At 67.7% G+C, this 57,143-nt stretch carries 49 protein-coding genes and 10 pseudogenes; 35 read left to right on the forward strand and 24 right to left on the reverse strand.

All coding sequences use genetic code 11. The annotated features are described in order from the left end of the window. The 5 genes and pseudogenes from ACWGJ5_RS41300 to ACWGJ5_RS41320 all read left to right on the forward strand — a co-directional run. Nucleotides 1-494 (forward strand): annotated as a pseudogene (locus ACWGJ5_RS41300) (IS3 family transposase); the annotation flags it as partial. 105 nt (nt 495-599) lie between these two features. Continuing rightward, nucleotides 600-890 (forward strand): DUF6317 family protein, encoded by a 291-nt coding sequence (locus tag ACWGJ5_RS41305; RefSeq protein WP_453314762.1) that lies wholly within the window; start codon nt 600-602, stop codon nt 888-890. A 20-nt stretch (nt 891-910) separates the two neighbouring features. Then, the gene (locus ACWGJ5_RS41310) at nt 911-2,206 is read left to right on the forward strand and encodes a WXG100 family type VII secretion target (protein ID WP_453314763.1); all 1,296 of its coding nucleotides are present in this window, start codon (nt 911-913) and stop codon (nt 2,204-2,206) included. A gap of 16 nt (nt 2,207-2,222) precedes the next feature. Further along, nucleotides 2,223-2,813, forward strand: a complete 591-nt coding sequence (locus tag ACWGJ5_RS41315; protein ID WP_097282755.1) for a hypothetical protein — start codon at nt 2,223-2,225, stop codon at nt 2,811-2,813. Between the two features lie 411 nt (nt 2,814-3,224). Continuing rightward, nucleotides 3,225-3,602, forward strand: a complete 378-nt coding sequence (locus tag ACWGJ5_RS41320; RefSeq protein ID WP_453314806.1) for a ribosomal protein L7/L12 — start codon at nt 3,225-3,227, stop codon at nt 3,600-3,602. A gap of 156 nt (nt 3,603-3,758) precedes the next feature. Here ACWGJ5_RS41320 and ACWGJ5_RS41325 read toward each other — a convergent pair whose 3' ends face one another. The 3 genes from ACWGJ5_RS41325 to ACWGJ5_RS41335 form a co-directional block, all read right to left on the reverse strand. Then, on the reverse strand, nt 3,759-4,316 hold the full coding sequence (locus tag ACWGJ5_RS41325) for a hypothetical protein (protein WP_453314764.1): 558 nt from the start codon (nt 4,314-4,316) through the stop codon (nt 3,759-3,761). Nucleotides 4,317-4,639: 323 nt separating this feature from the next. Then, complete coding sequence (locus ACWGJ5_RS41330) at nt 4,640-6,478, reverse strand: trypsin-like serine peptidase (RefSeq protein WP_453314765.1); 1,839 nt, start codon at nt 6,476-6,478, stop codon at nt 4,640-4,642. A 457-nt stretch (nt 6,479-6,935) separates the two neighbouring features. Beyond that, a complete protein-coding gene (locus tag ACWGJ5_RS41335; protein ID WP_453314766.1) occupies nt 6,936-7,391 on the reverse strand; it encodes a DUF4232 domain-containing protein in 456 nt (151 codons plus the stop codon). A 777-nt stretch (nt 7,392-8,168) separates the two neighbouring features. Between ACWGJ5_RS41335 and ACWGJ5_RS41340 the strand changes: the two genes are divergently transcribed. After that, nucleotides 8,169-8,717: a hypothetical protein gene (locus tag ACWGJ5_RS41340; RefSeq protein WP_453314767.1), complete on the forward strand. Its 549-nt coding sequence runs from the start codon at nt 8,169-8,171 to the stop codon at nt 8,715-8,717. 15 nt (nt 8,718-8,732) lie between these two features. Beyond that, complete coding sequence (locus ACWGJ5_RS41345) at nt 8,733-9,215, forward strand: hypothetical protein (RefSeq protein ID WP_453314768.1); 483 nt, start codon at nt 8,733-8,735, stop codon at nt 9,213-9,215. 96 nt (nt 9,216-9,311) lie between these two features. Here the strand turns inward: ACWGJ5_RS41345 and ACWGJ5_RS41350 are convergent, their stop codons facing one another. Next, on the reverse strand, nt 9,312-9,632 hold the full coding sequence (locus ACWGJ5_RS41350; protein ID WP_453314769.1) for a hypothetical protein: 321 nt from the start codon (nt 9,630-9,632) through the stop codon (nt 9,312-9,314). A gap of 122 nt (nt 9,633-9,754) precedes the next feature. Here ACWGJ5_RS41350 and ACWGJ5_RS41355 point away from each other — a divergent pair. Continuing rightward, nucleotides 9,755-9,899: pseudogene (locus ACWGJ5_RS41355) on the forward strand (IS701 family transposase); the annotation flags it as partial. Nucleotides 9,900-9,945: 46 nt separating this feature from the next. Here the strand turns inward: ACWGJ5_RS41355 and ACWGJ5_RS41360 are convergent. Beyond that, nucleotides 9,946-10,557, reverse strand: coding sequence for a hypothetical protein (locus ACWGJ5_RS41360; RefSeq protein WP_453314770.1), 612 nt, complete (start codon nt 10,555-10,557; stop codon nt 9,946-9,948). Nucleotides 10,558-10,744: 187 nt separating this feature from the next. After that, nucleotides 10,745-11,578, reverse strand: coding sequence for a LamG domain-containing protein (locus ACWGJ5_RS41365; protein WP_453314771.1), 834 nt, complete (start codon nt 11,576-11,578; stop codon nt 10,745-10,747). 195 nt (nt 11,579-11,773) lie between these two features. Here ACWGJ5_RS41365 and ACWGJ5_RS41370 point away from each other — a divergent pair, with 195 nt between their 5' ends. The 4 genes and pseudogenes from ACWGJ5_RS41370 (at nt 11,774) to ACWGJ5_RS41385 (ending at nt 14,847) form a co-directional block, all read left to right on the forward strand. Next, complete coding sequence (locus ACWGJ5_RS41370) at nt 11,774-12,226, forward strand: hypothetical protein (RefSeq protein ID WP_453314772.1); 453 nt, start codon at nt 11,774-11,776, stop codon at nt 12,224-12,226. A 137-nt stretch (nt 12,227-12,363) separates the two neighbouring features. After that, nucleotides 12,364-13,184, forward strand: a pseudogene (locus ACWGJ5_RS41375) (IS5 family transposase). 10 nt (nt 13,185-13,194) lie between these two features. Beyond that, the gene (locus tag ACWGJ5_RS41380) at nt 13,195-13,734 is read left to right on the forward strand and encodes a hypothetical protein (protein ID WP_453314773.1); all 540 of its coding nucleotides are present in this window, start codon (nt 13,195-13,197) and stop codon (nt 13,732-13,734) included. Between the two features lie 294 nt (nt 13,735-14,028). After that, on the forward strand, nt 14,029-14,847 hold the full coding sequence (locus ACWGJ5_RS41385) for an IS5 family transposase (protein ID WP_453314774.1): 819 nt from the start codon (nt 14,029-14,031) through the stop codon (nt 14,845-14,847). Between the two features lie 540 nt (nt 14,848-15,387). On the opposite strand, the pseudogene ACWGJ5_RS41390 reads toward ACWGJ5_RS41385, so the two are convergent. The 4 genes and pseudogenes from ACWGJ5_RS41390 to ACWGJ5_RS41405 all read right to left on the reverse strand — a co-directional run. Further along, a pseudogene (locus ACWGJ5_RS41390) lies at nt 15,388-15,738 on the reverse strand (SsgA family sporulation/cell division regulator); the annotation flags it as partial. Between the two features lie 485 nt (nt 15,739-16,223). After that, nucleotides 16,224-17,111, reverse strand: a complete 888-nt coding sequence (locus ACWGJ5_RS41395) for an RNA polymerase sigma factor (RefSeq protein ID WP_453314775.1) — start codon at nt 17,109-17,111, stop codon at nt 16,224-16,226. 793 nt (nt 17,112-17,904) lie between these two features. Continuing rightward, nucleotides 17,905-18,252 (reverse strand): helicase associated domain-containing protein, encoded by a 348-nt coding sequence (locus ACWGJ5_RS41400; RefSeq protein WP_453314807.1) that lies wholly within the window; start codon nt 18,250-18,252, stop codon nt 17,905-17,907. Between the two features lie 411 nt (nt 18,253-18,663). Further along, a complete protein-coding gene (locus ACWGJ5_RS41405; protein WP_453314776.1) occupies nt 18,664-21,597 on the reverse strand; it encodes a BTAD domain-containing putative transcriptional regulator in 2,934 nt (977 codons plus the stop codon). Nucleotides 21,598-21,736: 139 nt separating this feature from the next. Between ACWGJ5_RS41405 and ACWGJ5_RS41410 the strand changes: the two genes are divergently transcribed. The 4 genes from ACWGJ5_RS41410 to tpx all read left to right on the forward strand — a co-directional run bounded on the left by ACWGJ5_RS41410 (nt 21,737) and on the right by tpx (nt 24,345). Then, nucleotides 21,737-21,916, forward strand: coding sequence for a hypothetical protein (locus tag ACWGJ5_RS41410; protein ID WP_453314777.1), 180 nt, complete (start codon nt 21,737-21,739; stop codon nt 21,914-21,916). A 115-nt stretch (nt 21,917-22,031) separates the two neighbouring features. Continuing rightward, nucleotides 22,032-22,595 (forward strand): hypothetical protein, encoded by a 564-nt coding sequence (locus ACWGJ5_RS41415; RefSeq protein WP_453314778.1) that lies wholly within the window; start codon nt 22,032-22,034, stop codon nt 22,593-22,595. A 212-nt stretch (nt 22,596-22,807) separates the two neighbouring features. Then, nucleotides 22,808-23,242 (forward strand): hypothetical protein, encoded by a 435-nt coding sequence (locus tag ACWGJ5_RS41420; protein ID WP_453314779.1) that lies wholly within the window; start codon nt 22,808-22,810, stop codon nt 23,240-23,242. A 602-nt stretch (nt 23,243-23,844) separates the two neighbouring features. Further along, a complete protein-coding gene (gene tpx, locus ACWGJ5_RS41425) occupies nt 23,845-24,345 on the forward strand; it encodes a thiol peroxidase (protein WP_453314780.1) in 501 nt (166 codons plus the stop codon). Between the two features lie 60 nt (nt 24,346-24,405). Here tpx and ACWGJ5_RS41430 read toward each other — a convergent pair whose 3' ends face one another. Next, nucleotides 24,406-24,801 (reverse strand): hypothetical protein, encoded by a 396-nt coding sequence (locus ACWGJ5_RS41430; protein ID WP_453314781.1) that lies wholly within the window; start codon nt 24,799-24,801, stop codon nt 24,406-24,408. Between the two features lie 72 nt (nt 24,802-24,873). Here ACWGJ5_RS41430 and ACWGJ5_RS41435 point away from each other — a divergent pair, with 72 nt between their 5' ends. Both ACWGJ5_RS41435 and ACWGJ5_RS41440 read left to right on the forward strand, forming a co-directional pair. After that, nucleotides 24,874-25,227: a hypothetical protein gene (locus ACWGJ5_RS41435; protein ID WP_453314782.1), complete on the forward strand. Its 354-nt coding sequence runs from the start codon at nt 24,874-24,876 to the stop codon at nt 25,225-25,227. 193 nt (nt 25,228-25,420) lie between these two features. Continuing rightward, on the forward strand, nt 25,421-26,188 hold the full coding sequence (locus ACWGJ5_RS41440; RefSeq protein ID WP_453314783.1) for a MerR family transcriptional regulator: 768 nt from the start codon (nt 25,421-25,423) through the stop codon (nt 26,186-26,188). On the opposite strand, the pseudogene ACWGJ5_RS41445 reads toward ACWGJ5_RS41440, so the two are convergent. Next, nucleotides 26,103-26,780 (reverse strand): annotated as a pseudogene (locus ACWGJ5_RS41445) (tyrosine-type recombinase/integrase); the annotation flags it as partial. The gene ACWGJ5_RS41440 and the pseudogene ACWGJ5_RS41445 sit on opposite strands and share 86 nt — an antisense overlap. A gap of 178 nt (nt 26,781-26,958) precedes the next feature. On the opposite strand from ACWGJ5_RS41445, the gene ACWGJ5_RS41450 reads away from it, so the two are divergent. Both ACWGJ5_RS41450 and ACWGJ5_RS41455 read left to right on the forward strand, forming a co-directional pair. Beyond that, nucleotides 26,959-27,342, forward strand: coding sequence for a hypothetical protein (locus ACWGJ5_RS41450; protein WP_453314784.1), 384 nt, complete (start codon nt 26,959-26,961; stop codon nt 27,340-27,342). 97 nt (nt 27,343-27,439) lie between these two features. Further along, complete coding sequence (locus ACWGJ5_RS41455; protein WP_453314785.1) at nt 27,440-27,976, forward strand: DUF6624 domain-containing protein; 537 nt, start codon at nt 27,440-27,442, stop codon at nt 27,974-27,976. Between the two features lie 221 nt (nt 27,977-28,197). On the opposite strand, the gene ACWGJ5_RS41460 is transcribed toward ACWGJ5_RS41455, so the two are convergent. Next, on the reverse strand, nt 28,198-28,332 hold the full coding sequence (locus tag ACWGJ5_RS41460) for a hypothetical protein (RefSeq protein ID WP_453314786.1): 135 nt from the start codon (nt 28,330-28,332) through the stop codon (nt 28,198-28,200). Nucleotides 28,333-28,350: 18 nt separating this feature from the next. Between ACWGJ5_RS41460 and ACWGJ5_RS41465 the strand changes: the two are divergent. After that, nucleotides 28,351-29,571 (forward strand): annotated as a pseudogene (locus ACWGJ5_RS41465) (IS30 family transposase). A 108-nt stretch (nt 29,572-29,679) separates the two neighbouring features. On the opposite strand, the gene ACWGJ5_RS41470 reads toward ACWGJ5_RS41465, so the two are convergent. After that, entirely contained in the window at nt 29,680-30,948 is a 1,269-nt protein-coding gene (locus ACWGJ5_RS41470; protein ID WP_453314787.1) for a hypothetical protein, read from the reverse strand. A gap of 671 nt (nt 30,949-31,619) precedes the next feature. Between ACWGJ5_RS41470 and ACWGJ5_RS41475 the strand changes: the two genes are divergently transcribed. The 3 genes from ACWGJ5_RS41475 to ACWGJ5_RS41485 all read left to right on the forward strand — a co-directional run bounded on the left by ACWGJ5_RS41475 (nt 31,620) and on the right by ACWGJ5_RS41485 (nt 38,677). Further along, nucleotides 31,620-32,441: a hypothetical protein gene (locus ACWGJ5_RS41475; protein ID WP_453314788.1), complete on the forward strand. Its 822-nt coding sequence runs from the start codon at nt 31,620-31,622 to the stop codon at nt 32,439-32,441. Between the two features lie 657 nt (nt 32,442-33,098). After that, nucleotides 33,099-35,804, forward strand: coding sequence for a helix-turn-helix transcriptional regulator (locus tag ACWGJ5_RS41480; RefSeq protein WP_453314789.1), 2,706 nt, complete (start codon nt 33,099-33,101; stop codon nt 35,802-35,804). Between the two features lie 416 nt (nt 35,805-36,220). Further along, nucleotides 36,221-38,677: a SpoIIE family protein phosphatase gene (locus ACWGJ5_RS41485; RefSeq protein WP_453314790.1), complete on the forward strand. Its 2,457-nt coding sequence runs from the start codon at nt 36,221-36,223 to the stop codon at nt 38,675-38,677. 179 nt (nt 38,678-38,856) lie between these two features. Here ACWGJ5_RS41485 and ACWGJ5_RS41490 read toward each other — a convergent pair whose 3' ends face one another. From ACWGJ5_RS41490 to ACWGJ5_RS41505, 4 genes and pseudogenes are all read right to left on the reverse strand, one after another. Then, nucleotides 38,857-40,233 (reverse strand): IS1380 family transposase, encoded by a 1,377-nt coding sequence (locus ACWGJ5_RS41490; protein ID WP_453314791.1) that lies wholly within the window; start codon nt 40,231-40,233, stop codon nt 38,857-38,859. 287 nt (nt 40,234-40,520) lie between these two features. After that, nucleotides 40,521-41,690, reverse strand: a pseudogene (locus tag ACWGJ5_RS41495) (IS1380 family transposase); the annotation flags it as partial. Between the two features lie 177 nt (nt 41,691-41,867). Beyond that, nucleotides 41,868-42,803: a helix-turn-helix domain-containing protein gene (locus ACWGJ5_RS41500; RefSeq protein ID WP_453314808.1), complete on the reverse strand. Its 936-nt coding sequence runs from the start codon at nt 42,801-42,803 to the stop codon at nt 41,868-41,870. Next, nucleotides 42,793-43,761, reverse strand: a complete 969-nt coding sequence (locus ACWGJ5_RS41505; protein ID WP_453314809.1) for a peptidoglycan-binding protein — start codon at nt 43,759-43,761, stop codon at nt 42,793-42,795. The genes ACWGJ5_RS41500 and ACWGJ5_RS41505 overlap by 11 nt, the downstream gene beginning before the upstream one ends. A 968-nt stretch (nt 43,762-44,729) precedes the next feature. On the opposite strand from ACWGJ5_RS41505, the gene ACWGJ5_RS41510 reads away from it, so the two are divergent. The 3 genes from ACWGJ5_RS41510 (at nt 44,730) to ACWGJ5_RS41520 (ending at nt 46,298) form a co-directional block, all read left to right on the forward strand. Beyond that, the gene (locus ACWGJ5_RS41510) at nt 44,730-45,323 is read left to right on the forward strand and encodes a hypothetical protein (protein WP_453314792.1); all 594 of its coding nucleotides are present in this window, start codon (nt 44,730-44,732) and stop codon (nt 45,321-45,323) included. Between the two features lie 357 nt (nt 45,324-45,680). Beyond that, nucleotides 45,681-45,974 carry a hypothetical protein gene (locus tag ACWGJ5_RS41515; RefSeq protein ID WP_453314793.1) on the forward strand — a complete coding sequence of 98 codons (294 nt, stop codon included), beginning with the start codon at nt 45,681-45,683 and terminating at the stop codon, nt 45,972-45,974. Between the two features lie 87 nt (nt 45,975-46,061). After that, entirely contained in the window at nt 46,062-46,298 is a 237-nt protein-coding gene (locus ACWGJ5_RS41520; RefSeq protein ID WP_453314794.1) for a hypothetical protein, read from the forward strand. A gap of 72 nt (nt 46,299-46,370) precedes the next feature. On the opposite strand, the gene ACWGJ5_RS41525 is transcribed toward ACWGJ5_RS41520, so the two are convergent. Next, entirely contained in the window at nt 46,371-47,036 is a 666-nt protein-coding gene (locus tag ACWGJ5_RS41525) for a TetR family transcriptional regulator (protein ID WP_453314795.1), read from the reverse strand. Between the two features lie 109 nt (nt 47,037-47,145). Here ACWGJ5_RS41525 and ACWGJ5_RS41530 point away from each other — a divergent pair, with 109 nt between their 5' ends. The 7 genes and pseudogenes from ACWGJ5_RS41530 (at nt 47,146) to ACWGJ5_RS41560 (ending at nt 52,044) form a co-directional block, all read left to right on the forward strand. After that, nucleotides 47,146-48,093 (forward strand): SDR family NAD(P)-dependent oxidoreductase, encoded by a 948-nt coding sequence (locus ACWGJ5_RS41530; protein ID WP_453314796.1) that lies wholly within the window; start codon nt 47,146-47,148, stop codon nt 48,091-48,093. Between the two features lie 107 nt (nt 48,094-48,200). Further along, nucleotides 48,201-48,695, forward strand: a pseudogene (locus ACWGJ5_RS41535) (transposase); the annotation flags it as partial. A gap of 17 nt (nt 48,696-48,712) precedes the next feature. After that, on the forward strand, nt 48,713-49,123 hold the full coding sequence (locus ACWGJ5_RS41540) for a transposase (RefSeq protein ID WP_453314797.1): 411 nt from the start codon (nt 48,713-48,715) through the stop codon (nt 49,121-49,123). After that, entirely contained in the window at nt 49,120-49,416 is a 297-nt protein-coding gene (locus tag ACWGJ5_RS41545; protein WP_453314798.1) for an IS3 family transposase, read from the forward strand. Before ACWGJ5_RS41540 ends, ACWGJ5_RS41545 begins: the two co-directional genes overlap by 4 nt. A gap of 148 nt (nt 49,417-49,564) precedes the next feature. Beyond that, nucleotides 49,565-50,926, forward strand: a complete 1,362-nt coding sequence (gene istA / locus ACWGJ5_RS41550; RefSeq protein WP_453314799.1) for an IS21 family transposase — start codon at nt 49,565-49,567, stop codon at nt 50,924-50,926. Between the two features lie 10 nt (nt 50,927-50,936). After that, nucleotides 50,937-51,725, forward strand: coding sequence for an IS21-like element helper ATPase IstB (gene istB / locus ACWGJ5_RS41555; protein ID WP_453314800.1), 789 nt, complete (start codon nt 50,937-50,939; stop codon nt 51,723-51,725). Beyond that, on the forward strand, nt 51,715-52,044 hold the full coding sequence (locus ACWGJ5_RS41560; RefSeq protein WP_453314801.1) for a hypothetical protein: 330 nt from the start codon (nt 51,715-51,717) through the stop codon (nt 52,042-52,044). The genes istB and ACWGJ5_RS41560 overlap by 11 nt, the downstream gene beginning before the upstream one ends. 40 nt (nt 52,045-52,084) lie before the next feature. Here the strand turns inward: ACWGJ5_RS41560 and ACWGJ5_RS41565 are convergent, their stop codons facing one another. Together ACWGJ5_RS41565 and ACWGJ5_RS41570 are read right to left on the reverse strand one after the other, a co-directional pair. Continuing rightward, complete coding sequence (locus ACWGJ5_RS41565) at nt 52,085-52,426, reverse strand: hypothetical protein (RefSeq protein WP_453314802.1); 342 nt, start codon at nt 52,424-52,426, stop codon at nt 52,085-52,087. 96 nt (nt 52,427-52,522) lie between these two features. Next, a pseudogene (locus ACWGJ5_RS41570) lies at nt 52,523-53,558 on the reverse strand (IS701 family transposase); the annotation flags it as partial. A 104-nt stretch (nt 53,559-53,662) separates the two neighbouring features. Between ACWGJ5_RS41570 and ACWGJ5_RS41575 the strand changes: the two are divergent. Beyond that, nucleotides 53,663-54,756 (forward strand): IS630 family transposase gene (locus ACWGJ5_RS41575; RefSeq protein ID WP_453314803.1). Its coding sequence is split into 2 segments (ribosomal slippage): nt 53,663-54,124 and nt 54,127-54,756, totalling 1,092 coding nucleotides; the frame shifts between segments, so codons are not numbered across the junction. On the opposite strand, the pseudogene ACWGJ5_RS41580 reads toward ACWGJ5_RS41575, so the two are convergent. The 3 genes and pseudogenes from ACWGJ5_RS41580 to ACWGJ5_RS41590 form a co-directional block, all read right to left on the reverse strand. Further along, nucleotides 54,754-55,412 (reverse strand): annotated as a pseudogene (locus ACWGJ5_RS41580) (IS5 family transposase); the annotation flags it as partial. The gene ACWGJ5_RS41575 and the pseudogene ACWGJ5_RS41580 overlap by 3 nt on opposite strands. A 123-nt stretch (nt 55,413-55,535) precedes the next feature. Beyond that, complete coding sequence (locus tag ACWGJ5_RS41585; protein WP_453314804.1) at nt 55,536-56,297, reverse strand: Crp/Fnr family transcriptional regulator; 762 nt, start codon at nt 56,295-56,297, stop codon at nt 55,536-55,538. Between the two features lie 293 nt (nt 56,298-56,590). Continuing rightward, nucleotides 56,591-56,998, reverse strand: a complete 408-nt coding sequence (locus tag ACWGJ5_RS41590) for an RNA polymerase sigma factor (RefSeq protein WP_453314805.1) — start codon at nt 56,996-56,998, stop codon at nt 56,591-56,593. Nucleotides 56,999-57,143: the final 145 nt, after the last annotated feature.

Consider the following 57,143-nt stretch of genomic DNA (forward strand, 5'->3'; position numbering starts at 1 on the left):
GTGCGGCGACATCACATACGTGCAAGTCGGCGGCACGTGGCTCTACCTCGCCTGCGTCCTGGACATCTGCTCGCGCCGGGCGCTCGGCTGGTCCATGGCCACGCACATGCGGACCGAGTTGGTCGTCGACGCCCTGAAGATGGCGGTGGCGACCCGCGGTGGCCGCGTCGACGGAGTGATTTTCCATGCGGACAGGGGCTCGCAATACACCTCAGCGGCGTTCGCCCAGGTCAGCGATCCGTTTCGGCATCCGCAGGAGTATGGGCCGTGTCGGGTCGAGCTACGACAACGCGCTGGCCGAGAGCTTCTGGCAGGGGCTGAAGAGAGAAGCCGTACGCGGGGTGTTCACGACGGTGCGGCAGGCCCGGCTGGAGATCTTCCAGTGCCTGACGTACTACAACGCCCGCAGGCGCCACAGCAGCCTCGGCTACCTCTCACCCGTCGAGTTCGAACAGCAGCATCGGGCAGAGCATAGACTCACCCTCGCGGCATGAACCCCCGTGTCCACACTCCGGGGGACGCCTCATCGACCCGCAACTCCCGTCCGGTGTACGGGTCTGGAGCGCCGAGGACATCAAAACCTACACGGAGGCAGTCCAGTGACCGACCTGAAAATCGTGACGTCGGACGTGACAAAAATGTCCTCCACGTTTCACACGGAGGCCAAGTCCTACGCGAAACTCCACACCTCCGTGAGCCCCGCCGTTGCAAAGTCGGGCGATGACGGTCTTGACCACACGATCCGCTCGATGATGGACGCGATCTCCGGTCTGCATGCCAGACTCGCCGGCCGGATCGAGGAGCACGGGGATCTCCTTGACGCCGCGGTCAAGCACTTGATGCACCGCGACATCGACGTGCACGGGCTTTTCGAAGACCTGATGGGATAGCGAGACGGGGGACACAAGCTGTGACGGATTCCTGGGTGGGCGGCGACATCGACGGTCTGGCCGCCATGGGCACCGCCCTCACCGGTGCCAAGGAGCACCTGGACGACATCGTCAAACCGCTCAGCAACGGAGTTGACAAGCTCGTCAAGGACGCGGGCTGGAAGGGCGAGGCCGCCGAGAAGTTCGAGGCCGCCTGGACCAAGGACGCGATCACCGCCGGCGGATTCGCCGAACTGGTGTGCGCGGTGGGCAAGGAGCTCACCGACCTGGCCACCAACCTGTCCTCGGCCAACACGGCACTGCAGAACGCCGCCCATGTCGCCCAGAAGAAGGGCGTGTCCATGGGGCCGAAGGGGGAGCCCATCCCCCTCGCGACGAACAACCCGCCCTCCGAGAAGGAGGAGCAGGCAACAAAGGACAACAACGACTACACCACCCTCTACACGGAGCTGATGCACCAGGCCCAGCGTGCCCGGCTCCTCGCCGCCAAGCGCATCGGCCAGCTCTACGCCGAGATCGACCCCAGCGAGCCGATGCAGAAAGGCGACAAGATCGTGGTCGCCGACTACCTGCGCGGCCTGTGGACCGCTGAGGCGGAGGGCGACCGGGCGCTCGGCCTGGACATGGCCGACGACATCAAGCACGCCCAGGAGGAGCACGACAAGGCTCTGTCCGCGCTGAAAGACGAGGAGGCCAAGTTCCGGACGGCGGACGCGAACCTCCCCAAGGCGTTCAAGCTGCGCGGGGAGTGGCAGGCCGCCGCCGGCCAACTCGACAGCCTGGAAGGGCGGCTGGCCGGGCTGGAGAACGGCAGCTCCCATATGCCGTACGACCGGTACCTCAACTACAAGATGGCGGACGTCCTGCGCGGCAGTGAACTCGCCGAGGGCGCTCCCCGGTTCCTCAAGGAGATACCGGTCATCGACGTCGCGGCGACGGTGGCCGTCGGTGGTCTGGAGGCCAAGCAGGACCACGACGAGGGCTGGTCCTGGGGCCACTCGGTGCTCGTCGACGTGGGCGGCGGGCTGGTGGGCCTGGGTGCCGGTGTCGCTCTCGCGGCCTCGATCCCGGTGGACGGGGTGGTCGCCACGGCCGCGGTCGGCGGCGCGGTCGTCGTCGGCGTGGGAACCTTCGCCGACAAGCTGTTCCACGAGCACTGGAGCGAGGACTGGGACGACCACGGCGCGGTCGTGGGCACGCTGTACGGCATCGGCCACTCCGGGGCCCAGGCGTGGCACGCGGGCGAGGGTATGGTGACCGGCACCGGCCACTGGATCGGCGACAAGTCCAAGGCGCTGTGGCACAAGATCTTCTGATGTTGGTGGGGACGACATGAAAAGTACCGCGGACGGCGTCCCCGGGGAGCAGGTGGAGCCGGCGGCGATTCCGCGCCTGGGCACCACCTGGTTCGACCGGGGAGCCGGGTACTGGCTGCGCCGGATCGCACATGGCTGCTTCCAGCTCGCCCTGCTGCTGTTCGCCGGGCTCGTCGTGACCGCCTTCTACGCGGGGTTCTGGGAAGCGGTGGGGGTGCCCCGCTCCGCACGTACCGCGGTGTACGCGGTGACGGCGGTCGCCTGCCTGCTCAGCCTCGTCGCGGGTTTCGTGCGCACCCGGCGCGCACCGGTGGAGATCCCCACCCCCGAACAGGCATGGCGGGAGCACCGTTCCCGGCAGCGCAGGAACGCCGCCTCGGCCGCCGGCGGCCGCTGGACGCTGCTGCTCCTCGCGCCCGTCCTGCCCGCCACCGTCGCCTGGGCGATCGGCACCTGGGCCGCCCCGACGCTCGCGCGCCGCACCGCTGCCGAGATCGGCGCCCGCGAGGACTACGAGCGCCGGGTGCGCGAGCAGGAGGAGCGGGCCGAGGCCGCCCGACCGCTCCCGCCCCGCAACCGGGCCGAGCGCCGCCACGGACGCCGCTGAGCGCGAGCCGGGCCGGTTGCCCACCCGTCTGCCGATGGAGCGCACCCGGTGCGCCAGGACGACCAGCGTGCGCACCGCCCGCAGGAGCCCGCACCGCACCGCGGCCCGGCCACTGAGCGCACCGATGCCGCGCACTCGATGCCTGGTGCGCACCGACGATGCGCGACATCCACTCCACTCGGTGGAGTCCATCGGCCTGAAGTGGACGGCATCGTGCGGGAGTGTGCGACATCGCCGGGCTGATGAGGATCCTTGAAAACGGCTCTGGCCGTTCGTGAAGGCCCCGATGCATGGCAGCTCAGGGGGCACCGAAAATTGAAGGGCCGAGGCTCTGTCCGTCGACATACTGGAGCCGCGTACTCCGTCGCCGAAGGAGATGTGTCCGTGGAGGAGCCAGGGTTCGCCGTGCTTGTGACCGAGCCCGGGAAGGTCGGACAGGAGGCTCTGCAGGCAGTCAGAGCGGTGACCGGACTGAGCCTCTGGCGTGGCAAGCTTCTACTCGACCGCGCCCCTGTGACGGTTCTGGAGGAGGCCCCGCTCGACAGGGCGACCGTGGCGGCCCGGCGACTGCAGGACGCCGGCGTCCCTGCAGCAATCCGCTGTACCTGGTGCGACAGGACAGTGCCCCGCGACGGGAGGCTGCTCGATCCAGGCCCCTGCGCATCCCGCTTCTGGCCGACCGCCCATTGCCAGGCGAACTGGCTCGCCAGCTGTGATTGCGCGTTCTGCAGCACCTACGGGCCGACCGGCCTGCCCCTGTCACTGCAGGCTCAGCCCGGGACTGAATGATCCTGCGTGCGGGTCTTCTACCTGGGGTTTCACGGAATTCCGGTCAGAGCCGTGTTCAAAGAGCGCCATCAGGGCACGATGCCCTGCATCCACCCGGTGCGCACCCGCCGCATTTCCCCCTGACCACGGCCCGTGTCAAGGAGAAACGCGCCGCCCTCACCGGCCCGCTCCACCCCACCGAGCGCACCCGTTGGGCACCGGATGGACTCGGCGCACACCGGATGGATGCGCACCACCGCACCGGTGCGCTTCCACTCCCACGGAGGTGCGGCTACTGGTGCGCACCGGGTGCGGAGGCCACCGCGTGCGCCAGCACCAGGCGCTCATCGCGCATCGCCTGCAGGGCGTCGGCGGTGTCCGGGTGGGCGGGGTCTGGGATGACGTTTCCCGCGAACCGGATGATGCTGCGAGCGATGCCTGGCGCCGCCGTGGTGGGGAGTCCCGCGCCCAGTCCCGCAGCGCGGACAGCAGCACGCACCCGACCTCGTCCAGCACGAAGGAGTCCGCGCACGGATCGGTGTCCCCGCCCACGGCCGTGACAGGCCAGACGATGTCCTCGGCCAGCCGCAGCAGAATGAACGCCAGCTCCGGGTCCGCTTCCGCCTGCCCGGCGACAGCGGCGCCGCCACCCATCTGCAGCGCCAGGAGGTAGTCGAAGCCCCGCTCCACCTGTTCGGGCGTCAGCGGTGTACGGGACGGGATCAGGTACGGCATCAAGTTCTCCTCACGAAGGACGCCGCGCGACTCGCGGCGTCGTTCCCGCATGGTCGGCGGACTGGCCTGTGGACAGAGGCCGGAGAACTCTCCCTCCCTAAACGGATGGTGCGAATCGGGCTGCAAGGGCCAAACCCAGTCACCATGTCCACTCTGGTCGGCCCGACCACGAGCCCGACCACGACCCCCTTGTCCAGGTCGGCCAGCCACTCTGACCACTGCCAATCTTTCATCAGGGGCGCTTCGCCCGGCTCCGTCACCACGGCGTGGACAGGTACGGCCCGGAACGGCGTGGCGGAGGCCCCGGCTGGGGACAGGTCCCGTCAGGCTTTGGGAACCAGGTTGTGCTCGGTGCCCAGGGTGCTCATGCCGGTGTCGGCGTACAGCGTGGTCTCGCCGTCGGACCAGCGGACGATGAGGTCGTCGGTGCGGTGGTTGGGGGTGAAGTCGCCGGTCGTCATGACTGTGTTTTGGGTCCACAGGCGGTTGCGGTTTTGGATGCGTGCCTCGGTGCCGAGGGCGGAGGTCGTGGTGCCGACGTAGTTGTCGAGCTCGCCGTCCGACCACTGCACCATCAGGTCCCATTTCTGGTTGCCGGAGTACTCGCCGGCGGTCAGCAGTGTGGCGTCGGTCCAGATGGACTTGGGTTTCTGCAGCTGGTGCTCCTGTCCGAAGCCTCCGGCCCCCACATTGGTGTAGAGGGTGAGTTCACCGTCGGACCAGCGCACCATCAGGTCCGTGACGTAGCGCGAGGAGCCGAAGCGACCTGCGGCGATCTGGGTGGCGTTCTCCCAGATGGTGTGGGGCTTGACCATCTGCGTGCCGGGTACGTTGAGGCCGTTGGTGCCGACGTCGCCGTAGAGGGTGACCTCGCCGTCGGACCAGCGGACCATCAGGTCGAACTGGTTCGATCCGGTGAAGTCGCCCGCGGTGATGGTCTCCGCGTTAGTCCAGATGGAGTGGCGGGCGACCAACTGGCGTTCGGTGATGAAGTGGCCTTGGCCGTCGTTGGTGTAGAGGGTGACCTCGCCGTCGGTCCAGACCACGATCAGGTCGCTGTGTCCGGCGCCGTTGAAGTCGCCGGCGGCCATCAGCTTGGCATGCTCCCACGTCGTCCCGCTGCCCATGGAGTAGGGCAGGGGCGGCTGATGGTAGGGGCCGTGGTCGGTGTGCAGGCCCTGCTGGGCGTCGTCGTAGTCCTGGAAGAACCGGTCGCCGTGCAGCGGGCTGTAGGTGATCCGGTTGTACAGCGGATTGTCGGTCTTCACATCGGGACCACCCTGCAGGAAGCCGCCCACGTTGCCGATGATCTCGCCGGTGTCGCCAGAGGCGTCGAACTTTGAGAACCACGGTCCGCCGGAGACCCCTCCCCACATGCCGGCGCAGTCGATCTGCATCTGGTTGTAGGCCGGCAGCGGCGTCGTCCAGACATTCGGGCAGTGGAACGCGCGGTCCTGCGAGTCGTATTTGACCATGGGATAGCCGATCACGGTCACCTGGTTGACGAATCCCGGTGTCCGGGCGAGGGAATTGGCGCCCACGACGTCTTGGACGTTGCGCCCGCCGTTCTCCTTCAGGCTCGCGAAGGCGAAGTCCAGGTCGGAGTTGGCGCTCCGGTCCGAGGCGTACTGCGAGTCGCGGAACCACTCACCGACCGGCCAGATGCCGTACGGCTGGTCGCCCGCCGACTTGGTGTGGTCGTACTTGGGCACGAACGCCGCGTTGCTGCCGAGGCAGTGCCCGGCGGTGAGGATGAGGTTGCGCCCGGGGCTGCGTACCACGCTGGCCGTGCAGTGATGGGCCTTCATGTCACCTGTGGTGGTGAAGAGCATGCCGACGGACTTGATGCCGCCGAAGTGCTCACCGTCGATGGCGGTCAGGGACCGCTTCATATGCGGTGCCTTCCAGCCCTGCGGCTGCGCGATGCGGCCCGAGGGGTCGGTGGCCGAGGCCATGCGCTGGGGCGTCCAGAACCGGATGGCGTCCTGAACAGTCCAGCTGCCGCTGTTGGCCGGCGAAGGCGTGACGGACACCGAAGGGCTCGCGACGGCGGTCGTGTGGTCGGTGCGGTTCGGCTTGGCCGTCACCGGTCTGGTGGGAGCCGGGGCAGGTGTGGCGGCTCTGGCCACGGCGGCGTTGCCCAGCAGAAGTGCGGCGCACAACGCGAACACACTCCCCAGGCCTATTCGTGTGTTATGCAACTTAATTTGCTCCAGGTGAGGCAGGCCGGAGAGCTCGACGCGTCCGGGCCACGCACAGAAAGGACGGCCGGCGCGGAGTGCGCGGCCAGGTCTTGCCGGCGGGAAGTTCAGTTCCTCGCCACGGAGCGGAGTGTCGGCGTTTCAGCCGTGGCTGCTGATCGTGGTCTCCGCTCGGGTGCACCGGGCGTCATGGCAGATGGCAGGCTTGGCAGACGGCCCGACTCGGGCCGTTCGACGCGCGGGCCCTCACGTGTGGACAGGCAGGGACGCCCCCATGATCCAGTCCAGCGCACTGCGCACCCCCCGATGCATTCCCCCTGCCGCCCCGTGAGACGGCACCCGGTAGACCATGGTCAGCGGTCACCGGTGCCATCATGATCGCACAACAATCGAACGTACGTACAGATTTTGTTGCCGTCTACTGCGGACGGGGTGTGCCCACGTGAATGGTGTCGCAGAACACCGGGGTCACATGCCGGCCGTGCGGGTCGGTGATCTGCAGCGAAGCGCCATAGTCGGTGGACGCGGGGTGCGGTGGCAGCACCTCGATGCGCGGGGCGTCGTCCACCGGGATGGCGCAGGAACCGTCTGCGGAAGGGGATGCCGGGTAGAAGAGCGGGAAATCCACCGTTTTGCCATGGTTCAACACCAGCCGGACCGGCGCCTTGGCTTTCGGTTCCGACCAGACGGCAGGGCCTTTGCCGGCGTACGCCTGCACCTTCGGATAGCCATCGAAGGCGCAGGGCGCGGCGCTGGTGTTGGTCGCGCTCAGCAGAGCCGTCGGCGCCTTGCTCGGCTTATCGGTGAAGAGTGTCAGCTTCCAACGCAGTTGCGCGGTCCCGCATGCCGCTCCCGCCGAGGCCGTGGGGGACACACTCGTCCGTCCCCGGCCGGGGGTCGCCGCCGTCGCTCGGGACGACGGCCCGGCGCCCGGCTTCCCGGCGTCCGGATGCGCTGGACCGCACGCCACAGCAGCCGCCATCACCGCCAGGCTGATAGCGGAGACTGCCGCTGTCTGCCGTGCCACAAGAACTCCCCCTGGGAAGCGACCCTGCGGAGGCCGGGTGCCGCCACTCCTGCCTCCCGGCCAGGGAGATGCATTCGCCCCTGCGGGGGTTCCCCCGAAGCGGCACCCTGCGACGCGGACGCGTGGACACCCGCGTCGTCGCTGGGGAGGTCGAATTCCCACAACTCGCCCGCGAGCGACCTTCCTTCCCCCGGCCCCTCACCCGCCGCCCGACACACGACGGCATCGGGCCCTTCGTCGTCCGTCATGATGTGGCCCACACCGCGGCCCGTTCCCGTCATGGCCCTCGACCGGCTCGAGGTCCTCGTCGCAACCGGCTTGAACACCTGCAGCAGGCCCCGCACCCTCGACGGGCACCGGCCCGACCCTCGACGACCCACCCTCACCCTGACACGCCGAAGGCAGTAAAGATCTCTACCTCAAGTCTTGCTCAGGGTTTCCACAGTTCCTTGACGATCAGTCAGGCATCCGTCGATTGTTGTGTTCATGCCGCTCCCGGACGGGGGCGGAGGGAAATACTATGAATGCCGCACTGACTCGCACATGCACAGCCGCCGCGCTGGCCGCTTTTCTCGTCGTCGGAACCGGGGGAGTGGGCACTGCTTTCGCGGAGGGCACCCCTCGGTGTCGGACACCTCGTCGGAGGTCAATGCCGACCTGGACGGGAACCCGATTCCCCAGGCGCCGGCCGACACCGACGTCTCGGTGGACCAAGGCGGGGACTTGGGCAATGCTAACCATCCGATGAACCCGGACGGCTGCCCGCCCGACCCGGGCTTCCGCTTTTACAACGTCAAGAGCACGTTCGTCGGTGACCGTAAGAAGACCGTCTACGGAGACCCCGGCACCACGCTCTCGGTCTCGGTGGCCGAGGGCCACACCTGGACCGGCACCTTTACATGTTCGGCCAAGCTGAGCGAGTCAGTCCTGATCGCTGCCGCCGAGGAGACCATCAGCGGCTCGATCTCCTATGCCAAGACCACCACCGTCACCCTCGGCGGGTCGTGGGTGGTTCCGGCGAGCCAGAGGAACGGAGGATGGCTCGCACTGGGCTCGAAGGGATACTCCTTCAACTGGGAACGGGGTTCCACGAACGGCGCCTGCAAGTGGATCGTCTCCAATCATGGGACCGCCAAGCTCCCGGCGCTCTCGCCCTACATCGCCCACTCGTGAGTTGAGGACGACCTGATGAAGCCTTCCCTGCTGGCCGTAGGCCTGTCGGCCCTGGTGCTCGTGTCCGCCTGTTCCGGTGGCGCGACCGCCACCCATGCGACGACGCCTCCGGCGAAAGCGACGACGGGGACCGGCGCGATGCCCTCTGCGGTGCAGACTTCGACGAATCCGGACCGCCTTCCCAATCCAGTCCAGTCTCCGCTCCCTGTCGGGTCGACGACGCTGTACACAGGATCGGGCCACGGCGCGCACGCTTTCACGCTTCCCGCGTCAGCGGGGAAGGCCTCATCCATCACGGTGATGTGGACATGTGCCGGCCCCTCCAGGTTCAACATCACCGCCTCCGGGCATACCCTTGCCGGATCTCAGTGCGGTGACGGGGCCGGCATATTTAGCGCCAAGATCCCGCACGCCAATATCCACGACCTCGCGTGGAAGTTCTCAGCTGACAATTCGGTGATCTGGCGGATCGTTGTGACGCAACCACCTGGAAACTAATACTCCCGTTGTGGATCGTAATCTTGCTGGTCGGGTATCAGGTCTCCGCAGAACTGATACCCCTCTCCATTGGCCCGGTCCGATGCGCATGCTGTCTCAGCGGGACTGGTCAGCGGAGGGGCCGATGGCCCCGTCCTCGCCGTAGAAGCGGCCCTGGTCGCACAGGGCGTCGATCGCGGCGTTGTCCTCCTCACTCAGTTGTGCATCCAGCGCGACGCTGATGACGCGTCGGGCACGGGCCAATCGCCGAGCGACATCCCAGTCGGCGATGAACTTGCTGACGGTGAACTCGTCGGCGGTTCCGGATGCCTGGCGGGATCCGAGTCGGTCGAGAGAAACGACGAACTCGTTCAGGTCCTGCAGTACTGCGACGGCCTCGTTGAGGGGCATGCGGATCTCGCGGGAGGACATGTCCATCAGCCGATTCAACTCCAGAGCTGGTGGCTCGGGCCCAGATCCTGATCGTGTTGGTCGGGGCTGGTCCGGGAACGGGTGCAGCCACCGGTGATCATGGGTGTGTGAAGATAGAAGATCAGACGGTGGCCGCAGGTCACAGCATAGATCCTGCCCACTGGCAGTTCGAGATCCTGATGGGCCGTATCGCGGGACGGTTCGTCCGGGTGGAGCCCGCGCCGGGCACGGGAGTTCGTGCTCGGTTTGTTGTCGGACCTGCCGCGCAAGAACCGAATGTGCGACAGGGCCGTTAAGTTGACACTCCCCGGCGGGCCGGTCACGTGATCGGCTTCACCATTTCGGAGCGGATCCGGAGGGTGGTCCTGGCGGCGGTTTTCAGGTCGACGTCCATCGAGGTAAGGAGGGTCATGTCGGCCACCCGGGCCCAGGTGTTGCCGTCCGCCCAGGCGCAGACGGGGTAGGTGAGCGTCGATCCGTCGGCCCAGGTCCGGGTCACCACCTCGCAGCTGATGTGGGTGCGGGAGCCGGGCGGGGTGTCGTCTTCCGGCGGCAGGAGTACCTTCACCCGGGTGTTCTTGGCGCTGTTGGCTGCCAGGACGCGGGAGCGCACCTGATTGGTGTTTTTGAACCGGCCGTACATGCCGGTCACGGCGAGTTCGCCCCGTTCGCCGCTGTCCGGGTGGTACACGGCGACGACGCCATGGACGGCCTCGGCGTCCCAGTTATGCCTCCAGCTCCTTTGCAGCGTTCGGCCCAGGGTTGGGGAGTCGTCCTTGGTGAGCTTGAAGCGGCCGTCGAGCAGTGCCCGGGGCACGGTCAGGACGGACTCGGCCCGGGGATAGCTGTTCTCGATCTTCTTCCCTACCAGCACCAGCGTTACCAGGAGCGCAACGATCAGGAGGAAGACCCCGCCGATGATCGCGCCCATGAGGCCGACCCGGCTCTTCTCCGGCGGGGTAGGGGGCAGGGTGCCCCAGGGGGAGACAGGCGCCTGGTGCGGCGACTGCGGTATGGAAGGCATGGACACGCTCCCGTAGGTCTGAGGTTTGAAGGACGAAGAGAGCAGGCGCTCGGCTGAGGCCCAGCCGAGCGCCTGTTGGTCCTTTCACTATTGATCAGCCGAGCTGGCTGACTGCCGGGTTGTCGCCGTTTGCAGCGGCGTCGGCGGGCGGCAGGGCGGTGTTGTAGATGTGGATGTCGCTGATCTTTCCGTTGGTGTATTCGCCGTAGGCGCCTTCGTAGAGGCGGCGGCCGATCTGGAGGGGGCCGGTGGCGTTCCAGGAGGTACCGCCAAAGGCCTTGCTGCCGGCCTGACGGCCGTTGACGTAGAGAGTGAGCTGGTTGGTGGTGGAGTCGTAGACGCCGACCAGGTGCGTCCATGTACCGACCGTCGGCGTGCCGCCGTAGGTGGCTGTGAAGCTGGGGCTGGTGGTGTCGTCGTTGTGGCGGCCGAAGGCCCAGGCGTGTTTGCCGGAGGAGTAGTAGAGCTGGAAGCCGTTGGCGTTGCCCGCGCTGTCGGACTGGGAGACGAAGGTGGAGTTGGCGCTGAGGGAGGTGAGGTTTGCCCAGGCTGAGACGGTGAAGCTCTTGGATGTGTCGACGGCTGGGCCGCTGGTGGCGGCGTATCCGGTGGTACCGGTGAGGTTCAGCACGGTGCCGCGGGTGCTGTCAGTGGTCCAGGTGTAGGCGCCGGTCAGGGCGGCGTTGAGGGTGCCGTTGGTGTCACTGAGAGTGGTGCCGGTGCCTTCGTCGAGGTTCCACCAGTTGTGGGCGGCGTCGGTGACGCTGCCCAGGGAGACAGGGTCGGTCAGGGTCGGTAGGTCGCCGCTGGGGGCGGCACCGGGGCAGAGCAGGAGTTGGCCACCGGTGTCGACGGCGTACAGGTCGGGGTTGCCGTCGGGTCCGCCAGCTGGGCTGGTGGCATCACCGTCGGTGGCGACGGATATCAATGATGTCCGGGCAAGGTTCGGAACGAAGTACGACGATGCAATAACTGAAATGATCGAGAGCTTGTCCGACAATCCTCAATATCAAGTTCTACGGACGGTTCCTCGCACAGGTGAGGTCTTCCCCGGTGGCCCTCAGTGGCCAGCGGTGACTCCGTAGGAAGGTCATACTCAAGATGCCGATCTCGGGAGGGTCTCATGGATGTTGAACTGGTTCCGCTGCAAGGTGTGGGTCCTGTCACGCTCGGAATGACTATTGACGAGGTTGAGCAGATCCTGCAAAATCTGCCAGGCTTTGAATCTTCCGGCAGTGAACTCTTTCCCGTGCGGGGATTTGCTCATTACTCGTCAGGTATGAGCATTTCGGCATCTCCGGATGGAAGCGGGCTAATTCAGGCCATCGAAGTGCATCGGCCTGAGTCTGGTGACACCGTTCGGTACGAGGGGCGGGATGTGTTCTCGACGCCAGCAGAGGAACTCATTTCATGGCTGATGGAACGGCTAGGTGCCGAAGTTCACGAAGATGGCCGAGCGCTGATTTCTCCTGAGCAGTCGCTCGTGTTTTGGAGGCCGACGCTTCCTGAGGATGGTTTGGAAGGTGAAGGAATGTATTTCCAGACTGTTACCCTGGCGAAGGCTGGGTATTTCTAGTTCGGACTGAATGCCCGCAGAAGAACATCATGGAGTGGCCTCACCGGAGTTTGTTTCCGGTGGGGCTGTTGGTGTGTGGGGTGGTTTATCGGCAACGCTTCTAAGACACCGTTGGCGGGGCGCGGCGTTAAGCCCATGTGGAGGGGCTTGTAGAGCACCTGGTTCCGGACGGTTTATGGGAGTTGTTCCGACGGGTTGTGCCGCTGACGGTCGTGCAGCGGCCGCAGAGTGGTGGCCGTCGGCGTGCTGGCGACCGGGAGGTGCTGGCGGCGATCGTGTTCGTCGGCACGTCCGGCTGCACCTGACGCCAGCTCCCCCCCGGTCTTCGGAGCCCGTTGGCAGGCGGTCTACCGCCGGTTTGCCCAGTGGAGCCGGGACCGAGTGTGGGCCCGGTTGCACCGAGGCATCCTTGACGACCTCGGCGCCCGGGCGAGCTGGACTGGTCCCGGTGCGCCATCGACTCGGTGAGCATCCGCGCCGTCAAAGGGGGCCACTGACGGGACCGAATCCGACCGACAGGGGTAAGAATGGGTCGAAGATTCATCTGATCTGCGACCGCAACGGCCTGCCGATCTCGGTCGCCATCTCGGGTGCCAACGTGCACGTCAGCCAGGCCCTGGAACCCTTGGTGATGGGCATCCCGCCCATTCGATCCCGCCGGGGACCGCGCCGTCGGCGGCCTGCCAAGCTGCGCGGCGACAAGGGCTATGACTACGACCACCTGCGGAAATGGCTGCGGGAACGCGGCATCGTCCCGCGTATCGCGTGCCGCGGGGTCGAGAGCTCAGCCCGCCTTGGCCGTCACCGCTGGGTGGTCGAGCGGACTATGTCGTGGCTGTCCGGGTGCCGTCGGCTGCACCGGCGCTACGAGCGGAAGCCCGAACACTTCATTGGCTTCACTGCAATCGCGGTCATGCTCATCTGCCTGCGGCATCTGGGTGTCAGCGCCGGCCGGTAGCGTCTGCCAGGTGACCGACGATGCCGTCATCTGGAACTGGCTCGCCGCCTTGCTGCCGGAAGCCGAAGCCCAGGAAGTCAAAGACTGCTGGGACATCGGAGAGCAGGAGGCGGGACTTGGCCTGCTCGTCTCCGGCATCCTCGGTCACCGAGTGCCGATCAGCGAGACGGTCAGGGTCCAGATCTCCGTGCTCGCGGAGACCTGGGGCGAGCGGGAGACGCTCACACCACGGATCCTTCAGTGCCGTGATGGCGGCACATCGGGCCACCTGAAGCTGATCGAAGGCGGCGGAAGCATCGTCCCCGAGGCTGTAGGTGGGGCCGAACAGGACCTGACCGGTCTCGTCCTAGTCCCCTGGATCGCCTGCACGAGATGTGGCCAGGTTCTGATGCGCGCCCATGCCCGAGAAAGCTGGGGAGATCTCTCCTACCTGGCGCGGCATTACGTCATCATGACGCCGAACCGAGCCACCGTCCTGCGGCTGTTCCCTGCCGACTCCGCTGACGCGGCCTTCGCCGCTCTGCAGCGTATGTGTTCAGACGCATCATAAGAAACGACCTCTGAGGGGTCGTTTTCGCCTGTGATATACGCTTTGGCCTGGTCTTTTCGGCCAGGGGTTGGCGTTTTGGCGGGTTTGGTGGAGTGGTTGCGGCACATGCGCTGGATGGGGTGACGGCTGGGGCGGGGGTTGTCTTGCGCCTGTCTCATCCCAGGACGCCCGTCGCGTGGGGGTGCTCCCGCCGTTCTCGGTTCACGCCTGGGCGCACGTCTCGGTCGGCGGTACGTCCAGGTCATGGCTGAACGTCGTGCGTATCCGAGTGATCTGTCCGATGGCCGCTGAGAGTTGATCGAGCCGGTACTGAGCGCCTGGCGGGCCGAGCGGCGCCGGTATGCGCTGAACATCGGCCGCCCGCCCGAGCATGACCTGCGCGAGATCATGAACGCGATCCTGTACGTCGACCGCACCGGCGTGCAGTGGCGCTACCTGCCGCACGACTTCCCGCCCTGGGAGACCTGCTACGGCTACTTCGCCAAGTGGCAGATGGACGGCGTGTTCGCCCAGCTCACCGGCGTGCTGCGCAGGCTGTTACGGCAGCAGGAGGGCAAGGAAGCCGAGCCGTCCGCGTGCGTGATCGATGCGCAGAGCGTGAAGACCTCCACCAGCGTCCCGGCCGCCGGACAGGGCACCGATGCCGCCAAGAAAATCGTGGGACGCAAGCGGAGCATCGTCACCGACACCCTCGGACTGCTGCTCGCGGTGCTGGTCACGGCCGCGAGCGTGCAGGACTCCACAGCCGGCACCCACCTGATCGACCAGGTAGCCGCCGCCCACCCCACCATCCGCAAAGTCTGGGTCGACGGCGGCTACCGCCAGCACCTCATCGAGCACGCCGCCCAGCTCGGCATCGACATGGAAATCGTCCAACGCACCCCCGGAACCAGGGGATTCACCCCACTCCCAAAGCGCTGGACCGTGGAACGGACCTACGGATGGCTGATGTTCCACCGCCGCCTGGCCCGCGACTACGAGACCCTGCCCGCCCGCTCCGAAGCCATGATCCACCTCGCCATGACCGACCTGATGGCCCGCCGCCTCACCAACGAAGCCACCATCTCCTGGCGCAACCCGACATCCCGGGATCAAACACCTATTCCGGGATGAAACATCGGGAGAAAACGACCTCTAAGGTTGTCCCAGCCGAGGTGGACCGAGCGGACCCACCGGCCCAGGTCCTCGCCCTGGTACACGACGTCGCCCGACTCCATCGGGAGCTCGTTGCCGGCTTCCTGGTGGAGCCGGACGAGGCGGAAGGCACGCTGCCACTCCGCCGGCCAGGCCGGACACCACGACGGGTCGATGTCCTCCAGCTGCGCGCGATAGGGAGCGGGAGGACGAGGGCTGCGGTGCCAGTGCGTCACGGCGCTGGCGGCCGACACCGCGCCACTCGATCGATCAGCACCACGTCACGCGCCGGACGGCCCGTGATCACGTGTCGGCCGGTGGGCACCATCCGATACGGACCCGATGGGATCGGAGGTATCACCCGTTGTCGTGTCCTCTCTGCTCATCGAGGAGTTGGTCAGGCTCGGCTCGCTGGTCGGGGCCGTCCTCGTATTCTTCCTCCTCGTTCACCGGCTCGATGGCGGCGTCGGGTCTGCCCACCGTGTCCCGCCCGTCAAGTGCGGTGAGTTTGAATAGCTCGTCCACGTCGACGTGTCGCCTCTCGTCTCCAGGTGCTACTAGGCCGTTCGTGCGTCGGAGGAACTTCTGCAGGGCTGCCCGGGGGGCTTCCAGCAGCGCCGTTCCCTCAGGGGACTGCAGAGTGATGAAGACGACCTCCATTCCGTGTGAGACAGCGGGCCGGATCTTCACGTCCATAGCACCTGCGGAGGTGCGGAGTCCGGCTGCGAGAAGCTCACGAGAGAAGACCCAGTGCACTAGCTCGTCTGGGCCCGTCCGGAATCGCGCTTCGATGGCGTAGGGATCTGACTGCCGGTAGCGCAGCTTCGTCGGCACGGGCATCGAGGAACTGCTGGAGACCACCAGCCGCATGCTCACCTCGCAGACCACCTCGGAGGTATCGGGGCATTCCTTGTCCTCCGGCTGCTCCTCGGCCTGTTGGCGGCGATGCTCCAAGTAGCTGCGAAACAGAGTGCGCAGTTGGCCCGCGACTCTGCGTACGGGTTCAGCTTCACCGGCGCTGTGGGGCGGCGCATCGTTTGGGACGCTGCCCTCCAGTTCGGCCAACCGCCTCTCGATCCGCTCCCGCACCTCGGCGCCGGTACGAGCGCGGAGAGCTGCCGTCCCTGGTGTGCCGAGCGAGGACCGCTTGAGCAAGGTCGCGAAGTCCGGGCCAGTCAGGCTGTCCGGATGTCCGTCGGCTCCCCCTGCTTCTGCGTCCAGGCGCTCCTGCAGTTCCGTGAGCTGTTCGAGGCACGCACGGAACTTCGGGCGCAGCGCTTCGGGGGCATGCAGTTCCGCCTCCTGGATCCTCGTGATGGCCTCTGCGACCCCGTCTGTGAGGCTTTCTTCCCGCTTCACGTGTCCTCCCTGCCGTCCTGCGCCGCCGAGGGGGTGAGTTGATCTTCCGGGCCACCCTGCTTCGGTTGGCTTTTTCTCAGCCGAGACATGCGCATCGCGACGGCCGACGCCGATAGGTGGAGGTACTCGCCGATCTCCTTCGCCGTATAACCCCTCGACCAGAGGAAGGCAGCGGTCCGCGTGGTCTCGTCCTTCACCTCCGCGAGCAACCGCCGCACAGCGTCATGGCCGATCGCCTGGTTCTCGGGTTCCTCACCGGGATGACCTGCGACATCTCGCAACGCGTCCATGCCGTCCGGGTCACACGGTGGGCGCCGGGCGCGCTCCGAAGCCCAGCGGTCATAGACCCCGGCGAACTCCCCCAGGACGGCACCGACGAAATACGTCTTCAGGGACGCGCGGCCGTCCGGGCGCCAGCCGGCGCCGCGAAGTGCGTTCCGGCGGTAGAGGTGCAGGGCCCGTGCGACGACCTCACAGATGAGCTCCTCCCGCTCGTCCGGGTCGGCGCGCAGAGCCTCCATGTCCTGCAGCGTCCGGGGTGCCCGAACGGGCCGTCCCCGGGCCGCGCACAAGGTGAAGATCTCCCCCGTGTACAGCCAGTTGGTCACAATTGGATAGGCGTACTCGGTCAATGCCTGCGCGAAAAGGTCCCAGGCCGGCCCGTCGAACTGTGCGGCTGCCAGGGCTTGATACACGGCCGCGTCGTCGGCTGCTCTCTGGCTGGTTTCGGCGGCGGCCTCGTCCGCGAGTATGGTGAGGGCGGCGGAATCCTCTTCGATCCGCACCCTGAAGAGCGGGGGCTCCAGAGCGTCGCTGCCGGCGCGTGCAGCTGGCAGTTGTTGGGCCCCTAATGTTGGAGCCCCGTCGAACTGGTCGTCGGGCATACCTCTCCCTGCGAACCGATGCGGTCACGTTCTGAGAGCGTTGTAGGGAGAGGAAGGGCTCGCGGATAACGCGATTCCGAAAAGGAATCCCCGAACGTGTGAACCACCACGCGACCGTGATGCGACGGCCGCGTCACCCCCTACGACAACGGCATGACCCAAACGTTCGTCACGGCCACGACCGGCCTGCTGGCCGTACTCGCTGCCATGGAACACGTGCCGCGCTCCCTCACCCGCCTGATCCGGGCCTGCATCCCGCTGGCAGAGGTATGGAGGGAGTTGACTGGGGCAACCCAGAAAATAGAGTCGACCCAGGACCCTTCTGAGGCGGAACGTGAGCCGCGTCAGCCTTCCTGATCAAGGACTGCATCGTGCGCTGCGAGCTGACGCCCCGCGCCCGCCCGCCGCCCTGCAGTCACAGGGGGCGGGCCGGCACCGCCGGCCGAGGGGCGCACACCTACCGGTGCCACGCCCCCCACAGCACTACAGCGCGCGAACGAAACCAGTCGGCCGGACCATCGGCACACCCCAGGAGCGGATGACCCCGGCCGAACGGTTCACCCCCACGTCGAGTGGGTCCCAGGGGCACTCATGTGCGGCGGATCGGACAGGACAAGCCTCCACTGCCCCGCGTTCGCCGACCACCTGCGCGAGCCAGCGGAGCCGGCCGGCAGCGAGCTCCGACCCGGCAAGCTCGCCGACGCCGCCGTCTTTGCGGCCCAGCCCACCCCACAGACGACGTGGCCGTCGCCGACCTCGACCGCCAGCGCTCCGCCGACTGGCCCCGTCATCCTCAACACCAAACCCAGCCTGTCCGCCTCCCCCGCACCCCCGGCTGACTCCGGCACCGACGGCACCGACCCTTCCCCGCGCATGAGGAGGACCAACGCCGTCCGTCACGCCCTGCGCACGGTGCGTACGGCCTCAGGGCGGGGCTATGTCCATCGCATGCCGATGGCGAACAGCCGCTCCACCCGCTCCGGTGACACGTCGCGGCCCGGATCCGCTGGTTGCTGATCCATGCCTCGAGCCGGAGCTCCCGCTCCTCCTGGTCCTCGCCGACGATCCGTTCGACGTGCTTCCTCGGCACGCGCAGGTGCCCCGCGCGCTCGTAGAACTGCTTGGCGGCCTCGTAGTTCATCGCCCACTTGTCGGCCTCCGTACGGCGCGGCTTGGGCTTCTCGTCCTCGGCCGCGGCCTGGAATCCCGTGGATGTGCTCACACATCCACTGCTGGACGCCTGTGAGGTTGTCCCAGCCGAGCCGGACCAGATCGCACCCACCGGGCGAGGTCCTCGCCCTGGTGCACGACGGTGCCCGACGATGTGGGCAGCGTGCCGCCGGCATTCTCCTTTGTCCACCAAAGTGCCGCGGGTCTGCCGCACGATCGGGTGACATCTTGACCTGCCCCACCTCTCAGGTTCCAGTTTGACCTGCCCCACCTCTCAGGTTCCAGTTCTGCTGGCTAACTGACGGCCTTCACGAAAGGCTGCCGGACATGCCCCGCGCCTACCCCGCTGAGTTCCTCGGCCGCGTGCACAGCGTCAGCCAGGTCATGGCGACGATGGTGGCGCTGTAGCCTTCGTCAGGTGCATGCCGCCGATCGTCTGCCATAACCGCTGCGCCCGCCCGCGGTGCTGGCGCGCCAGGTCGTGGACGCCGGCGGCGGCATCCAAGTCGCCGATCAGTTGCCAGCACGCGGCCTCGTCCTGGCGGTCGCCGTGCCGGTGGAAGAGGTCCGCCGCGCGCTCCAACGCCGGGCTCGCCCGGTTCCGGTCGTGCTGACCGGCGTAGACGCGGCCGACTTCCAGCAGCGTGTACGCGGCGCACCGCTCGTCGGCCAGTTCTTCGAAGGTGGCCAACGCCTGCCGCAGGCAGCGCAGGGCCTCGTCCGGATCACCGCGCCGATCGTGCAGCCGGCTGAACCGCCGCAGTACGACCGCCACCCGATGCCCGTCGTCGAGCGCCCTGGCCTGGCGCAAGGCCTCGTCGAACCAGGACTGCGCCTCGTCGAGTTCGTCGTGCATGAGCCGCATCACGGCCATCGAACAGGACAGCTGCGCTTCGAGGTGCCGGTCGCCCTCACTGACCGCGATGGCCAGGGCCTGCTCGACACGCTCGGCGGCTTCGTCGTAACGGCCCTGCACCCGGCTGATCGTGCTCAGCATCGCCTTCGACAACGCCTCGCCGCGCTTGTCCTGGCCGTCCTGGCACAGGCCGAGGGAGGACTCCAGGGCCCGGGTCGCCCCGTCGAACTGGTCTCGGTAGATGTGAAGCTGGCCAAGGCCGCGTAGCAGCACCGATGCGCCGCGCTTGTTGCCGGCGGTCTCGGCCGCTTCCAGCGCGAGCCGGTGCCCGTGCTCCCAGTCCTGGTACAGGCACCGGTGGTCGTAGTAGGTCGCCGGGCTGGCCGCCAGCTCCCACGCCAACTCGTCCAGTCCCCAGTCCACGGCCAGTTTCACCGCGCCGAGCAGGTTGTCGCGTTCCGCGTCGAACCAGCCGAGCGGGTCGGCCATCAGCCGGTCCACGACCGTGTCGGGCAGCGACAGGCGTGGCGCCGAACCGGGCGCGGCGGCCAGCGGCCCGGCCGGCAGCCGATCGGTGCCGCGCCCGGCAAGATCGAGCCAGGTGGACAGCACCCGGACGATCGCGTTCCGCTTGTCCGCCGCCGGCAGCTGGGCGGCGATCTCCACTGCACAGGTCCTGATCAGGTCGTGCAGCCGGTAGCGCGGCTGGCCGATGGCGTCGGTGGCGGTGAGCCGCACCAGGCTGGCGTCGACGAGGGTGTCCAGCACCTCCTCGGCATCCGAGCGGTCCAGCAGCGGGCCGACCACCCAGCCGGGCAGGGTGTAGGCGCCGAGCAGACCCAGCAGGCTCAGCGCGCGCACCGCGTCGGCTGGCAGCAGCCGTAGGCTCAGTTCGACGCTGGCTCGCACGCTGAGATCCCCGATCCTCAGCTCGGCCAGCCGCCGGGACTCGTCCTCGATCCGTTCCCGCAGCACCCGCAGCGACCATGCCGGGCGGCCGGTGAGCTTGGCGCCGGCGATCCGGATCGCCAGCGGTAGGTTGCCGCAGCAGTCGAGGATCGCGTCGGCCTCCGTCGGTTCCCGCTCGACCCGCCGCCGCCCGACGATGCCGGTGAACAACTTCCGCGCCTCTGCGGGGCTCAGCACGTCCAGGTCGATGTGCCGGGCGCCGGGAAGTTGCGTCAGCAGAGTGCGGCTGGTGATCAACACGGCAGAGCCGTCGGCCCCGGGCAGCAACGGCAGAACTTGATCGGCGTGACCTGCGTCGTCCAGCACCACCAGCATTCGGCGGTCCACCAGCAACGACCGGTAGAGCGCGGCCCGTTCGGACAGGCCGTTCGGGATCGCGCTGCCGGCGATCGAGAGTGCACGCAGCGCCTCGGCCAGCATCAGCGCCGGGTCCCGCGGCTCGTCCGATGTCGCGGCCAGGTTGAGGTAGAGCTGGCCGTCGGGGAAGGTGGCGCTCGCCAGCCGCGCGGCGTGCGTCACCAGAGAGGACTTGCCGACTCCGGGACCGCCCACGATGACGGCCACCGGGGTCCGGTTCGGCGCCGACCCGTCGAGTAATCGGGCGATCTCGGCGAGCGCGTCGGCGCGGCCCACGAAGTCGGGAACATCGAGCGGCAGTTGGCGCACCGGCATCGCCATGACCGGTTCGGTGGCCGCCGTGCCGGGACTTTCCTCTCGTGTGTCCGAGGGACCGTTCGCCGGGACGGGGACCGCCAGGGTGGGATCGGCGGCCAGGATGCGCCGATGCAGCGCCTGGAGCGGCGGGGTGGGGTCGACGCCGAGTTCGCCTGCTAGTGTCCGGCGTAGCCGCTCGTACACCTGCAGCGCCTCGCCTTGTCGCTGGCACCGGTAGAGGGCGACCATCAAGTGTTCGGCGACTTGCTCGTCGTAGGGGTGCTCGCGTCGCAGGGCGGTCAGCTCCTCGATGACCTCACGATGACGCCCCAGGTCAAGTTCGATGCCCAGGCACAGTTTGTGCGTGGCCGCGCGCTTCTCGTTCAGCCGTACCGCATCGAGCTCCAGGACCCGGCTGGAGATGTCGACCAGGGCGTCACCACGCCAGCAGGTCAGCGCGCGCCGCAGCGCGACAGCTGTCTCGAACGGGGCCTTGTGCCGTTCGGCGAGGTGCCGCTCGTGGTCGAACTCCAGTAGGTCGAGCTGATCCGGGGCCAGGTGGATCTGGTAGCCGCCGCGCCGCGTGCTGATCAGGGAGCCGGGTGCTCCGCACGCGGCAAGGTTGCGGCGCAGCCCGGAGAGAGCGTCCTGGACCTGACGGACCGCCGTGGCGGGTGCTTTCCCGTCCCACATCACGGCGACGAGCCGTTCCATGGCGACGACGTTGTTGGCGTCGACCAGAAGCGCGGCCAGCATCTTGGCCTGCCGCGGTCCGTCTAATCGGACCTCGCGCCCGGTGATCTGAGCGTGTAACGGCCCCAGCACGCCAAATCTCATGTTCCCCCCGGCACTTCAGGATCAACACCGATCCCACGGCTGACCTGGCACTAGGACGAATCTAGGACGGCCGACGGACCCGTGTCCATAGCGTCACTGTGGGTCATTCGGCCGTTCCCGCGCAACGAAAGGAACGGCGATGAAACGCTCGGTCGAGGCAGCAGTGGCGGCCGCGACGACGGCCGTCGTCGCTGTCACCTCTACCGGAGTGGCCCATGCCCATGGTGCGAGCGCTCGGCTGTTTCGCCGGTCCGTCGGCGGCGAAGCCGAGTTCTTCAAGATCCCCGACAGGGTCAAGTACAGCCGCCTTCGAACCTGATCGAATCATTGGATCGCGAGCGTGCCATCCGATGCGCTGGAACCAGCACAATCCAACGTCGACGTGCCGGCAAGGCCCTGCGGGCAGTTGCCGCCATAACCAGGAGACAGCCACCATGCTCAATCTCCGCAAGATTCGACGCACCATCGCCCTCACCGCCGCCAGCCTCGCCCTCGCAGGCGGCACCGCCATCGGCGCCGGAGGGACCGCCAGCGCCACCACGCACCCCAGCCCGCACCTGCGCACGACCGAGCCGGTGGTCACCTCGGCGAGCTGCGGCTGGATCTACATCGGGCAGCCCGGCAACGTCTACGGAGTCAACAGCGAGTACGCGGGTCAGGTCGAGCAAATGTACAACTCCTGCGACGGCACCGTGTGGGCGCACTACCAATGGTCGGGGACGTACTTGGGCAGCCACAAGTACGACAACATCACGCTCGATGTGAGTTCGCCCTACGGCCCCGGCTACAACACGCACGTTTCGGCCCCCTTGGACGAGAGTTCCAAGGACTGGTGGTACGGCGGCTTCGATCACGGGGTTCCGAGCCCCGACGCCTGGCGGGCGGGCGCCTCGTTCGACCAGAACGGCTGCGTTGCCTGGGGCACGCTGCACTGGTACGGCGGCCAGGACTGGTCTGGTCCGACGGCCTGGTGCGGCAGCTGGGTGGCCCCCTCCTGACCTTCACCCCAGAGGCCTGACCGGACAAGGGCGGCGGCGCCAGCCGCTGCCCCACCCGTCGTCAGCTCCCCCGCCGAGGCTCGGACTGTGGCCAACTGGCGCCCGGAGTACAGCCCCTACGGCGATCTGGCAGGCTGGACGCCCCGCCCAACACGCTGTGGACCGGGCCTGACCCGGCGTACGACACCGGTGGCGATATCGAGGTCCTGACGATGCCGTACCGGCCGAACGGCGGCACCGCACCGCGCAACCCGTACCCACAGACCGGCGTGGTCGACCTCAACCCTGCGGGGATGTCGCACAGCTTCTTACCCAGGGCCGACCGGTCAGGTGGCCGGTCCGGACGGCTCGCCGCGCAGGAGGTCGGGGCGGGCGTCGGCCAGGGCGAAAGCCCGCTGAAGCCTGGCCACGAGCGGGTCGTCGATGCGGTAGCGCCGGGCTCGTTCGTCCCGCTGGAGCAGCGGACCGGCACCGTCCGGAAAGACGCGGCGCTGTACCGCCTTGACGCTGGTCAGCGTGCTGACGATCTTCGACGGATGCCGACCGGCAGGCCCCGGGCCGAGTTCGCCGCGCAAATGAGCGTGCCGGTGGAGGAGTGCACCTCCACCTACTCCCTCACATACACCTCCGACAACCCACCCGGCTGACCTCCTGGGCCGTGCCGCAGCCGCCTGGTCGGACGCCGTGGTCGGGTGGCCCCCCCCTTTCTGCCCGGGTGCGGGCCGACCACCGGATGCCGAGATGTGCGTCCTTTTGACACTTCGGGGCCGTTCTGGTCGAAGACGAACTTCTGTGCAGCGTGAAGTCCTCCGGTGACCCGGAGGAACTGGCATCGACTGCCGCGGCCTGGTGCGAGGAAGTCCTGCGCCGACCGGTAATCGGACTAATCGGCGGGCGAAGCGGATGGTCGTTCGTCCCGCCGGGAAACCCCGTTCCGAAGGGCTACCGCTGGATGTGTGGCGGCCACCGGTTCCGCCTCTCTGCCGTCGGGCAGGGCCGCGGGTGCCCTTGGTGCACAAACTCGCCGCAGTGGAGCTGACCAAAGCGCAGCACCCGTTGTCGCAGATGCCCGCCCTGACGCCGTAAGGCCCCGCCCTGCGCTTCCGCGCCGGACCGTGACCTCACGCGCGTATCCCACTAACGAACGACCTGTCTGCCCAAGACCGGTGCAAGGTGAAGGGTGCATGGGAAGATCACGAAGCCCCAGGGGGAAGCCCTCCACGAGATCTCAATGACCAGGAGACAACTCATGCCGAACGTCAACTTCAAAGGAAACCCGGTCACCGTCAGCGGTACCTTCCCGAAGCGCGGGGACAAGGCACCAGCGTTCACTCTCGTCCGCAAAGACCTGTCGGACGTCTCGCTGGACAGCTTCGCCGGCAAGCGCAAGGTCCTGAACATCTTCCCCAGCCTCGACACCGGCGTCTGCGCCGCTTCCGTGCGCAAGTTCAACCAGCTGGCCGGGACCATGGACAACACCGTGGTGCTGTGCATCTCCGCAGACCTGCCCTTCGCACAGGGGCGATTCTGCGCTGCCGAGGGCCTGAGCGATGTCGTCACCCTGTCCACGATGCGCGGGCGTGAGTTCCTCACCAATTACGGTGTGGCCATGCACAGCGGACCGCTGAGCGGCCTGGCCGCCCGTGCCGTCGTCGTGCTGGACGCCGACAACAAGGTTCTCCACTCGGAACTCGTGTCCGAGATCGTCCAGGAGCCCAACTACGACGCGGCCGTGGCCGCCCTCCAGTAACCCGTCCAACCCGCCGGGCCTGCAACGCGCAGCATGCCCGGCGGGCACCGGATCGGGCGATCAGACGTCGTCAGGTCCGGCCGAGCCGGTGCCCGCGGCCGCACGCCGGCTGACGACGTCGGGGAGCTGGCGGGAGCTGGCGGCCGGGATGAAGAACAACCCGGTTATGCCCAGCCCGGTGACCACCACGCTCAGCACGCCGATGGACACCGACGGGTCGTCTGCCGCCGCCACACCACAGAACACTGAGGTGGCCGCGGTGAACCCAAGGGCCGCCAGGGCCCACCGTTCCCGCAGCGGCGAGCCGTAGCGCGCCACCACGCGCGTCCACCAGGTCCAGCCGGCCATCACGCAGAACACCACGGCGGGCAGCGGCAGCAGCACCACCGGCGCCCACCAGCTGGTGTCGCCCTCGGGAAGCCGCTGCCCGGTCCGTAGGAGACCTGGACCAGCCACAGCGGGTAGAGCGGCACGTCAACCACGATCAGCACCCACATCGCGATCCGCAGCGCGACCTGGTCGCGGCTGGTGCGGGCGTGGCGTCTGGACACACGCACCTTCACCCAGGGGGAGGAGGTCTCCCTCGACGGCAACGGGGGCCTGGTCTACATCGTCCTGGGCGGCTGCGTCGTCCAGGAACGCTTCCCCTTCGGCACCGGCCGCAACGCGCCGGCCGTCGTCCGGTTCCGGGGCGTCGGCGAGTTCCTTGGCGAGGCCAAGCTCATAGAGGCGGCCGCGCAGGTGCGCACCGTCTGCCTGAGCACCACCTGGGTCATGATGTGCCCCGTCCACCGCATGAACGTGATCCTCCAGCGTCACCCCGATGGCTTCGTCGGTGTAAGGCGAGAACGGTTGATGCCGAGTTCGGGCAACAGATGTTGATCAAGCGAGTCCAGAATGTCGTCGAGTTCCGAGAACGCCTCGTCGGCGTGTCGGGGTGTGACGAAGACCGATAGATGGCCCCGAGAGCCTCAGTCAATCGAAGCGGATCGAGGCTGCCTTGGGGCGAGTTGTGGTATTCAGGGTTGCCGCCATGGCTTGAACCTCACGCGGTGTGAGGATGCATGGTGGCTCTATGACCACTTCTGCAACCTGGAAAGTAGGCCGACTCGCGGAGGCCAGCGGGCTGACTGTGCGCACGCTGCACCACTGGGACACCATCGGTCTGCTCAGTCCCTCACAGCGCACCACGGGAGGACACAGGGAATACACCGAGGACGACCTCGTTCGCCTCTATCAGGTGCTGGCGCTGCGTAGTCTGGGGCTGGCGCTGGACACCATCGCCGTCTGTCTCGATGCGGGTGTCGATCCGATGCGGCTGGTCCGGGATCACTTGGAGGGTGTCGAGGCGTCCATCGGCGCGCTCGGCGTCCTGCGCGAGCGGCTCGTGCGACTCGGTGAGGGGCTGTCGGCTGACCAGGCCCCGGCGGCCACGGCTCTGCTCGACGCGCTGCGGGCGATCGGCGGCACCGGTCCGGAGGGCGAGCACACGCTGGGCCGCCACCTGGATGCCGACGAGATACAGGTCCTGCAGACTCGTGCCGCCGCCCTGGGGCCCGCGATGCATTACCTGCTCGAAGTCGAGTGGCCCGAGTTGTACCGAAGAGCCGAACGACTCCGTGCGGCTGGAACTCCTGCCACTGATCAGAAGGTCCGCCGGCTGGTGGCCCGCTTGGATGAGCTGAGCACGTTGTTCACCGGCGGCGATGTCGGTATCTCCGCCGGTGTGAGGGCGGCCTGGCACGACGATCCAGCCGCTATGTCGGGAGACCCTGCTGCTCCGGCCGACGACTGGCGAGAGCTGGCTGAGTACCTGGACCGCGCCCGCCACAGCCCCGCCTGACTCGCGCCTGCTGTGCTCGCCCCGTCATCCTCATGTGCCCAAGGAATCTGGTTATGAACCGTCGGACCCGTATGCGTATCGCCCTGACTTCGGTGGCGTCGTCGGGGGCTCCTTCGGCCAGCAGTCGCCACTGCTCGCGCTTGCGTCGCCAGTAGAGAAGGTCGGCGCCGGAGAGGACGAACTTGTCGCAGTCGTGGCAGTCCAGGTTCCAGGGGCAGGCGCCGCCGTCGACGACGGGCTGGAAGGTGCAGAAGCCGCCTTCTGCCGGGGTGCTGCGGCGGGTGAGGTCGATGGCGAGGGCCTGGGCCTGCTCACGGGTCAGCGCGGTGGCGGACTGGCCAGTCAGAAGCTCGCCAGGGCTGGCGGTGCCGGGGCCGGCGACCCAGACGTGCTGGAGGACGTTGTCCAGGTCGGACTGGGTGAGGTGGACGTAGTGCTCGGCCATCCGGTCGGAGACCTGGCCGAGGTAGCGGCGGATGTGCGTCAAGCTGGCCCCGTGCCGCAGCAGGCTGGTGGCCAGAGTATGCCGAGCCTGGTGCGGGACGACCTGACCGAGGTCGAGTTCGGCGATCCACTGCCTAAAGCGGCTGTGGAACCACTGGTAGGCCGCCGACTGGGCGTACCGGGCGGAGCTGTATCAACACTCGAACGCCAGCATCGTCTCCCGCTCACCAGTCCTCGAACACGATCCGGCCCTCCCCGCGGCATGGTGGGCGCAGCTGCGGACCGCACTCGACTCCCTTGCCAAAGCCCCTACCGAACGCATCGCCGTGCGCGAGGAATACATCCGCCGAGCCGTCCCCAAATACAACGGCTGCGACGTTGGTGAGATCGAATGGTCCACCGCCCATGGCGATTTCCACTGGTCAAATCTCGCCGGCCCCGACCTCACCATCCTCGACTGGGAAGGTTGGGGGCAAGCCCCAGTCGCCTTCGACGCCGCCCAGCTCTACTTCTACTCGCTCCACACCCCCGTCACGGCCGCACGTGTCCGCCAGACCTTCACCCACATCCTCGACACCCCGGCCGCACGCGTGGCAGAACTGACTATCTGCGCCCAGGTACTCCAGGCCGCCGACAGGACACCGTTCTACAAGGAACTGGCGGGCCCGGTGAAGGAGCACCTGGAAGCGAGATACGAGAGGACGGTATGAGCGTCATCCATCGGCCCCTGGCCCTCACCGATGACCCTGCCACGCAGAGGACTTCTCCAGTGTTTCCGTTCGCCACACCCACGCCGACGGCTACCCCATGAGCGCTGCTATACCCGGCCCACGAGCTGCGGCGGACGGCCTGAAGCGCGAACTCGCTGCTGAGCTGCGCCGCCGGGCTGAAACCGATCAGAGGGCCCGGCGGCACTGGCTGGTCACAGGCGAGGTCGGCGCCCTCCCGCAGATCGACGCCCGCAACACTGCATGGCTCAAGGCGGTCCTCACCAAGTACGGGTGGCCGGGGATCTCCCTTGTAGGCGAGCAGGGCGCCGAGGACGCATGGCTGCTCGCCCAGCACGCCGATCAGGACGTGTCGTTCCAGAAGGAGGCCCTGAAGCTGCTGCGTGATGCGGTCTCCGCCGAGGATGCCCCTCCTCGGCACCTCGCGTACCTGACCGACCGCGTCCTGGTCGCCGACGGCCAACCCCAGATGTACGGCACCCAGTACACCCACGAGGACGACGGCACGAACCTGCGCCCCCAGCCGATCGCCGATCCCGAACGGCTCGACGAACGACGGGCCGCTATGGGCCTGGAACCCCACGCCGAGTACGACAAGCGTATGCGGGAAGGGTGACCCCGCGTACGTCAGCGCCCTCGCGTCCGCGGTAGGAGGACGGCGCCAACTCACGGCAGGCGTGGCCATGTCCAACGCCCCGCGTCGGCAATGGCCACGCCCGGACACCGAAACGCTCGCGCCGGCCGGTGTGCTCACCGCACGGCGCTGCCAACGTCACACCGGCGGCAAAGGCCATGGCAGGTGACGTGACGCGCCCAGAGCTGCGATATCGCGTCACGTCACCTCGCGATGCCATCCTCGGCCATCCACTTGTCGATCAGCTCGGGATCGTCCGCCTGCAGGCCGAGCGAGTCGGGCGAGACGCCGGCGAAGGCCCCCGGCAGCTCCTTGGGTTCTAGTGGTCGTCGCAGCACCCCAGCTGTAGGGGTGCGATGGACTTCAAGATCCGGGAGAACCGGGGCAAGGCTCAGGGTTGCAAGATCCTGGTCCGTGAGCGGGAGGAATACTTCCGGCTCATGGACCAGGGCCTGAGCAGCGCCGAAGCCTGCAAACGCGTCGGGATCAACTACCGGACGGGCAAGCGGTGGCGCAACGGCCGGGCCGCCTCTGGCAAGGACAAGGCGAGACCGCCGGTGCTCGCCGTGGTGCCGCCCGAGGGTCCGTCCCGGTATCTGCGCGAGGCCGACCGCATCCACATCGCCGACCGGCTGCGGGAGAAGGCCACCATCCGCCAGATAGCGGCCGAGCTGGGCCGCAGCCCGTCCACCATCAGCCGCGAGATCCGCCGCAACCGGCATCAGGGCAACGGCCAGTACCGGCCGCACGCCGCCCACGCCCGAGCCCAGGCCCGCCGGCCCCGCCCCAAGCCCGGGAAAATCGGCCAGAACCCAGAGCTGCGGGACTTCATCCAGCGTCACCTGGACATACGGTGGAGCCCCGAGCAGATCTGCCAGGCTCTGCGGGCCCAGTTCCCCGACCGGCCGGAGATGCACGTGGCCCACGAGACGATCTACCAGGCCCTCTACGTCCAGGGCCGGGGCGAGCTACGCCGCGAACTCGCCAGGGCTCTGCGCACCGGCCGCGTCCGCCGCAAGCCCCGCCGCCAGGCACAGCAGCGCACCCCGCGGTTCACCACCCCGATGGTCATGATCAGCGAACGCCCGGCCGAGGCAGAGGACCGGGCCGTGCCCGGCCACTGGGAAGGCGACCTCATCATCGGCCAGGACGGCAACTCTGCCATCGGCACCCTCGTCGAGCGGGCCACCCGACCCGCTATGTCATGCTGCTGCACCTGCCCGGGGGCCGCACCGCCGAACGCGTCCGCGACGCGCTCGTGGAGACCGTCCAGACGCTGCCCGCGCACCTGGTGCAGTCCCTGACCTGGGACCAGGGCGCCGAGATGGCCGCCCACGGCTCCTTCACCATCGCCACCGACATCCCGGTCTACTTCTGCGACCCGGCCAGCCCCTGGCAGCGCGGCTCCAACGAGAACACCAACGGCCTGCTGCGGCAGTACTTCCCCAAGGGCACCGACCTGTCCGTCCACACCCGCGAGCACCTGGTGGCCGTGGCCGCCGAGCTGCGGCCGCCCACGCAAAACGCTCGGCTGGGAAACCCCAGCCGAGCGCCTGCATAAACTGCTCGCGGCATGATCAACACAACCACGTGTTGCAACGACCCCTAGAAACCGCCGGGCAGGCCGGGGGCCTTCGCCGGGCCGCCTCACTGGCGGTCGGTCAGCTCCGCGGTAGTGCGCGGGCTCACGGCGGGTCGATGCTGAAGACCACGCGATGGCCTGTGTACTCGTTCAGGCCCCAGAGCCGGCCGGACGCGTGGCTGTACGAGAGGTTTTGCGTGAGGCTGGGCGACCGGGTGATGACGGAGGGGTCGCCTCCCGGCTGGGCCCGGTGGATGCACGAGTACGCCCCCGTGGCGATGGGGTTCGCGACCCAGCTGGTGGGACATTCGCCGGCCATGTAGTACCAGGTGCCGTCGGTGGCCACGCCCTGCATCTGGTACACCGGCGTGCTGTACCCGGCGGTGGCCGTCGTAGTGCCGACGGTCGTGCCGTTGTCGGCGCGCGGCAGGTCGGTGGCGTCGTTCAGGGGCCACCGGATGACCCGGCCGCCGGGGCCCGCGTCATGCGTGCGGTACTCGCCCGAGATCAGCGCAGGCCCGTTGGCCGAGCGATCGAGGCTGAGCGAGCCGAGGCACGGCTGTCCACTGCCGCCGGCGCAGGCGCGCGGGTCCAGGCTGCGGTCGCCGGTGTAGTAGACGCCCTGGAGCGGGAGCGCCCACTGGTGGTAGCGCGCCGAGGAGACACCGCCGCTGATGCCGACGTAGTCGCTCGACGTGCTGCTCATCCTCCACAGGTACTGCGTGTCGAAGACGAGGAGTTGGCCGCCGTTGGCCACGAACAGCTTGTTGCCGTACCAGACGATGCCGTCGGCGTGGACGTTCGTGATCGGGATGAAGCTACCGCCGTTCGCGTCACCGGTCGGCTGCACGAGCAGGACGTGACCGTAGGTGACCGACGTACCGGTGGACTCGGCGATGGTGATGCGGGCGAACTGGTTCTCGGTGGTGCCGTCGCCGTAGTACCAGGAGGCGAGGTAGAGGTTGTGGCCGTCGTAGGTGCTGCCCGTCGCGTCGTGCGAGGCGGTGAAGCCCTGCGGGTGCCAACCGCCGCTGCTGGAGTAGGCGCTGGTGTTGTCGTCGGTGGTGTCCCAGCAGAACCCGTCGTACTTGAGACTGCCGTCCAGGCCCGTGTCATGACACAGCGCCGCTCGCCCGGTGTGCTGCCCGGACTCGGCCACGTCGAGCGGGGTCACCCGGGTGACGGCGCCGGTCTGCTCGACGCCACGGATGGCAGCGCCGTAGGCGTCGTAGTCCGACGTCCGGTCTATGCTCAGCTGGAACGTCTTGACCGTATCTGACGGCAGAGCGGCGAACGGCGTGGCGGCGGCGGCCGGAGGCGCGGCCACCAGCGAGGCCGCCACAGCGGCGAGACCGACGCACAGCGTCCCCAACGCCCGCCCATATCTAGAACGTTTGCTTGATTTCACTGCCGAATACTATTCGCGTGGCCTACTCGGCGATACACCCAAACGCACCGCCATTGGCCCGACCTGCCCGGCTGCCGCCGGGTCTCCCCGGCCTCGCCGGGGGCGGGAGATGTCGGTGCCCTGGAGGGCGGCGAAGTCCTCGTGGGCTGCCTCGACCACTTCGGGGAGTGAGGGTGCCGCACACAGCGGCCAGCAGGACGAGCAACGCGATCGCCCACCAGGGAGCGCCTGTGCGAAGCAGGAGAACCGGTGAGAAGGCGGAGGCAGTCCCGACCAGAGACAGGGCGCGGTTGCGGTCGTCCACGTGAGGTCTCCTTCTTCGGTGCGGGGGCCTGTCTCGGTCCCGCACACAGCGACGGCTCTCTCACCTAGGTCTAGAGGGTTATGCGCAGACCGGACGCGATGGGTCCCCTGGGGACGACCGCACGCCTCCCTCGATGCATGGGTCGGAGGCGCCCAGCTCCGCAACGCCGCTGGTAGGACGCAGCCTGGCTTTGTAGGTGAGTTTCGCGAACGCCTGTTGTTCAGCAGCGCGAACGCCACGTTCCACGTGAGAGTGATGTTGCTGAGTTTCGAGAGCACCTCGGTGCTTGCTTCGGGACCCTGATTGTGCTCTGCACGACGAGGGGGCCCGGGTGCTGCCGAAGTCCAAGGTCGATCTGTACGCGGCGATCCGCCGTGACGCCAGGACCGGCATGTCGATGCGCGCGCTCATGCGGAAGTACGGCGTCGGCTACGAGACCGCGCAGAGGGCCTTGATCTCGGCTCTGCCAGAGCCACGGAAGAAGATGAGGCCGCGGGCGACGCGGCTGGACCCCTACAAGCCGGTGATCGACGCCGTCCTGAAGGCAGACCTGACCGCTCCGCGGAAGCAGCGGCACACGGTCAAGCGGATCTACGACCGGTTGCTGGACGAGCACGACGCCGTCGGCATCTCCTATCAGATGGTCCGCGCCTACGTCGCTGCCCGCCGCGAGGAGATCCGCCTGCAGGCCGGCAAGGATGTGGTCGATGCGTTCGTCCCGCAGACCCGCAGGCCCGGTGCCGAGGCGAGCCGCCCGGATATGGGAGGCACCGGGGTGAGCCGATACCCGCAATCGGGGAACCTGCCCGCGTTGCTGTATTTATGGGCTGGCTGCCAGCGCACAGGCCGACCCGGACACTGCCGGGTGCGGACCATGATCGGCCTGCTCGTTATCCGGATCCACAAAAGTGGTCATCACTCGGTAGACCGTGCCATCCCCGGTGCCGGCCTTGCCGGGGGCGTACTCGACGACGCATCGCCAGCACCAAGTGACGTCGCTCGGTGGGCAAGGCTTCCTGGCACGCCCCGCACCTTGTCTCTTTGTCATCCCGTCTGCCGTCGTCCCACACGCAGTGGTATCGGGCGGGGCCTTCCTGGCCCAGGTGGAGCGCCCAGCTGGACGAACGACCTGGACCAGGAAGGCCCCGGCTGATACGGCTTTGCCTGGGACGACGGCAGACGAGATGGCAGACCCCCACCCGAACCACCCTCGACCCGCACTCGCGCAGCCGGCCCCTGCCATCCCGGAGCCGGAGCGCCCCCGCCGGAGGCATCCTCTTCTCCGCCACCACCTTGCGGCGCGGGCGGGACAGCGCGCCAGAGCGGGGCTGATCGTCGGGATCGTCCTGGCGCCGTGGCGGCCGACCGCGGCCGTGGATCACCTGAGGAGGCCGTGGATCACCTGAGGAGCAGAGTCGCACGCGTCCCTCGGCAGGAGACGCGGGGCGCATTATCCGCAACCGCGGCAAGATCCTAAGCGACCCTGCGGTGATCGGCTGGCGGGGCGGCGGTCCGGGGCGAACCCATAGCTGGCCCGTGGCGCGTGCGGAGTACTGACAACCCGGGCCGCTACGATGTGTCGCGGATCGGCATGTTCAGCGTGACCCTCGATCGCGTTTGCGGGCGCTGCATCGCCTGCTGTGATCACGAAATGCGCGGCAAGGGAGCCGCCGGGTAGATCGGCGGTTCCTTTCAGGCGCGGATCGTCAGGGGTGCTTCGGTGACCCCAGTCGCGGCGCCGTGACGCCCGGGTCTGGAGGCGGTGCGGGTGGTGCCCCGGTCGTAGGATGAGTCCAGGAGACTCGGACCCATGTTGCGCGGCAGGACTGCCGAATGTCGACGGCTCGACCAGCTGCTCGCCGAGGCGCGATCGGGCTACAGCGGCACGCTGGTGATCAGTGGGGAGCCGGGGATTGGCAAGTCGGCGTTGCTTGACTACCTGGCGGGGCAGGCGTCGGGGTGCCGTGTCGTCCGTGCCGGGGGTGTCGAGTCGGAGATGGAGCTCGCGTTCGCCGGCTTGCATCAGCTGTGTGTCCCGATGATCCACGAGGTGAAGCATCTTCCGGGTCCGCTGCGAGACGCGCTGGAGGCTGCGTTCGGTTTGCGTGCCGGGGACTCGCCGGATCGCTTTGTGATCGGTACGGCGGTCCTGATGTTGTTTTCGGACATCGCGCAGGAGCAGCCGTTGGTCTGCCTGGTGGATGATGCGCAATGGCTTGATCAGGCCAGCGTGCAGGCTCTGGCATTTGTCGGTCGACGGTTGCTCGCCGAGTCGGTCTTGTTGGTGTTCGCAGTGCGGGAGATCAGCGAAACCGAGCTGGATGGTCTGCCGGAGATGGCGATTGCAGGGCTCGATGACAAGGATGCGCGCTCGTTGATCGAGTCGGCGATCGGCGGGGGACTGGACGCACAGGTGCGAGACCGAATGGTCGCTGAGGCACGCGGCAACCCTCTGGCCCTGCTGGCGTTGCCTCGATGGTTGACGCCGGCGCAGCTGGCCGGCGGGTTCAACGTGCTTGGCGCTGGGTCGTTGGCGAGCCGCATCGAGGAGAGCTTCCTGGTGCGGGTGAAGTCGCTTCCGCCACCGACGCAAAGACTTCTGTTGACGGCGGCGGCCGACCCTGTCGGCGATGTCGCCTTGTTGTGGCGTGCGGCTGAACGGCTTGGGATCGGGGCGGAGGCGGCAGCACCAGCCGAGAGTGCCGGATTGCTCGAACTGGGTATCCGGGTGAGGTTCCGTCATCCGCTGGTGCGCTCGGCGGTCTACCGGGACGCGCCCCTCTCCGACCGCCAAGCTGTGCATCGCGCGCTGGCCGACGCCACCGATCCGCAGCTCGACCCTGATCGCCGGGCATGGCATCGCGCCCGTGCCGCGCTGGGCCCGGACGAGGAAGTTGCCGGCGAGTTGGAGCAGTCGGCTGAGCGGGCACGAGCCCGCGGCGGCTGCGCGGCGGTGGCGGCGTTTTTGGAGCGGGCGACCGAGCTGACACCCGATGCAGCCCGGCGTGGAGCCCGTGCGCTCGCGGCCGCTGAGGCGAAGCTGGACGCTGGGGCGCCTGATGCGGCGTACGAGCTGACCGCGACTGCGGAGTTGGGCCCGTTGGACGAGCTGCAGCGTGCCCGGCTGGAGCGGCTGCGCGGGGAGATCGCCTTCGCCCAAAGCCGCGGCAGTGACGTTCCGCCGCTGCTGGTGCACGCGGCCAAACTTCTTGAGCCGATCGATCCCGCCTCGGCTCGGGAGAGCTACCTCGAAGCGTTCGGTGCAGCGGACTACGCCGGCCGACTCAACAGTGGCGGCGGAGTACGGGAGGTGGCTGAGCAGGTCGGCGCCCTGCCTACGCCGCCTGAGTCGTCGCGAGCCATCGATCTCCTCGTGTACGGCCTGGCAAGACGGTTCACCGACGGCTATGCGGCCGGGGTGGCACCGCTGAAGCGAGCGTTGAATGCCTTGCTCCGCGAAGCCGACAGCAGCAAGACGTGCTTCGCAATCCTGTCGCACCCTGGATCGGTCGCCTGGGACCTGTGGGACGACGAGATGTGGCATGAGCTGGACAACCGGATGGTCGAGCGGGCTCGTGACGCCGGTGACCTCGGCTTCCTTCCCATGGCGCTCGCCTACCGCGCGTGGGCTCCTATGTATGCCGGAGAGTTCGCCGAGGCCTCGGCGCTGGTCGAGGAAGCTCACGCCATCTCCGAGGCCACCGGCAGCCCGTACTTCAGGAACACCTCGCTCGTCCTTGCAGCCTGGCGCGGTCATCCGGCCCCGGCATTGGACCTGATCAAGACGAGTTGCGACGACGCGACGGTACGAGGCGAGGGAAGGCTGCTCGGTTGGGCCGGGTATGCGACCGCGGTGCTGTACAACGGTCTCGGTGACTACGCCACGGCGCTGCTTGCAGCTCAGCGGACGGTTGAGTATGACGATCTCGGTATTCTCGGCGTGGCGTTGGTCGAGCTGATCGAAGCGGGGGTCAGAAGTGGCCGGCAGGAGGCCGCCGCCGCGGCTTTTCAGCGATTGCAGGAACGAACGCGGGCCAGCGGCACCGAGTGGGCCTTGGGCACCGAGGCTTGCTCACGGGCACTGCTCACCGATGGGCAGGCTGCTGACGACTTCTACCGCGAAGCGATCGAGCGGCTGAAGCGCACCCGTATTGCCGTGCATCTCGCCCGCGCCCACCTGCTGTACGGCGAGTGGCTGCGCCGGGAAAACCGGCGAGTGGACGCCCGCGGACACCTGCGCGATGCCTACGAGATGTTCAGACGCATGGGGGCGGACGCCTTCGCCGAGCGCGCCCGACGCGAGTTGCTGGCCACCGGGGAGACGGTGCGCAAACCAACGGCCGGACCCCGTGACGTGCTCACCGCCCAGGAAGCGCACATCGCCCGGCTTGCCCGCGAGGGGCACACCAACACGGAGATCGGCGCCCAGCTATTCATCAGTCCGCGCACCGTGGAGTGGCACCTACGCCACGTGTTCATGAAACTCGGCATTACCTCGCGCAAAGAGCTCCGCTGAGCACTCCAGCCCCACCGACGACCGCGTGGGCCAAGCACGCACCCCGGTAGGCGCCGAGAGGCTTGGGGTGGGCGGCGCATCCACTCGGTGACTGTCTGTTCATTTGCGTGCACGGTGGGGATTCATCGCGGCGGCGTCGCGCTGGAGAGGCCACGTCTCGCGGGAAACCGGGTCGCCCTGGGGTGCCCCTGGGAACGCACCCCAGGGGGCACCCCAGGGCCTTTACCAGGGACTTCCACGGGCGTCATGGGCGATCCGTAACGCGACGGTGGATAGCACACGGCCCACTCCCGCCAAAGACGCAAGGGAGTGACCGCCCAGAAGTCCAACCTCCTCGAGGCTTCGCCCAAGAACCCACGGACGCGACACCCAGGTCGCGAGCCAAGGAGATCCAGACAAGGACGTGATCGACCGCCATGACGAGCACCGACCAGAAGCGCTACGAGATAGCCGACGCAGCGATAGCGATGCTCGACGAACAAGGGACGGTGATCGGGTGGACGCAGGCCGCTCAGCGGCTTGTCGGGTACTCGGCCGGGGAGGTGGTGGGCCAGTCCGCCGCACTCGTGCTGCCGTCCTTTGAGGAGCCGCTGGGTGTATCAGCGTTCGCCGAGCAGTGCCGTGCCCAGGGTGGCTGGTCCGGCACCGTGGCGGTCCGCCACCGCGATGGCCGCACACTCAACCTGAGCCTGCGCCTCTCGCTGCTGCGGGGACAGGATGCAACCCTGCGGTGGTTGGTATCCCTCACCGACATGAGCACGCTCTCCTCGGGGATGATCAATGGATCGGTGCGGGAGTCGCTTCTCACCCGCGCACCGATCGGCATCGTTGTTCGTGACCTGCAGCTGCGTTGCACCTGGACGAACGACACGATGGAGCGCCTCGACGGCGTTCCTCGTGACCGGCGGTTCGGACGCCGGCTGACGGATTTGGTGCCCGGTTTCGAGAACGAAGCGCTTGAGGTAGTGGCGCGGCAGGTGCTGGACAGCGGCGACTCCACGGTCCACGAGTACCGGGCATGGCCGCCGGAAGATCCGCGCCGGGAGCACGCATATTCGGTCTCGTTCTTCTGCCTCCAGGACGCGGACGGCAAATCGCTGGGGGTCTGCTCCATGATCGTGGATGTCACCGGCAGCCGGCGGGTGCGCGAGCGCCTTGCCATCCTCAGCCAGGCCGGCACGCGCATCGGCAGCACCCTGGACGTCATGCAGACCGGGCAGGAACTGGCCGACGTTGCCGTGCCGTTGATGGCCGACTACGCCATCGTCGACCTGGCAGACTCGGTTCCGTTCGGCAAAGAGCCCTCTGCCCGAATCGACACGACACATGATCACCCCCCTGTTCTCCACCGTGCCGGTTTGGCCTCGATCCACCCGGGGATCCCGGAATCCCCGTGGGCGCGGGGGGAGACGGTGTTCATCTCACCGGACTCGCCATTCACCAGCGTCCTGCGCACGGGGAGGTCCCACTTGGAGCAGGTGTTGGACACCTCGCCTGGGACATGGCTCGACCACGACCCGGCGCGGGCGCAGAAGATCCGTGAGAACGGGATGCACTCCGTGATGGTCGTGCCAATCCGTGCGCGGCGTTCCGTGCTGGGTGTCGCGGTGTTCATCCGCACCGAAGACCCCAAACCGTTCAGTGAGGATGATCTGCTGCTCGCCGAGGAGCTGGTCACCCGGGCCGCACTGTCCTTGGACAACGCCCGCCAATACGCTTGCGAACACACCACGGCCCTCACGCTGCAGCGCAACCTGCTCCCCCACCGTTTGAGGGGCGGCACGGCGGTCGAGGCGGCCTCGCGCTACCTGCCCGCCGACACGGACGCCGGCGTCGGAGGCGACTGGTTCGACGTGATCGAACTGTCCGGCGCCCGGGTGGCCCTCGTCGTCGGGGATGTGGTCGGACACGGCATCAACGCTGCAGTGACGATGGGCAGGCTCCGCACCGCCGTCCGCACGCTCGCGGACCTGGACCTGCCCCCCGACGAACTGCTGGCCTGCCTCGATGACACGGTCCGCCGACTGGCCGAGGAGGACGCCGACGGCCCGGACGAATTCCCCGTGGTTCTGGGCGCTACCTGTCTGTACGCCATCTACGACCCGGCCACCCGGCGGTGCACGATGGCACGGGCCGGGCACCCCCCGCTCGCGATCACCGATCCACAGGGCCGGGTCACCTTCCCCGACCTCCCCGCAGGAACCCCCCTCGGCGTCGGGCTGGGCGTCCCTTTCGAGGCCGTGGAACTGGAACTGTCCGAGGGCAGCGTGCTCGCGTTCTACACCGACGGCCTGATCGAGTCCCGTGACGAGGACATCGACGTCGGCATGCACCGCCTGGGCGCCTCCCTGGCGCAGCCTGATCAGTCCTTGGAAGACTTGTGCTCCTCAGTGATGGAAACCGTGCCGACTCAGGCAGCATCCGACGACGTCACCTTGCTCCTTGTCCGGATCCGCACACTCAACGCGACCCAGACCGCCTCCTGGGAACTGCCGCCTGAGCCGACCGCCGTCCACACCGCCCGGCACCTGACCGCCCGTCAACTCAGTGAATGGGGGCTGGAGCCTCTCGTGCCCACCACAGAACTGGTCATCAGCGAACTGGTCACCAACGCCATCCGCCACGGCGCCGGCCCGATCCGGCTCCGGCTCATCCACCACCAAGTCCTGACCTGCGAAGTCTTTGACAGCGGAGGCTCCTACCCGCGCCCGCGCCATGCCTGCACTGTTGACGAGAACGGCCGAGGCCTGATGATGGTCGCCCAGTTGTCCAGCAGGTGGGGCTTCCGCTCCGCAACGGGCGGCAAGCTCGTCTGGGTCGACCAAGACCTGCCCTTTACAGCCTCACACGCACACGACCCCGTCCCGCACTAAGAAGCCATTGATCACTAACCTCGATCTTTCGTGATGGTCCGCCGACGGAGTTGGCGGACCACTTCGCGTTCTGCGGCTCAGGGTGGGCAGGGCGGTGGCCCGAGTGTCGCCTCGGGTAGGCCCCGGGTTCCACTGCTCCGGGTCAGGTGGTGCTGTCGTTGAGACAGGGAACCTGCTGGTCAGCCAGGGTTCGGGAGTTGGGTGAGCCTGTCGAGGGCGGCAGTGATGTGGCTGGTCCAGGGCCAGTGCCGGGCGAGGCGGAGAATCCGCCGACGCCCGGTGGCGACGAGCTGCCCGGCTGCGGCAAACAGGCAAAGCAGCAGGCGGCGGGGTTCCCAGAGCCTGGCCTTGCCGGTCAGCGCGAGCATAGGCATCCAAGCCAGCAGGTCCAACGCGAGCTGGACGATCTCGAGCCAGACTCGGTTCCGGGCCGTGTGATGCAGGGGCAGGTTCCGCAGCCCGGTGGCCCGGGCGGCCCGGATGCGGTCCTCGGCCCGGGCCCGAAGGCGGTGACGCAGTTCAAGATCGGCAATCGGCCGGGCAATGGTGTTGGTGGCGAAGCAGGTCAGCCGCATGCCGTCCGCGTCGGTGAGCCTCAACTGGGCCCCCAGGCGAGGCCGTTCCTTGCGGACGATCAGCCTCATCCCCTTTGGCCAGCCGGCCAGGACGTCACCGGTGAGTTCGGCGACCCACGCGCCGTCCCGGATCTCTCCGTCCGCCTCGACGGCCGGTGTCCAGGCCGACTCCGGCACCTTCAGCACGCGCTGGTGGATCGCGCCGGTGATCACCATGCCGACGGAGTAGGACAGCCAGCGCCCGCGCTGGGCGAGCCAGGCGACGAAGTCGTGGGTACCGCCCGCGGAGTCGGTGCGGATCAACGTCTGTCGTCCGCGCCTGTACTTCTTCGGCAGTTGAGCGAGGGCCAGGCGGGCTGCGGCGATGTGGTCGCAGGCGGTGTTCGACCCCGCGTTCCCCGGCCTGAGCAGCGCCGCGACGGGTTCCCCAGTGCCGCCCGGGCCGTGGTCGACGAAGGCCATCAGCGGGTGGTGGCCGTAGGTTCGCTTCCAGGTCGGGGCGGCGTCCTGCTTTTCGGAGTGCGCGATCACCAGCACCCCGTCCAGGTCGATGGCCACCGTCCCGTCCGCGTCTGGCGCCTTCCGGCTGGCCAACTGCCAGATTCTATCTCGGACTTCGGCCCGTGCAACACGGATCGCCCGAAGGGCGGTAGCTCCGGAGGCGGCGAGGGTGTCGATCAGGCGGGAGACCGTCGGGTCGGAGGCGACCAGCCCGAACACGGCCGGCTCGGCCCGCAGCATGCCTACATCGGCTGGGCAGTCCCCGCCCAGCGCCACCGCCAGGGCGAGGTCCAGGATGACCTTCCCCGGATCGTGGACGGCCCGCGGCCTCCGCCACGGAGCAAGCGCGGCGGATAGCGCTTGGTCAAGACCGGCCTTGCGGACCGTTTCCCCCAGGAGCACCGAACCGGCCTGCGAGACCACCTGGCGGCCGTCTCCCTGGACTCGGACACGTGGGTATGACGAGATGGGCTCTCTCACCTGGAAAGTGCTCTTTTCCTTGCAGCCACAGGACCCTCAGCAAGTCCTATCGTTGCAGGTCAGATCCACTCCCCGCGTTCTTGATCAAGCCTCGGGCGGCCTGCTTCGTGAAAGCGCGAGGTTAGCCTCGATCTTGCATGATGGTCCGCCGACGGAGTCGGTGGACCGTTTCGCTTTCCGTGGTTGACGGCGGGCATGCTGGCGGCCCGAGTGTCGCGTCGGGTGGGCGCCGGGTTCCACTGCTCCGGGCTGGGTCCTCTTTTCGTAGGGACAGGCGAATCCGCTGTTCAGCCGGGGTTCGGCAGAAGCGCGAGCCGTTCGAGAGCGTCTGTGATCTCGTGGGTCCAGGGCCAGTGGCGGGCTCGGCGAAGAATGCGGCGACGGCCGGTGGTGACGAACTGGTCGGCGGCGGTGAACAGGCGGAGTCGCAGGCGGCGCGGTTCCCAGAGCCGGGCCTTGCCGGTCAGGGCGAGCATGGGCATCCAGGCCAGCAGGTCGAGAGCGATCTGGACGATCTCCAGCCAGACCTGGTTCTGCGCGGTGTCGTGCAGGGGCAGGTTGGCCGGTCGAACGCGCGGCCCGGATGCGGTCCTCCGCGCGGGGCCACAGCCGGTGGCGGAGCTCGAGTTCGGCGATCGGCGGGTCGGGGATGTTCGTGGCGAAGCAGGTGATCCGCATGCCGTCAGCGTCCGTGATTCTCAACTGGGCACCGGGTGAGGCCGTTCCCTGCGGACGATCAGCCGCATGCCCTTGGGCCAGCCGCCCAAGACGTCGCCGGCGAGTTCGGCGACCTAGGCGCCGTAGCGGACCTCGCCGTCCGTCTCGACGGCCGGGGTCCAGGCCGATGCCGGGATCTTGAGGACGTGGCTGTGGATGGCCTCGGTGATCACCATGCCGACCGAGTAGGACAACCAGCGCCCGTGCTGGGCGAGCCAGCCGACGAACTCTTGAGTGCCGCCTGCGGAATCGCAACGGATGAGGGTCTGCCGCCCGCCCCAGTACTTCTTCGGCAACTGGGCCAGGGCGAGGCGGGCGGCACTGATGTGGTCGGCGGCCGTGTTCGAGCCTGCGTTGCCCGGCCTCAGCAGGGCCGCGACGGCTTCCCCGGTTCCGCCCGGTCCGTGGTCGACGAACCCCATCAGCGGGTGGTGGCCGTAGGTCTTCTTCCAGGTCGGGGCGGCGTCCTGCTTGTCTGAGTGCGCGACGACCAGCACTCCGTCCAGGTCCACGGTCACCCGCCCGTCGGCGTCCGGAGTCCGATCTGCAGCCAACTTCCAGACATGGCTGCGGACTTCGGCCCGAGCCGCGCGGATCGCGGTCAGTGCCTTCCCGCCGGCGGTGGCGACGGTGTCGATCAGGCGGGAGACCGTCGGGTCGGAGGCTACCGGTCTGAACACGGCCGGCTCGGAGCGCAGCAGTGCGACGTCGGCGAGGCAGTCTACGCCGAGCGCGACCGCCCCGGTAGGCTGCTTCACCTGGAAAGTGCCTCCGACAGGGGCGGGAACAAGGACCTCAGCAATCCTCATTCTCGCTGGTCAGAGGCGCTTTTCGCTTACCTGACCGCCTATCGGACAGCCCGCTTCATGAAAGCGCGAGGCTAGTTACGCCTACCTCGTCGGTTAACCTGAAGCCGGTCATCGGGCGTTGAAGCACTCCCGGTCGGGTCGGCCGGCTGAGGGGTAGTAGCAGCACCGTAGTCCCGTGGCGTGCGCGGCGGCGATCATGGTGGTAGTGACCATCTCTCCGGCCGTCGGCAGGGAAGTTGGAGCGGTGGTGGCCTGAGCATGCCCGTCAGGGCTGGTGACCTGGACACGGAATCCGCCGTGTGTGGGCCAGCTGCGTATCCACCCGGCCTGGCAGCTAGGGCTGAGTCGAATTTCCAGTCGGGTTCCGTCGGCCGCGATGCGCGAACTCACCGTTACGGGATCTTCGCATGCCGTGGCCTGGGGGTCACGGCCCTCGCAGGAGCGCAGTTGGCAGATGGGCGGGCGCCCAGCGGCCGCCGGGCCGCTTTTATAGGAGGCGTGGATGATGGCGGCGGGTGCGAGCATTGCCGTACACAGCAGGAGGACTCCCGCCGTGGTGGCCCAAGGCCGTGCGGTGATCAGAGCGGAAGCAGTGATCAGCGCTCGATGCACGAGGCTGCGGGGGGCTTTGCGTTCCCTGTCGTCGATGCCACCGTCACGGTGAGCGGTGGCCTGGTCCGGCTTGGGTTCGGCCGGGGACGCGGTGTGTCCGGGCCGGTTCCATGCTGCGTCCGCGCGTTCCCAGCCAGGCAGTACGGCTTCCTCGCTCACCTGCGCCGCCCGGCACAGCGCCTGTACGGCATGCCGGGGAGGGAACTGTTTGGCGTTGAGATAGCGCTCCCAGGACGACTTGCTGATGGCGGTCGTCCTTCCCAGTTCCGTCAGACTCAGACGGCTACGGTCCTTGAGCTGACGCAGGTCACTAACCAGATCCCGGTACGCGGCGGGCAAGGTGTGCGGCAACGTCCTCCAATGGGACCTCCCGGGTAAGTGCCTCATCTCTCGGATTCTCCTTTCTTGCCGCAGTAGAAGGTCACTCCACATGGCGCAGCAAGGACCACGTCTCTTCACCGACAATTCCGTCCGGGGGGATGTGGCCTTGTTGCTGCAGCTTCTTCACTTGTGCTTCCGTCCGCTTACCGAAGTAGCCGTCCACGTCGCCCGGTGACAGGTGATGGAGGCGCAGGAGGCATTGCACTTCCGCCACGTCGGGACCCGTGATGTTCAACGCGACGACGTCGGAACTGGTGGAGCTATTGCCGGTGAGCATCAGATCTCCGTGCCGGACATAGGCGCAGCTGTAGCTGCCCACTCCGGTGGCACCGCCCGCAGGATGGCCGGCAGCGTCGGGGCGGTCGGCGATCAGCCACCCGGAAACGACGGCGGAGAGCAACAGGGCGCCTCCAACGAGGGACAGGGCCACCCCGTGTACTCTCTCCAGCTCCTGATCGTGCTCTCGGCCTCGGCCCAGGCCCACGCAAGAGGCAGAGGGAGGACCGGCGGGGGCGAGAGCCAGTCGGGGGGCCGTCTCCGCGACACGATCACGACGGGGGTGTTCCGTCGCGGCGCCAGATTCTTGTGCTGCGTGTTGCAGGGCCAGCAGCGATGAGGCGTCAGCATCGGTCAGACCAGCGAGGGCTTCGACAGCCGCCGCGGGCGGCAGCGCCTTGCCGTTGAGGTACCGCTCCCACGACGAGCCGCTGAAAGGCGTCCTGGCCTGGAGCATCCGCAGCGTGAGACCGCTGTGATCCTTCAACCGCCGCAACTCCTGCACGAGTCGCCGGCCGTTGGGATCCAAGGTCTGGGGCAGTTCTCTCCACCTCATGACATCCCCCTGAGCATGATTCTCCTGGATGCCCGGCCAACGCTGCCACCCCGCCTGCCCCGAAGCCGCGTCCCCCAACGCGAATCCGGCCACCGACGTCACACCCCCACGACGCAGCAGGACTTCCCGAGAAGCTCCCCATCGCCGCACGTCAGGACCTGGGATGTCCCGAGACATCGTGAGACGCCCGATAAGAGTGGCGATCGGCACACCAGTCTGTCTAGAAACCTTGTCATGCGGCCAGCCAGTCAGGCGCCGCTCTGCGATCCGAGAGGAAAACGAATGCGTTCGAATGTGTTGACGAGGGCACTCGTCAGCGCCACTGTCGCTGTCGGGATCACCGCGGGCAGCCTGGCGGGGGCGGGAGCTGGCTTCGCAGCGTCCGCACCGGCATCCCACCAAGCGCCGGCACCCAGGAGCGCCACCGCTCAGCCCTCCACCGCGGCTTCTCGGTGCGGAGGCAACCTGACGGCCACCCCGTTTGGGTGGTCACCGTCCAAGGGCAACTGCTCGGTCTTCGGTTATCCGGGATATCAGTTGGGCGTCCGCTGGTACATTCGCGGCGGCAGCAGCAATGCCGCGCTCCAAGTGAAGGGCTACGACAGTCACGGGAACAAGCACTGGTACAAGTGCGGTTCCGGTGGCGGCTACTGCAAGGTTCCGTGGGGCAACTCCATCGCCAGTCCCGAAGTCCGCGGCCGGGTATTCGGCCCCGGGTGGTCGCACATCGACTGGGAACTTGGCTGACAGTGAAGACGTTTGTGGTGACGCCGCGGGTGGGCCTGACTTTCTGGCCGACTGGCGTCTCGACTGTCCTGTTCGGGTTTGTCGGCCCGCCGGCGTCACCACCCACGCGGGCCGGACAGGCGCGTGCCGGACCTCTGAGTGTGTTTCAAGCCTACGGATCCAGCACTCGGCTCGCCCTTGGTTGCAAACTTCCGGTCCTTCGGGAAAAGGGGACGGTAAGCGACGGAGCCGCCACTGACCGCCCCTCTTATCTAGGGCTGGAATGCCCTTAAACCAGGTCAGATCATTGATCACATGATCAATGCGTCAGATCTGACCAATATTCAGCCTCGACGCCACCGGCCACCGCTGCCAGCGTCGCCGGTGCCCCATCAACCACGCATCAGGGGGAAACATCCATGACCGGCCGAACCCACACCATAAGGAAGATCGCCACCGCTTCCGCAGCCGCTGCACTGCTCACACTCTCGATCAGGGCGGGAACCGCCAGCGCCAGCACGCCCGAGCCGTTCGCCGACCAGGCCCGCGCCGCGCATCTCACCCCCGCGCAGGACGGCGCGCTGCGCGCCGAAGTCGCCAAGTACCTCCGGCGTAGCGGCGGCAAGCAGATCTCCCTCAACGAGATCAAGGTCGACGACAAGCGCACCATCCGCGTCGCCATCCCCGGCGAGGCGCACCCGCGCACCTTCACCGACCACGGCAGCACCGCCCCCGCCTACAGCAGCATCTGCAACCCGTACGCCACCACCCAGAACGGCTACTTCTGCGCCTTCAGCGGCCAATACTGGACCGGCAGCGAAGACCCGATGTACTACTGCCACTCCTACCCCATGAACTACACCGGCACCGGATCCTATGTGAACCGCCAGTACGGAACCCGCGTTGCGAAGTTCTACGACAAGCACGGCAACAAAATCGACGAGAGCCTCCCGCCGATCTCCGCCGCCAGCTCGCAGAACTGGTATCACGTGTGGAAGATCGTCCCCTGCTGAACGGGCCGCCGAAGAACGATGCTTTGCAGCTGGAGACTTATCAGTCACATCGGGCTGACTGTGACTGAGCGCTCTACTTGGCGGGGATCGCCAAGTAGAGCGCTCAGACGTTTCGGATCAGGAGGGTCGCAGGCGGAGGAACCGACCCTTCCCCTGCGATGCCTTGGCAGGCATGGCAGACCTGCTGTTCCTGACCGTGGCCTTTGCACCGCTCTTGGCGCCCTGCGCATTCATGGTCGCCGTCGCGGCAGCATTCTCGACAGCGTCACTCAGACCGTCGTCGACCGATGGCTGATCGCGAACAAGCCCCGCCAGAACCAAGCCCGCTCCTTCTTGCTCTGGGCCGCCACCTCCCACTTGATCCCTCAGAACGTCGCGATCGCCACGGCGACCAGGACCGTCGACCGGGCGATCATGAGCGATGCCGACCGGATCCTCACCGCTCTCCGCCTGGAGACCGACGAGTCCGAGCGCATCACCGACCGCGTCGCTGGCTGTCTCGTCCTGCAATACGGGCTGCGAACTGACCGACTCGTGAGCCTCACGACCGACCACGTCCTGGTCCGCCCAGAGGAGCCCGGCGTCCTCGGTCTCCAACTCGGACGACACCCGCTCTGGCTCCGGCCGCGGCTGTCGGCATTGCTCCAATAGCTGATCAACGGACGACGCCCACTGGCCGCCCCGCTCAGGACCCGCGAGACGCCCTACCTTTTCCCCGGCCTCCGACCCGACCAGCCCATGACCTCCAACACCCCGCAGAGACGACTGACTCGCCTGGGCATCCCCAGCACCAGCAAGGCCCGCAACGGGGCCTGGCTCGCCATGGTCGGCGCCGTCCACTGGAAGATGCTCGCCGATCTCCTCGGCCTCGCCGACGGCACAGCCCACAACTGGCACAAGCTCAACGGGGGAGACCGAGCCAGCTATGTCGCCAGCCGACTCAAAGCCTCTCGAGCACCTACCGAACCCGAGTAGGGGCCAGATCCGGCGCGCTTGGCGGTCAGCTCAAGAGGCACAGAGGTTTCGGCCTGTTCAGTGCAACGCTGGTCAGCGGCGGGGTAGCACGCCTAGGAGGGTTGCGGTCAAGGCTTGCTTCAAGTAGTCCTTCAGATCCAGGTGGAAGCGGGCCAGGTCGGGCTCGGCCTCGTAGGCCGCCTGCAGGCTGGGCGGGGGCGTGCTGTACGCCGACAGCGCGCCGGCCATGACCATGGTCTGCAGGCTGAACAGTGTCGCGTTCTTGCCCAGCTCCGGCAGGTACTTCCGGAGCAGGGCGGTCATGGTTGTCAGGCGATCCAGGGAGGCGCGCTTGTAGCGTGCCACGACCTCGACGGAGACGTTGTGCTCCAGGACGCTGCCCTGTGCGCCGAAGAGCTCGCACAGCACCATTCGGCCGGACAGTGAGTGACTGAGGATCTCGGCCACCGCTGCCGCTCGCTCGGGCATGGGGAGGTCTTCGTCGATGCCGGCGGCCAACTCCCCTGCCAGTTCCGTCAGCCACTCCCGGAGATAGCGGTCGAGCAGCTCCAGCAGCACCGCCTCGCGGGACTCGAAGTAGCGCAGCACGTTCGGCTTCGCCAGGCCTACCCGGCGGCTGAGCTCGTTCAGGGTGACCGCGGCCACAGGCATCTCGTCGAGCATCGCCGACGCCATGTCGAGGATCGCCCGTCGGCGGATCTCCCGCTGCTCTTCAGTTCGCGCCCGCTGGAAAGTCACGATCGCCAGTCTAGATTAGGTACCTCCGGTACGTTGACAACATACCGAAGGTACTTTAATGTCGACGACACAAGATACCTTCGGTACGTTATCTAGCTGGGGGCCTGACGTGGGCGAGAAGTGGACGACAGCGAATATTCCGGACCAGCGCGGGCGGGTGGCCGTGGTGACCGGGGCCAACACCGGACTGGGGTACGAGACCGCCAAGGCGCTCGCCGAGCACGGGGCGTCCGTGGTGCTCGCCGTGCGCAACGTCGAAAAGGGCGTGCGGGCCGCGGCCCGCATGACGGGCGACGTGACCGTGCAGGCGCTGGACCTAACCTCGCTCGACGGCGTGCGGACCGCGGCGGCGGCGCTGCACTCCCGGCTCGACCGGATCGACCTGCTGATCAACAACGCCGGCGTGATGTACACCCCGAAGCAGACCACCGCCGACGGCTTCGAGATGCAGTTCGGCACCAACCACCTCGGCCACTTCGCGCTCACCGGGCTGCTGCTTGACCTGATGCTGCCGGTGCCCGGCTCGCGCGTGGTGACGGTCAGCAGCACCGGCCACCGCATCCAGGCCGCGATCCACTTCGACGACCTGCACTGGGAGCGGTCCTACAGCCGGGCCGCCGCCTACGGTCAGTCCAAGCTGGCCAACCTGATGTTCACCTACGAGCTGCAGCGCCGGCTCGCCGCGCACGGCACCACCGTCGCCGTGGCCGCCCATCCCGGCGTGTCCAACACCGACCTCATCCGCCACACCCCCGCCGCGCTCCGCCTGCCCGTCACCTGGCTCGCGCCGCTGATCACCCAGACGCCGGCCATGGGCGCCCTGCCCACCCTGCGCGCCGCCACCGACCCCGGCGCGCTCGGCGGCCAGTACTACGGTCCCGGCGGGCGCAACGAGGTCAAGGGCCACCCCCGGCCGGTCACCTCCAGCCCGGAGTCGTACGAGGTAGCCGTCCAACAGCGGCTGTGGGCCGTCTCCGAAGACCTCACCGGCGTGAAGTTCCCCGTCCTTCAGCCCCAGCAGAACTCGGTTCCCTCCGGGGCGGCCATCACGATGTAGCCCGCGCCGGTAGGAGGCGTCGGCTCGTCCGGCGCTCCGCCGCCCGACGGTCGGCGCGATCGAGAAGAGCCGCTACCGGAACATGCGGGAGCCGCGTCCGCGTAGCGGTGAGAGGTTGCGCAGCTCGAACCTGGCGCCGGGCACGGGCGTTCGTGCTTGGGCTGTTGACGGACCTGCTGCGCAAGAGCTGTTGGATACTCGCAGAGCAGGCCGGGGACGCGAACTCATACGTCTGCAACACCTGCTGTCGAAGGCCAAGTGGGATGCTGGCGCGGCACACGACGACATCCGCGTCTACGTCGTCGAGCACCTGAGCCACGATGCGGTGCTGGTCGTGGATGAGACCGGCGATCTGAAGAAGGGCACGGACACGATGGGGGTGCAGCGCCAGTAACCGGTACTGCCGGGCGCATCGAGGACTCCCAGGTCGCCGCCTACCGCATCGTGGTTGGTCGCGACGAGGTCCACGGAGCCAATTCGCACCTGCGTACCCGCCTTGGATGGCAGCTGGCTTCGTACTCGCCGTCGCCCATGACCACCAGATCACCAGGCGTGCGGGCACGTTCCGCGCAGACGCCCTAATCAAGCAGCTGCTACGGAGGGAGCCTCCCCCTGAGTGGTGGACACGCTGATACTGGATCTGCTTGATCCGGAGGAAGCGAGAAGACCGCCGATGGCGATGAAGGACTACTCGGACGAGTTCAAGGCCGATGCTGTGGCCTTGTACGAGTCCACACCCGGGGCGACGTACAAGAGCATCGCCGCTGATCTGGGCATCAACCGGGCCACTCTGCGGGAGTGGGTACTGCGGGACCGTGAACGCCGTGATGCCGGCGCTGTCGGCCGGGCCGGGGCCGGGAAGGCTCCGGCTGGTTCCGGGCAGACGGCGCCGGCCGCCGATCCCGACGAGCGGATCCGGCAGCTGGAGGCCCGGGTCGCCGAGCTGGAGGCGAGTGAGCGGAAGCTTGCGACCGAGCGGGACATACTCCGCAGGGCGGCCAAATATTTCGCGGGAGAGACCAACTGGTGAGGAGCCGCTTCCAGTTCGTCGAGGACCACCGGGACGCCTTCGGCGTGAAGCGGCTCTGCCAGGTCCTGGGCGTGAACCGCTCCGGCTACTACAAGTGGCTGGCCGGCAGGCAGGCGAGGGCGGCGAGGCAGCGGGACGACCAGTTCCTGGCCGAGCGGATCCGCCAGGTCCACGCGGATTCCGGTGGTGCCTACGGATGCCCGCGAGTGACCGCCGAACTCCGCGACGCCGGAGTGCTGGTCAACGAGAAGAGGGTCGCCCGCGTCATGCGCGAGTATGATGGTGCTCGTTGAACCTCCCCAGATGTTGCTCTCGTTAGGGCCAAACCTGCTCAGTTGATCTCCCCACCCTTTGCGTGATCTTCCTCGGTGTGTCGGGGTGTACCTGCTTTAGCGCGGAGAGCCTTGGTGTGCGACTGATTGGGCCTGTTGAGAGGCCCGAATGCTCACCTGGGAGGAAGACGTGGATGCTCACGCACTGCGCCGTCAGGGCTGGTCAATCTCGGCAATTGCTCGGCATCTTGGGCACGACCGAAAGACGGTCCGTGCCTATCTCAACGGCGAGCGTGTTTCGCGGTATCGGCGTCAGTCGCCGGATGCGTTCATGCCGTTTCTGGAGTACTGCCGCCAACGGCTGAGTGACGATCCGCATTTGTGGGCGACGACACTCTTCGAGGAGGTCGTCGAACTCGGCTATGCAGGTGGCTATTCCACTTTCACGCGCGCCCTGCGCCGGTATCAGGCCCGTCCACACTGCGAACCTTGCCGGGCCTCAAGCGGGCGCGATGTCGCGATCATTGCTCATCCTCCGGGCGAGGAGATCCAGTTCGACTGGGTTGAACTGCCGGACCCGCCCGAGGGGTGGGGCGTCGGCTCTCATGCACATCTCCTGGTCGGTGCCCTCGCCCACTCGGGGCGGTGGCGTGCAGTGCTCGCGGAGGCCGAGACCTTTCCGCATCTGATCCAGGCCCTCGACGCCGTGCTACGGCGGTTGGGCGGGACTTCCCGCCGCTGGCGCTTTGACCGGATGGCGACCGTCTGCCATCCACCGACCGGTCGGCTGCTGCCGACGTTCGCGGCCGTCGCGAAGTATTACGGAGTCGGCGTTGATATCTGCCCTCCGCGCCGCGGCAACCGCAAGGGAGTCGTGGAAAAGGCCAACCACTCTGCAGCCCAACGCTGGTGGCGCACGGTCCCTGACGGCATCAGCATCGAGGCGGGGCAGAGCGGCATCGACAAGCTGGCCATTCAGATGGATGGCCGCAGACGCAAGATCGAAGGATTGTCGACCACCGTCGCTGAACTTGCCGGGACCGAGTCACTGCTGGAGCTGCCGACGCGGCCGTTCCCCGCCGAGCTGGAACAGATCCGCACCGTCAGCCCGCAGGCACTGGTCTCCTTTGCTGGGAACTTCTACTCCGTCCCGCCCGGCCTTACCGGGGCCCAGGTCATCGTCCGCGTTCGGCTCGGCGAGGACACCCTGCATGTGGTCACGGCCGGGCTGGCGATCGTCGCCCAGCACCGTCGGGTGCCTGATGGGGCCGGACAGACCATCCGCGATGCCGGACATGTCATTGCCCTCGAGCGCGCGGTGCTGGCCTCCTTTTCCGACAAGCCGCCCTGCCGCACAAAGGTCCGCCGGCCGCTGTCGCCCGCGGCCCTGGAGGAAGCCGAACGCCTCCGTGATCAGGGTAAATCGGACGTCGCGAATCGGGTCGTGATCGACCTGTCCCACTATGCCGCCGTCGCCGACCAGCTACGGCACAACCCAACTCACGAAAACCAGGAGCGCGAAAGTGAGTGACACCCGGCCGATGAGCGAGGCCCGCCGCTACCAGCAACTGCGAGGCCACCTGTCCTACCTCAAACTCAACGACGCCGCTGAGGCTCTACCCCGGGTGCTCGACCAGGCGCGAGCCGAGCGGATGACGCTCACCACGGCCCTGGAGAAACTCCTGGAGATCGAGGTCGAAGCAACCGAAGCCCGCAAACTCGCCTCCAGGCTCAGATTCGCCTGCCTGCCCGAGCCCTGGACCTTGAACGACTTCGATTTCGCGGCCCAGCCCGGCGTCGACGAGAAGCTCATCCGCGACCTGGCCACCCTGCGGTTCCTCGACAATGCCTCCAACGTCCTGCTCGTCGGCCCGCCAGGCGTCGGCAAGACAATGCTGGCCGTCGCACTCGCCCGCTCCGCGGTCGACGCCGGCCACCGCGTCTACTTCACAACCGCCGCCGAACTGGCAGCCAAATGTCACAAGGCTGCACTCGAAGGACGCTGGTCGACCATCATGCGTTTCTTCGCAGGTCCCCGGCTTCTGGTCATCGACGAACTGGGCTATCTACCCCTGCCCGGTGACGGCGCTTCGGCTCTCTTCCAGGTGATCAATCAGAGATACCTGAAGTCGAGCACGATTTTGACGACGAATGTCAGCATCGCCGACTGGGCCGGTGCCTTCGGCGACGCCACCGTCGCGGCCGCGATGCTCGACCGACTCCTGCACCGGGCCGCGGTGGTCGGAATCGATGGTCCGTCCTACCGGCTCCGCTCCCACCAGGCCCACTCCGACAACCTCCGCAAAGGGGTGACCGGACGTGCTGGTTGAGATCCGCGACTGCCCGATCTGCTGGACGCAGTTCCAGGTCAATCCCCAGGCTGCCGCCCGCCATACCTACTGCACACCTCGATGCAAGGCAGAAGCCGCCCGCCGTCGGCGCCGCGAACGCGAGGACACCACCGGCCAAGCGGAGACCACACCGGCCGAGCCGGCTTTGCCGGTGACTCCGCTGGCACCGACCGCGATCCGCAACTGCCCCCACTGCGACAAGCCGGTCACCATCGTTGCGCTGCTGGCAACCCCTGAAGCCGCGCGACCCACTATCCCCGCAGCCAGCCCTGACGTCATCCCCATGCGTCGCGGCTGAGCCCATCAAGCTCCTGACCTTGTCGTACCAGGCGACAGGGTCAGTCGGCTTTCTCGAACCAGTCGCCGATGTTGTTCCACATGAAGGTGTCCTTCCACCCCTGCCGACTCTCGGCCCACCCGCTCAGAGCGTCGATCACTTTCTCCTGGGAGATCGTCCGAGTCTGATAGTGCTCGGCGGCGGCCCCATCCCGGAACTCCAGCTGGTAGGTGTTGTCATCCCGCAACCACACCTGCACATACCAGTCGCCTTCGGACTCGTCGTCGACTCGCTCGACAATCACGAAGGCATTGCCCCGACCAAGGTTGGCCACCATCTCACTCAGCGCCGATGCCCCGGGCTTCCTCACCAGGCGACCGCGTTCGTCTCTCGCTTGGATCATGGGCCGATCATCCCCGATGGGTCTGACACCGGGAGCATCCCCCGACGCTCACCGAACCTCCCCAGTTGATTCGCTTCGCGAATCAACTGGGGAGCAAGAGCACCTCTGGGGAAAATTCGAGATCGGTATCATCGGTTCGTCCTCGCTGTCGAGCCACTCGGCCAGCAGTCGCACGGGGCAGGACGCCGTCCCACCGGCCGTGCCCGGCCACCGCGGCCGCCTGGGCCAGCCGCCGCGGGCGCGCCCCGGCCGGCCGGACCCGCACCGCGAGGAAGCGGGAGGTCATCGGGCCCTGGGAGCCTTCCCGCCAGGTCACCTCCTCGAAGTCTTCCCGTCCGGAGGCCGCGGCCAGTTCCGCCACCGTCATGGGTGGCTGCCGGTAGCGGGGAACCGGCCGGCGCCCATTGCCGGACCAAGCTGGGGCATCAGGGACTGCGTCGTGCGGCTGGACGGTCAGATCACCCCGGATCCCGACCACGTACGCGTGTCCTCGCTCGGCCAGGGCGGCACGGAAGTCCGCGTTCTGGCCATAGCCGGCATCGGCCACCACCACCGGCGGCACCAGCCCCCATCCGGCCAGTTCATCCAGGGCGTCCAGTGCCAGGCGCCACTTCTCTCGATGCCCGACGTCTTCCGGCACACCGGTCCGCCGGCGCCGGACGGCGTCATCCGCCCATTCCTGGGGCAGGAACAGCCGCCAGTCCAGCGGACACGAAGCCGCATCGGAGACCCCGTGCACGCTGACCGCGACCTGGCAGTTGGCCTGCTTGCCCAGCGCACCGCAGTACTGAGGAGCCACCCCCACTGACATCCTGCCGTCCTTGGGGAACGACACGTCGTCGACCGCCCAGGCGTCCGGGCCGATCTGCGGCACCATCCGCTCGGCGATCCGCCGGCGCACCGGCACCGGATCCCAGGTGGACTGGTTCACGAACTGCTGCAGGTTCTGCTCGTTTCCGTCCGGCAGCCGCGAGGCCATGGCCTGGATGGACTTGCGGCGACCGTCCATTATCAGTCCCCGCAGATAACAGTCGCCCTTGGCCCGCTGGTCCTTGCGCGGCACCGACGCGAACACATCCGCCACGAATAACGACAACGTCGCCCGAACACGGTTCACTTCATGTGCGTCCACACAGTCACAGTGCCCCTGAACAAGGTCGACACACAGACCTACTGACCTCTTCGGGTTGTTGTCGGGGGGGTGACGTGTGGTGATCCCTGCGGTAGGCCGGTGGTATGCGGTACGCGCAGGGTGGTGGGCTGACCGCGGAGCGACGACGGTTTCGCGAGCGGATCCGGTACGAGGCGGGCGAGCGGTTCGCTCGTGGCGAGAGAACAGCGGTGATCGCGAAGGATCTGCGGGTCAGTGAACGGTCGGTGGAACGCTGGCGCCGCGCCTGGCGGGAGGGCGGAACGGCCGCCCTCGCGTCCGCGGGGCCACCGAAACTGCCCAAGCTGTGCGACGAACAGTTCGCCGAGCTGGAGAAGGAACTGGCGCGGGGGCCGGCCGCACACGGCTGGGAGGACCAACGCTGGACCCTGGCCCGGATCAGGGTGCTGATCGCCCGGACGTTCCGGTTGGACTGCTCGTCGGCGGCCGTGTGGCGGCTGCTGCACCGGCACGACTGGTCCTGGCAGTGTCCCGCCCGTAGAGCCCTGGAGCGCGACGAGCAGGCGGTGGGCCTGTGGAAGAAGGATGTGTGGCCGCAGGCGGAATGACCGCGGCGGCGCTGGGCGCGTACATCGTCTTCGAGGACGAGGCCGGGTTCTCGATGACGCCGCCGCGCGCCCGCACCTGGGGCCGGCGTGGGCACACGCCGGTGGTGCGGGTGCGGGGCAGGTCCTGGCGCCGCTGGTCGATCGCGGCGATGTGCTGCTACAAGCCGGGCGAGACCTCCCGGCTCATCTACCGGCCGCGCCGACACCGCAAGCACCGGGGCAAGGGACGCGACACCTTCGCCTGGAGCGACTACCGCGATCTGATCGTCCGTGCCCACATCCAGCTCCAGGCTCCCATCGTGCTGATCTGGGACAATCTCAACACTCACCGGGCCGCCGGAATGCGTGAGTACGCGGCCGCACACGACTGGCTGACCATCGTCCAACTGCCGTCCTATGCACCGGACTTGAATCCGGTCGAAGGTGTCTGGTCGCTGTTACGGCGTGGCCCGCTGGCCAACACCGCGTTCACCGACGACGACCACCTGGAACGAACCCTCCGCCGGGGCCTGCGCCACATCCAGCTCCGCCCCGACCTGATCGACGGCTGCCTCACCGGCACCGAAGTCACACTCACTCAACAGCCGACAACAACTCGAAGAGCTCAGTAATCGTTCGCTGGACTCGATGCCTTTGCGGGCGATGCGTACTCCGATGCGCTTCCAGCGAAGCCATCTGCGCAGGTCGGGACGGTCATAGGCTTTGTCCGCGTGCAAGCGCTGGGGCTTGAAGTACCAGCCGCGGTGAGGGTCGTGTCTCGTTTGGTGACCCTCGATCATGGGCTTCAGCCCTTCGCTGTCATGGGTGTTGCCGGCGGAGACGCCGACGAGGAGGGGCAGTCCGTTCGCGTCTGACAGGACGTGCATCTTGGAACCCGGCTTGCCCCGGTCCACGGGACTCGGACCTGTGTGTTCGCCCCTTTTTTAGCGCGCACGTGCGCGGTGTCGAGGACGACGCGGGTGACATCGATCAGGCCGGCGTCGTCGAGCCGGTGCAACACGGCCTCGTGGAGACGGCCCCAGACACCAGCCCTGAACCAGATCAAAAATCGGCGGTGGGCGGTCGACTTCGAGATGCCGAAGCAGGGTGGCAGGGCCCGCCAGGCACAGCCACTGACCAACACATAAATGATGGCCGCGAACAGCGTCTCATCAGGCGTGTCCTGCGTCCCGCCGCCCTGCGGCCGAACCTTCGACGGCGGGATCAACGGCTCCGCGATCTCCCACAGCCCGTCCGGAACAATCCAACTCCACTCACCCCGCCCCATAACCAGTCCAACGAGCCCTCACCACATAGGACACCGTGTAAGTAGCCTGGGGCCTTACGCTGGCCTAATGTCCGAGGATGCCGGTCGTCGGGGAAAGGATCTGCCGGGGTTGCGGGCAACGGCTCAGGCCGTGCACCAGGTCCGGGGCCGATTTCTGTTCGTCGGTGTGTCGGAAAAAATCCCCGAGGCCTGCTCCGCCGGGGCGATCCTGCCCAGTACGTCTGGCCGCCGGATCAGCAGCGCACGGCGGCCCGTGACGACCACCTCCTTTTCCCGCAGTTCCCGCAGCAGCCGCTGCACCATCTGCCGGGATGCGCCCACCGAGCCCGCGAGCTCCTGCTTGCTGAGCGGTACGGCGAGTTCGATGCCCTCCTCGATACGGCGGCCGTGGGTGCGGGCCAGGTCCAGGAGGAGGACGGCGAAGCGCTCCCGCACGCTCATCGACGCGAACTCCAGCCGGCGCCGGTCGGCCGCCCGGGCGCGGTCAGCGGTCAGCCCAAGCAGGGCGAAGGAGACGGCGGGGGAGCGGCTCAGGAAGTCCCTGAAGCGCTCGTGCCCCACGGCCACCGCCCGCACCGGCTCCAGCGCAGTCACCGTCGCCGACCGTGGCCGGCCGGTGAGCGCGGCCGACTCCCCGACGATGTCGCCGGGCCCGCGCAGCGCGAGCAGCGCCTCGTAGCCGTTGGTCGCGCGGGCCGTGACCTTGGTCCAGCCGTGCACCAGGAAGAGCACGTGGGAGGAGGGTTCGTGCTGGTGGATGAGGACCATGCGAGCCGTGAAGTCCAGCTGGGGGCCGAGGGCAAGGAGCGACGAGCGGTCCTCGCTCTCCAGCCGCGCCAAAAAAGGCACTCTGTCGTCCAGGCCCCCGTCGGCCGCCGTTCTCATCTCGCTCGTCCCCAGACTCCGGACGTCAGAAGGTGCGGCGTAGGGGTTTCTGTGGGGCCTTGTTGCTTCGGAAGCGCTGTCGCTCCGCTCGGAACCAGCGGCTTGTGGCGGCTCGCGGCGCACACCGGCCGGGGGACTGGAAAGTTCGGCCAGCGACTGTGCTACCGGGGCCGGAGTCAGGTCGGCGACGGCTCGTGCGCGCGCCTGCCCGAGGCTGGAGGCCTCCAGCAGTGCCTCGATGCCGTCGTCGGCGCGAGGGTTTTCGGCCGGGCTGGTGTCGTCGCGGGGGGACATCACCGGGCGCCTCCTTTGTTGCCGCCGTCCTGTTTCAGTTTCGCTCGCAGGCGACTGAGCCTCCGTTCCAGGCTCTTGCGGGTGAGGCCGATCATTGCGGCTGTCTCGCTCTGGCTGTATCCGGCTGCGAGCCACACGACTCCGGCGCGTAAGTTTGGATCGTCAATCTCGGACATGACGCGCCGTATCTCCTGCTGAAGGACAGCCGCGTCACAGGGGTCGTGGCTATAGGGGGTGACTAGATCAATCCGCCGTGTCAGTTCCTCTTCCTCTGTCGCCGTGTGGCGCAGTTCGTCCCGTCTCACACGGCTCCACGCGGCGTAGATGGGCGGGAAGGCACGCAGGCACGCACCTACGAAGTAGGTCCTGAGCGAGGCGCCGAGGTGCTGCTCCCACCGCTGCTCCACTAGTAGTGCTTGGTCAGGTTCGTATCGGCTCTGGCATGTTGCGGTGACAGGTGGGGCAGGCGCCGGTCCAGACCGCGAGGAGTATCTGGAGGTCGCGGGCGACCCGGTAGAGGCTCAGGCCAGCGCCGTCTCTTTTGGGGATCGG

The organism is Streptomyces sp. NPDC054783 (assembly GCF_053611725.1).

Excerpts from the sequence above, each read along its gene's own strand:
- ACWGJ5_RS41510 (WP_453314792.1), top strand. The coding sequence starts at position 44,730 with ATGACCGGCCGAACCCACACCATAAGGAAGATCGCCACCGCTTCCGCA.
- ACWGJ5_RS41315 (WP_097282755.1), top strand. The coding sequence starts at position 2,223 with ATGAAAAGTACCGCGGACGGCGTCCCCGGGGAGCAGGTGGAGCCGGCG.
- ACWGJ5_RS41480 (WP_453314789.1), top strand. The coding sequence starts at position 33,099 with ATGTTGCGCGGCAGGACTGCCGAATGTCGACGGCTCGACCAGCTGCTC.
- ACWGJ5_RS41345 (WP_453314768.1), top strand. The coding sequence starts at position 8,733 with ATGAAGCCTTCCCTGCTGGCCGTAGGCCTGTCGGCCCTGGTGCTCGTG.
- ACWGJ5_RS41455 (WP_453314785.1), top strand. The coding sequence starts at position 27,440 with ATGAGCGCTGCTATACCCGGCCCACGAGCTGCGGCGGACGGCCTGAAG.
- ACWGJ5_RS41500 (WP_453314808.1), bottom strand. The coding sequence starts at position 42,803 with ATGTGGAGTGACCTTCTACTGCGGCAAGAAAGGAGAATCCGAGAGATG.
- ACWGJ5_RS41325 (WP_453314764.1), bottom strand. The coding sequence starts at position 4,316 with ATGCCGTACCTGATCCCGTCCCGTACACCGCTGACGCCCGAACAGGTG.
- ACWGJ5_RS41520 (WP_453314794.1), top strand. The coding sequence starts at position 46,062 with ATGACCTCCAACACCCCGCAGAGACGACTGACTCGCCTGGGCATCCCC.
- ACWGJ5_RS41370 (WP_453314772.1), top strand. The coding sequence starts at position 11,774 with ATGGATGTTGAACTGGTTCCGCTGCAAGGTGTGGGTCCTGTCACGCTC.
- ACWGJ5_RS41410 (WP_453314777.1), top strand. The coding sequence starts at position 21,737 with ATGAAACGCTCGGTCGAGGCAGCAGTGGCGGCCGCGACGACGGCCGTC.
- ACWGJ5_RS41395 (WP_453314775.1), bottom strand. The coding sequence starts at position 17,111 with ATGCCCGACGACCAGTTCGACGGGGCTCCAACATTAGGGGCCCAACAA.
- tpx (WP_453314780.1), top strand. The coding sequence starts at position 23,845 with ATGCCGAACGTCAACTTCAAAGGAAACCCGGTCACCGTCAGCGGTACC.
- ACWGJ5_RS41415 (WP_453314778.1), top strand. The coding sequence starts at position 22,032 with ATGCTCAATCTCCGCAAGATTCGACGCACCATCGCCCTCACCGCCGCC.
- ACWGJ5_RS41585 (WP_453314804.1), bottom strand. The coding sequence starts at position 56,297 with ATGAGAACGGCGGCCGACGGGGGCCTGGACGACAGAGTGCCTTTTTTG.
- ACWGJ5_RS41485 (WP_453314790.1), top strand. The coding sequence starts at position 36,221 with ATGACGAGCACCGACCAGAAGCGCTACGAGATAGCCGACGCAGCGATA.
- ACWGJ5_RS41440 (WP_453314783.1), top strand. The coding sequence starts at position 25,421 with ATGACCACTTCTGCAACCTGGAAAGTAGGCCGACTCGCGGAGGCCAGC.
- ACWGJ5_RS41360 (WP_453314770.1), bottom strand. The coding sequence starts at position 10,557 with ATGGGCGCGATCATCGGCGGGGTCTTCCTCCTGATCGTTGCGCTCCTG.
- ACWGJ5_RS41565 (WP_453314802.1), bottom strand. The coding sequence starts at position 52,426 with ATGATCCAAGCGAGAGACGAACGCGGTCGCCTGGTGAGGAAGCCCGGG.
- istA (WP_453314799.1), top strand. The coding sequence starts at position 49,565 with ATGCTCACCTGGGAGGAAGACGTGGATGCTCACGCACTGCGCCGTCAG.
- istB (WP_453314800.1), top strand. The coding sequence starts at position 50,937 with ATGAGCGAGGCCCGCCGCTACCAGCAACTGCGAGGCCACCTGTCCTAC.
- ACWGJ5_RS41420 (WP_453314779.1), top strand. The coding sequence starts at position 22,808 with ATGCCGTACCGGCCGAACGGCGGCACCGCACCGCGCAACCCGTACCCA.
- ACWGJ5_RS41400 (WP_453314807.1), bottom strand. The coding sequence starts at position 18,252 with ATGAACTACGAGGCCGCCAAGCAGTTCTACGAGCGCGCGGGGCACCTG.
- ACWGJ5_RS41405 (WP_453314776.1), bottom strand. The coding sequence starts at position 21,597 with ATGAGATTTGGCGTGCTGGGGCCGTTACACGCTCAGATCACCGGGCGC.
- ACWGJ5_RS41350 (WP_453314769.1), bottom strand. The coding sequence starts at position 9,632 with ATGGACATGTCCTCCCGCGAGATCCGCATGCCCCTCAACGAGGCCGTC.
- ACWGJ5_RS41505 (WP_453314809.1), bottom strand. The coding sequence starts at position 43,761 with ATGTCTCGGGACATCCCAGGTCCTGACGTGCGGCGATGGGGAGCTTCT.